The organism is Propionispora vibrioides (assembly GCF_900110485.1).
Classification (GTDB): Bacteria; Bacillota; Negativicutes; order Propionisporales; family Propionisporaceae; genus Propionispora; species Propionispora vibrioides.
In genome coordinates this window covers 1-57,671 of the sequence record NZ_FODY01000002.1, presented here as the reverse complement: position 1 = coordinate 57,671, position 57,671 = coordinate 1, and the positions used below count along the sequence as shown (strand labels likewise).

The window sequence follows — 57,671 nt, the reverse complement described above, 5'->3', positions numbered from 1 at the left end:
TCCGGGAGCAGTTGTTATTACTTTGTCCTTTTTGGTCTATATTCTCTTTAAGAGTGTGGCTGGCAAGACGTTTATTGAAGTAATTTACCAGATTCTGCAAACACCGCTGCAAGGGTTAACCGGTTCGTTGTTTGGGGCGATTGTCATACCGTTTTTTATTTCTTTCTTCTGGTGGTTTGGCATTCATGGACCGGCAGTGGTTATGAATGGGGTTATGTCACCTATCGTGCTGGCCAATTCACTGGCCAATCAGGATATCGTCAATGCCGGCGGCAAGCTGATTGCCGGACAAAATGCTCACATTGTAACGCAGCAGTTTGTCGACCAGTTCATTACTTTTGGCGGTTCCGGTATGACGCTGGGATTGGTCTTGGCTATGATTTTTCTGGCGAAGTCGAAACAAATGAAACAGTTGGGAAAACTGTCCATTATTCCGGGGATTTTTAATATAAATGAACCGGTGATTTTCGGTTTCCCCATTGTATTCAATCCGTTGATGCTGATACCATTCATTCTGGTGCCCACGTTGTCCGGAATTATTACCTACTTTGCCATTGCTTCGGGTTTTATCGCGCCCTTTACTGCAGTACAGGTTCCCTGGACTACACCGCCGATCATTTCGGGCTTTATTATTGGCGGCTGGCAGGCCGCGCTGCTGCAGGCCCTGCTGATTTGTATGGCAGCCGTTGTTTATCTGCCGTTTTTAAAGGTGCAGGACAAGCAGCACGTACAGGAAGAGCAGCAGGAAGAACAGGCAACAAAAGCCGGGGCGGGAATTAGTTTATAAAGCAACAGGCTTTGGTAAACGTACGGATCAGTCACGGCAGGGACTTACTAATTTTCACAAGGAGGAAAAAGCCTTAGCGAGGTTCCCGGTCCGTGTCATGATAAGGGCAAAACAGGCCGGAGGCTGAATTTCCTGAGAAAACACAGGAAACTCAGGAAAAGGACTTAGGCGGTTGGACCCTAAAAAATAGCAATTTAAGGGGAGAGAGAACATGAAGAGAAAAACACTGGCAATTTTGTCACTGATTGTGGCAATGGGATTTGGTGAGACGGTTTGGGCCGCACCGGCTAATCCCTTTGATGATGTACCGAAAACCCATTGGTCCTACGCGGCGGTGGAAAAACTGGTACATGACGGGGTAGTAGCCGGCTATGATGACAATACCTTTAAAGGAGACCGGCCCTTAAGCCGTTATGAAATGGCTGTTATTGTAGGCAAAGCTATTTCAAAGTCGGAGAAAGCTGACACTGAGAACAAAGCGTTGATTGCCAAGCTGTCTCAGGAATATTACCGTGAGCTGGATAATATGGGAGTTCAACTGGCGGAGGTAAAAGAAAAAGTCGATAAGGTTACCCTCAACGGGTTTATGCGGGCCAAATATGACAGTGATACGGTGGGCGGAAAAACAAGCCCCGTCAATGGAAATGGCAATAAACATTTCTACATGGACTTTGAGGGAACTATGAAAGCCAATGAAAACTGGGATGTCCACTTCCAGAGTGAAACAAATGAAACGTACAGCACCAACCGCTCCTGGGGGGAAAATGACGGAACTTTCCAGCGGATCTGGGCTACCGGATCGGTCGGAGCGGTGGACGTAACCTTCGGTAAAAAGTGGTGGGGTTATGGCTCCAATGTAGCCTGGGGACACTCCGGCAGCGGTATCCAGTTTGATTATGCCGCACCGCAGTACAAAGTCAGCGTATTTAACTTTAAACCCACCCAGCTTGACGGCGACGGCAACGCTATTAATCTGACCAATGCCAGCAACACTTCGCTGTATGGTATGAATATAAACGCCGATTTGTCCAAAGTAGTCAATGCCAATTTGCTGGTTGGCGGCAATAAAGCAACCGGCGACGGCACAAAAAGTGATGGCTCGCTCAACCCGGATACGGGAATTACCCACTGGGGCGAAGTAGATCTGAGCGCCAAGCTGCTGAAGAATGTAAAGGTAACCGGTACTTATGCCCGGACCAACGCGGATGATTACAATTCCAGCCAGGAGTTCCGGCTGGATTACAAGGGCATGGACCTTAAACAGCCCGGCTCATTCGATGTATATCTCCGGTTGTTAAAATTCCAGAAATTTGGCGACCCCTCGCATGATGATGAATGGAGTTCTTTGCCGTCGGACATGAAAGGCTGGGTACTTGGGGTTGACTATGCGCTTGGAAAGGACATCCAATGGGCAACCCTTTACGGTAACCAGAAGCTAAATATTTCCGGCACAGATTCAAAACTGGCCAAAGACAGCACCAGAAAATTAATCCGTACGCAAGTTGACATCCATTTCTAGTTATCAACTTATCCATGAAATATTCGCAGCTCCCGTGTATTCGCAGTACACGGGAGCTTCTTTCATCTATAGCAAAGAACCCTCTTTTCATGTAGTCATGCAGAGGGGTCATATGTTGGTTCTATAATACAATACTATTATCTGATTATAGCACGGGAAACAGTCAAACGTACAGAAAAACGACCGCTTACAAACTAAATAGAGGAAGCGGGGAGTTGGCAGCTTCCCCTTAATCAAACAGCGGCTGCTTATCCGGGTTGGCCAGAAACTGAAACAGCGTCTTAATTTGTGCTTCCGTGTTGCGGTCAACCGACAGCTCCGGCAATTGATCGGGTGGGAAGAAGTTGACATCACTCGTTTCCATGCCTGGTGTCAGCTCGCCGCCAAGAACCTCGCACAGGATAAACAGTTTGTAGATATAATGGATATCCGGTGGATGGGCGTGGCGCTTTTTATCAAAGACAGCCAGCAGTTTTACCGCTCCGACTTGCAGTCCCGATTCCTCCCGGACTTCCTTGACCACTACTTCGCTGGGGCTTAGGCCGACATCGGCCCAGCCGCCCGGCAGCGACCAGCGGCCGTCAATTGTTTCGCGGACCATTAGTACCCGGCCGTCCTTAAAAATGACGCCGCGAACATCGACCTTCGGCGTGGCATAGCCTTTTTCATTAACAAATATGTCCTGTATTTGGCTAACCGGCTTTGCCGTTAAGTCGGCCAGCATTTTCTCACTTATTTCCTTTAGTTCCTGAAAACGTTCCAGATCATATTTATTTTCCGAATAGGTCAGCCCGTTCTGGGCAATCGATTGCAAACGCTGTATGTAAGAATGCCAATGCTCCATAGATGCTAGTCTCCTTTGCTAAATAGCACGATATATATAAATGCCGGAGGTGAACAACGCACCGACATGTCTTTATTGTACCAAAAAATTCCGGATTCCGTCCATAAAAAAGCAGCTATTGCCTTAGACAATAACTGCTTTTTTATACTAAAATCGCCGGGAGGTTATTCACCGGGGCTGATTGCACCGACCGGGCAGACGGAAGCGCAGGAACCGCAGTCAATACAGTTCTCGTCGATTGTGTATTGGGCATCTCCTTCGGAAATGGCGCCAACCGGGCAGACGGAAGCACAAGCTCCACATTTAATACATTCGCTGTTGATAGAAAACATGGTATCACCTCCTTTGGCAGATTCTTGTATTTCATTTATTATAAGAAAAGAGACAGACCAAGGCTGTGATGTAAATCACACCAGCCGGTCCAGGCTGCCGGTCCGGTTTTACCGGAAAAAGGTAACCGTCATAAGTATATAGTTCGAAATCTTTTATTAAAATCCTTTTTTTCGTATGTTTGCCTGGGAAAATGATTGCTGTATGACCGGCAGCCCGGGCAGTTGTGCCGAAAGACAAGCGCAGTAAATAAGCGGTAAGGCCGCCGCCGGCACCTCTATATTCTTAACGGTACCAACTGAATACATGCATGTAATGAATACGGTTTTTTAGAAACAAAAATAAGAAGCACTATGACTTGGCGCCAGTGCTTCTTATTAGCCATACGGCAGTTATTTAGTAGCGGTAGGGGATAAAAGGCCCCGCTTAGTCATTTCCTGTTCCGTACTGGTTAACCGGATGCAGAGAATGAGCAGTTCCATGGCCTGCTTTAATTCTGGCAAAGGGGGCAGGGTGGGGGCCAGACGGATGTTCTTATCCTCTGGGTCCCGGCCATAGGGATAAGTTGAACCGGCGGCTGTCAGTACGACCCCGGCTTCTGCCGCTTTGGCCACTACCTTTTTGGCGCAGCCGGGCAAGGTATTCAGACTGATGAAGTAGCCGCCGACCGGCCGGCTCCAACTGGCCAACCCGGAATCTTTCAGTGTTCCGTCAAGCAGCGACAGCACAGCGTCAAATTTAGGTTTGATGATGGCAGCATGTTTGCGCATTTGCATTTCAATGCCTACCCGATTCTTAAAAAAGCGAATATGCCGCAGTTGATTTAGTTTGTCGGGTCCGATGGTTTGCTGCAGCATCTGTTTTTTCAGCCAGGTAATATTAGTCTTGCTGGCGCCTACCATGGCAATACCGGCGCCGGGAAAGCTAACCTTGGAAGTGGAACTGAACATAAAGGCACGGTCCGGATGGCCGGCCTGCTTACAGGCGGTGAGCAAATTTAATAAACGATCCGGCGTTTCCGTCAGATGATGAACGGTGTAGGCGTTATCCCAAAGAATGCAGAAATCCGGAGCTTTGGTCGGCATAGCCGCCAGACGGTTTACAACCGTGTCGGAATAGGTAATGCCGGTTGGATTGCTGTACTTGGGCACACACCAAATCCCCTTAATAGCGGCGTCTTGCGCCACCAGCTCTTCTACCTGATCCATATCCGGACCCTCCGGTGTGTACCGGACAGGTATCATCTCAATCCCCAGATATTCACAAATGCCGAAATGACGGTCATAACCGGGACTGGGACAGAGAAACTTTACCACAGGAAGTGCTTTCCAGGGCTCTGGGCTGCTGGGAACACCGTGCAGCAAGGCACGGACGATCAAATCATGCATGAGTGCCAGGCTGGAGTTGCCATGGACAATAATTTCATCTGTGCCTACCTCTAAGATTTGGGCACATAATTCTTTTGCTTCCGGGATACCGTCGACACCACCGTAGTTGCGGCAGTCAACGCCATCGGCCGATCTATAGTCGGTCCGGTCAAGGCAATCCAGCAGCCCCAGCGACAGGTCGAGCTGTTCGCTGCAGGGTTTGCCACGGGACATGTCCAGTTTAAGTTTTTTCGCTTTAAATTCATCATATTGGCGGGACAATGCGGCATACTGCTGCTGCAGGCCTGAATCAGCCATTGTTTCCAATTCAGTCATTTTACATCGCGCTCCTTTTTATTCTTCTTCATTATACGCGACTAACTTAAACTCAGGCAACAGGTACGGTTAAAAAAACTCATGTATCTTGTATTCTGCACACAAAGGAGACATTATGTAAAATCATCAGCTGTGGTTGAGCTTTTTTTCTGATCGGCCAGCAGAAGGATGCTGCACACAATCAGTAAACCTCCCAGCCACTGCTGGTAAGTCATTGCTTCGCCCCAAAATAACACGGCCAGCAGCAGCGCGGTGAGGGGAAGCAGCCCGGAAAGTGCCGCGGTGGTATAAGCGTCACAGTACTTTACTCCCTCATAGAAGCAGACAAAGGACAAAGCGGTTATAACCAGCCCATACCAGAGCAAGGCGCCCCATTCCTGCCAGCCGATGGACCATAGAGCTTCAAGCGATTTTTCCCATAACGCCGGGATTAGGCAGAGCATGCCGGCGGCAACGGCGACCAGCATAGTTTGAATGAGCGGCTGGATTGGCAATTTGGCTGATTCATCTTTTCTTCTTTGTTTGCGGGAAATGACGTTAAAAACCGATTCGCAGGCGGCTGCCCCCAGCACGAACAGATTACCGGTCGTGTGCTGCCAGACCAGGGCTGCATTTGTCAGGTGATTGTTCTGCAATAAAATAATTCCGGTTACTGTACAAAGAATGCCCAGCGCCGTTTTGGCCGATAGTGGCTCGCGGAGAAAAAACCAGGCCAGCAATGCGGTGATGGCCGGTGCGGCCCCGGTCAGGATTCCCGCTTCTGCCGTGCTGGTCAAAGGAAGACCGGTAAGTAAAAGGATGCGAAACAAAAAGATGCCAAACAGGGCCTGACAGAACAAGGCTGCCCAGTCTGGTTTCTGCAGCCGGCGGATTGTGTGGAGGGTTTTAGCTGCGAAAAAAGGAAATAAACAAAGCAGCATAAGGCCTAGACCGGTTATTGTTATGGCGAAGCTGTCCAATGCCCCGGTAAGACTGCGGCCGGTGACAACCGAAGTGCCGGCCAGGGAAAAAGCCAGCATTAGATAGATATGTCCTTTATGGAGTTTCATTGGCATTCCTCACTTTTTATTAAATCATTGTTAGCAGGGAAATAATTTTTGTTATGTTATAATGATAATAAAATAACGGCAGTGGGGTAAGAGCCAGTTGACGGGCAAAGTGAAAGAGCCAGTTGGTGAGGAATTATATGTGGAAAATACAGTGGCAGGATAAAAAAGAATTGAGTTTGGCGCGGCAGATATTTCTTTCCCTGCGGGAACGTATCCTGGCAGGCCAATTGGCGGCAGGTGAAAGGATGCCTTCGACGCGGGAACTGGCCGGCAGCTTGGGTGTTTCGCGCAATACTGTCTGTGAGGCCTATGATATGCTGTTGGCTGAGGGCTTTACCGTCAGCCGTCAAGGAGCCCCGACCCGGATTGCCCGGGATGTTTGCCTGGACTACAAACCGGACGGTGTGGCAACTGCGCCGGTAAAGCCGGAAGCCGGCACTCCGGTGTGGGACTTTGCAACAGGGCGGCCGGATATAACTTTGTTTCCCTGGAAGCTCTGGAACAAAATGCTGGGAGAAGCCGCCGGCCAGTTGCCGCCCGGACAATGGGGGTATACCAGTCCGCAGGGATATGAGCTGCTGTGTGGGGAAATTGCCTGCTGGCTGTTGCGCAGCAGAGGGATGCTGGTAAAACCGGCCGATATTTTTATTACGGCCGGTGCGACGCAGGCTTTTTATCTGCTGGTTGGCTTGCTGCATAAGACTGGGGCACCTTTCGTGCTGGAGAATCCATCCCATCCGGCTATGTATACGGTTATTACCGATCGGGGGTATCCGGTCCAATGGCTGGAGGTGGATGAGCAGGGGGCAATTGTCGAGACACTGACGGAAAGCGCTGTTTCGGCCGTATATGTAACGCCGTCGCATCAGTTTCCTTTGGGCGGTATTTTACCGGCCGGCCGCCGTGCCGCCCTGATTCGACTGGCCCGGGATAATGATTTTTATATTATTGAAGATGATTATGACGGAGAATTTCGTTATGCCGGTCCGGCAATCAGTCCGCTATATTCTCTGGATGCTTCCCACGTGATTTATGTCGGGACTTTCAGCAAAACACTGTTTCCGGCATTAAGACTGGGGTTTGTCATACTGCCAAAACCATTACAGGAAAAATGGCGGCACTATCGAAAATATATGGATGTGCAAAACCCTGTGCTGGAGCAGGCCGCCCTGACGGCATTCCTTCGCACCAGGGCCATGGATAAGCATATCCGCCGGATGCGGCGAAGCTATGGGGAAAAGCGAAGCTGTTTTTTGCAGGCTGTTCAAGAACATTTCGCAGATTCGGTCTGTCCCTGGGGTGATGCGTCAGGATTGCATGTGGCGCTTCAGTTTCCGGGAGCGGAGTTCGGTGAGCGTTTTGTGGAGGAAAGTCGTGCTGCCGGACTGGGTATCCGGCCGGTGAACCGGCTGTATCCTTCGCTGCACGAACAGCACCGGGACAAGCTGCTTCTGGGGTACGGCCATTTGAATGCCGGGCAAATTCAGGAGGGCATGAGCGCTTTGCGCCGATTAATGGAAAGAGGAGACTATGGTTATGTCACAAGAGGAAGCTAATTCACAAGGAAACAGAAGAACTGTTCCTGAGAACTTGAATAGAGTACGGTTGGATGAGGCGCGACAGCTTCTGCGGACTTATTATGGATATACCGATTTCCGGCCGGGGCAGGCGGAGATTATCGGCAGTCTGCTGCAACGGCAGGATACGGTGGCCATTATGCCGACCGGGGCTGGCAAATCCCTTTGTTTTCAAATTCCAGCCTTGCTGTTGCCGGGAATTACCCTGGTCATATCGCCGTTAATTTCATTAATGAAGGATCAGGTGGACACGCTCTCATCGCTCGGTATTCCCGCTGCCTTTATCAATAGCTCGTTAACGGCTGCCGAGGTGGAAGCAAGAGTAGCGGCGGCACAAGTTGGTAAATACAAGCTGTTATACGTCGCGCCGGAACGATTGGAATCCGATTTATTTCAACAGGCGGTTCAGCGGCTGGATGTTTCACTGGTGGCCGTTGACGAGGCTCATTGCGTTTCCCAGTGGGGGCATGATTTTCGACCAAGCTATCGCTTTATCCCCACCTTCATTACCCAATTGAAGAAACGGCCAGCCATCGGCGCTTTTACGGCGACCGCCACCGATCAGGTGCGGCAGGATATTATTGGACTGATGAGGCTTATTGGGCCCAAATTGTATTTTAACGGTTTTGACCGCCCCAATTTATCTTTTTCAGTGCTCAGGGGTGAGAATAAGCAAAACTTTATTTTGAAGTATTTGGCCAACAATGAAGGTCGGTCGGGAATTATTTATGCGGCGACCCGTAATGAAGTGGACAACCTATATGAACTGCTTACTGCCCAAGGCTATCAGGCCGGCCGGTATCATGCCGGTTTGACGGATGAGGAGCGGAAGCAGAGTCAGGAACGGTTTATCCGTGACGATATTCGTATTATGGTGGCAACCAATGCCTTTGGTATGGGCATCGACAAACCGGATGTACGCTATGTTATTCATTTTAATATGCCAAAGAATATGGAGTCCTACTATCAGGAGGCCGGCCGGGCCGGCCGGGATGGCGAGCCGGCCGAGTGTTTGCTGCTTTTCGGCCCTCAAGACCCGTTGCTGCAAAAATTCCTCATTGATCAGTCGGTCGCAGAGGAAGAGCGAAAGAGCAGTGAGTTTGGCAAACTGCAGGCCATGGTTGATTATTGCCACACACCTGCCTGTTTGCGCAGTTATATTCTGTCATACTTCGGCGATACCGCCGCGCAGCTGGAATGCGGTAACTGCGGCAATTGCAACAATGATGAAGAATTAACCAATATCACGGTCGAAGCGCAGAAAATATTTTCCTGCGTCCTGCGGGTCAAGGAACGGTACGGCATTGCTTTTATCGCCGATGTACTGAAGGGTGCGAAAAATCAAAAGGTATTACAGCAAAACTGTCATACCCTTTCAGTGTATGGTATTATGAAGGATCGTTCGCTGCAGAGTATTAAGGATTTGATTAATCGCCTGGTCGCCACCGAATATCTGGCCTTGACCGAGAGCCAGTACCCGGTGGTGCGCATGACCGGCAAAGGGCTGGCGGTGCTGCAGAAGAAGGAAGAGGTCTGGCAGAAGGTACCACGGCAGCGCCGGCGTCAGGAAACGGACAACTCCCTGTTTGCTCTGTTGCGCAAGCTGCGTAAGGACATTGCCGACCGGGCTCAGGTTCCACCCTATGTTATTTTCGCCGATACTACTTTAAGAGAAATGAGTGAAACCTATCCCCTGGATGCCGCGGCGCTGCGGGCAGTTAAGGGAGTGGGCGAGACAAAGCTGGCGCGGTATGGCGAGGAGTTTCTGCAGGTCATCCGGGAATACGTCGCCGAGCATCGGCCGGTCGTGCCTCTGGCTGTACCTGTTGCCGCCGATGCGGATGAGGAACAGGATAAAGACCAAGATAAGGATAAGACGAACGAGGAACGTCCCAGCCATGAAGTGACGCTGCAGTTGTATCAGGAAGGGTTTGCGCCAGCAGATATTGCCCGGCAGCGTGACCTGAAGCTTATCACCGTTCAGGAGCATCTGTTCCGCTGCAGTCAGGAAGGTCATGTACTGGATTGGTCGCGGCTGATACCCCGGGAGCAGGAAGCCTTGATTTTGGAAAAAATCGAGGAATTGGGGGCGGGAAAGCTAAAACCGTTGAAAGAAGCCCTGCCGGAGAATATTGAATACGGGACCATCAAGGCGGTAATCTATAAATATAAACAGGCGTAATGTAAGACGCCCCCAGACTGTTGCTATTCAACAGCCTGGGGGCGTTCGTTACAGCTTACCGGCTAGGTTTCTACGAGGACTTTGTAGTTTTGGCTCAACCGGAAATATGCGGCAGACAGGTTAATATTCCAGCATTGCTTGCGTTTCCAGCCAGGTACGGACGCAGGCGATTACTTTTTTGGCGGCAGGCGATATGGAGGTAAGCGAGGGTGCGGCAATGCCGATGGTACGAAAATGAGGTTTTTCCAGTTCCAGCGTATGCAGGCCGTCGGCCAGGCGGAACAGTACCATTTCCGGCAATATGCTGATACCCAGGCCGCTTTGCACCATGGCAATAATCGTTCGGTCTTCGGCTACCTCAAATTTGACTTTAGGAACAATTTTGTTTTTTTGCAGCAGCCGCCGGACATCATCGTCTTTGCCCCAGGCCGGCATAATAAACGGTTCGTTTTTTATTTCGGCAAAGGTAATGAAGGGTTTTTCGCCCAGCGGGTGACCGAGCGGGAGAATGCAGAGCATTCTGTCACGGTTCAACGGCATGATCTCGAAGGCCTTGGAGGAAGGTGCGGAAATAAAGCCAAAATCCACCGAGCCATTGGCAATCCAGCGATCAATATCGTCGTAATCGCCTTCCAGCAGTTTTAATTCGATAGAAGGATGCTGACGTTGAAATTCCTGCAGGATGGGGGGGAGCCATTGAGTGGAAACACTGGCGAATGATCCAATCCGCACCGTGCCGGTTTCCAGGCCGTTAATTGCGGCTACTTCCTGTTTCAGCCGTTCATTCGCCTGCAAAATATCCCGGACATACCGCAGCAGCAGCTCGCCGTTGCTGGTTAGCCGGATACCCGCCCGATCCCGGATAAGCAGCAAAAAACCAAACTCCGCTTCCAGGCTGGCGATGGCGTGGCTGACGCCGGACTGGGTCAGATTGAGCGCTTCCGCTGTTTTGGTAAGACTGCCAAGCTCTACTGTGTTCAGGAACACTTGGTATTTGGTAATCGACATAACGGTCACCTCATTATTTTTTTTCATTTATCATATTATAAAGATTCTCTTTTCTAATGATAAGTATATACGTATACTAGGAAATAGGCAATCTTTGCTAGCTAAGTAACCACTGATTAATTCACGCTGCACGTCCTGACGGATCTTTTTCCGCTTGGCTGCGTCAGCAAAACCTTGCCATAGGGGCCGCTATTCCTGCGGTTTTACTTCTTTGCCAGACGAAAAAATCTCTCACCAGGCCGACAGGTTCATTTAATCAGTGGTTACCTAAAAAAGAATGTGGGGAAAGTCGATATGACTGCACAGCGAAAAGCGGATCTGTTATTGGTGCTGGTAACTCTATGTTGGGGATCATCCTATTTGTTTATGAAGCTGGGATTAGCTTCTTTACAGGAATTTAATCTGATCGGGCTGCGTTTTGGCATCGCTTTCGTGGTGGCGGCGGTAATCTTTAACCGCCGGCTGCGCAATCTGGACCGTAAAGTTCTTAAGGCCTCGCTATTTTTGGGGTCGTTGTTGTTTGCCTGTTTTGTGGCAATTGTATTTGGCGTAAAACATACAACTACCGCTAATGCCGGGTTTTTAATCAGCCTATCAGTTATTTTCGTACCGGTTTTTTCGGCGGTCCTGTTGAAAAAAGCGCCGCAGCGCAAGGTGTGGTTCGGAGCGCTGGCGGCGTTAAGCGGCATCGGTCTGCTTACGCTGCAGAGCCGGTTGAGCGTCAATGCCGGTGACGGCTGGTGTATTGCCGGCGCGGCCTTGTATGGGGCTTATATTATTGTGACAGGCATATTGACTCACAAGGTGGATTCGATTACGCTGGGCGTATTGCAACTTGGCGTTGCCGGTGGCTGGGGATTTGCCGTATCGGCTTTGACCGAGACACCCAAGCTGCCGGCAACACCGGAAAACTGGCTGTTTGTGCTTGGACTGAGTCTGTTATGCAGCGCTTTTGGCTTTATTGGTCAGACGGCGGCCCAACGGTATACTACGGCGGCTCATACGGGACTGATTTTTTCGCTGGAGCCGATTTTTGCCGCTCTCTTTGCCTTTCTGTTTACCGGTGAGACATTGACGCTGCAGGGCTACCTTGGTGCCACCGTGGTTCTGGCTGGCGTGATAAGCGTGGAACTGGACAGCAGCATGCTCAAAAATCTACTGTCGACCTCCCTGTGTGTTGCAAGAAAATATTGACCGGTTAGCCTGTTATAAATAAAAAATGCGTTGCTTCACCGTAGTTTGCGAAGCAACGCATTTTTATTTAACAGGACAACTGGGATAGGGATAATCCGAGTTGGGCTTTTACGGTTAAAGGCTGGTAGTTAGCAAATCAACCGCCGTCATGGCCATGGCCTTAGCGCCTACCAGCAGGCGTTCCTGCGCGTAGGGAGAGCCTGCTGCCAGGGCAAATTCCGGAGTATGGGCGGTTAATGGGCTGCCGATGGCAATATCGGGATGAATGGTGGGCACGGCGTGGCTGACATTGCCTACATCGGTGGAGCCATCGGCATCCTGTGACTTAAGCCGCGTGACTGTTTCACCGAGCAGCATCATGTTGTTCTGGTATAGCTGAAGTAGTTTGGGATGATTGAGCAGTTCTTTAAACAGCGGTTCATAGTGACAGGTTTCTACTGCCGTACCGGTTGCCAGGGCAACTCCTTGGGCAAGGCGCTGTACGGCTGGCAGGATAGTGGTTTCCAGATAGTGCGAAGATAAGGCGCGAATGGTAAATTTGGCTTCCGCTTCAGCCGGTACGATATTGGGAGCGATACCGCCTTTGGTAATCATGCCGGCGATGATGTTCTCCTGGGTAAAGGTATGCCGGAGCTGCTGCAAGCCCTGATAAAACATGACCAGCGCATCGAGAGCATTACTGCCTTTATCGGTCTTGCTGGCTACGTGGGCCGACCGGCCGCGGAAGGTCACTTGCAGTGGGTGAGAGGCATAGGAAGTGCCGCCCAGGTTGTTGGCATCTCCCGGATGAACAATCAGTGCGGCGGTCAGTTCGTCAAAAACACCGTCATTTGCCATACTGACTTTGGCACCGCTGGTTTCTTCGGCCGGGCAGCCGATTAAATAGGAAACGGCCTGGTTACCGGCTACTTCGGCAAAAGCCGCCGCCGCGCCCCAACTCATGGCGGCGATTAAATTGTGACCACAGGCATGCCCCAAACCCGGCAGGGCGTCATACTCGGCTAAGAAGGCTATTTTAGGGCCGGAATGTCCTTTTTTGGCGATGAAAGCCGTCTCATAGCCGCTAATTTTTTGTTGAACGGTAAAGTTTCTCTGCCGGGCAGCCTCCATCAGGCGTTGGGCTGCCTGATGCTCCTGGCCGCCAAGTTCCGGGTTCTGATGGAGAAAGAGGCTGATGGCCTCCAATTCCGGCCGCAGGGCGTCAATGATAGCAATAATCTGTCTTTTTTTTGCGTGTGTATCCATTGGACACCTCCGTTTCAGGGTTCTGAGGAAAGTCCTAAGGAACCGCCGATTTAGTGAGCCTGTCGTTCTGGTAAGCGATTTTTCGTTTGGCAAGGAAACAAAACCGCAGGAATAGTTCCGCTCTGGCAAGGTTCTGCTGATGCAGCCAGGCGGAAAAAGATCGGTCAGGCCGCACAGTGTAAATTAATTGGCGGTTCTTTAATTTATCGTTGCTGTCTCGGTAACAGTAAAGCTGTTTGCGGCAGAGTCCAGCTCTGCCGCAATACCGAAAGGCAGCGTTGCTTTTTCGCTGGTATGGCCGAAGTAGAAGCGGGACAGTACCGGAACCGGCAGTTGTCCCAGCCGTTCTTGTAGTACCTCTTCGGTCGTAAAGCCGGGAGTATCGTCGGCGTCATCGCAGCCGGCGCACATGTCGAACACAATGCCTGCTGCCGCTTGCAGCTTGCCGGCCAGCAAGAGCTGGGTCAGCATCCGGTCAAGCCGGTAGGGAGCTTCGCCCACCTCTTCCAGGCAAAGAATTTTGCCGGCTGTATCCAGTTCATAAGGGGTTCCCAGGGTGGAAACGATCAGGCTTAGGTTGCCTCCGGCCAGTATTCCCCGCGCTTTTCCCGCCGCAAGCCAGGAGGGGGGAGCGGTGCAGGCCGGATTTGAAAGCTGTCCGAGCGGTTGGTCATTCATAACGGCCCGGCTGAAACCGTTCCAGGTATAGTCGGGCATCTCATGGCCCATATCGGAGGCGACCATGGGACCGTGAAAGGTAACCAGCCCGCTGCGCTGGCCGATGGCGGTATGCAAAGCCGTTATATCGCTGTAGCCGACAAAAACCTTGGGATGGGTTCGAATTAGTTCATAGTCGAGCAAGTCTAAGAGGCGCATGGTGCCGTAGCCGCCTCGCAGGCAGAGTATGCCGTCGATGTTGGGATCAGCAAACATGGCATGAATATCAGCGGCGCGCTCTCTGTCCGGACCGGATAAGAAGCCTGCCTTCTGGTCACAGGAACGACCCACCTGCGGGGAAAAACCTTTTGCGCGCAGCAATTCAAGGCCTGCCGCAGCCACCTGGGCATCGCCGGGGCTGGCCGGAGCGATGATACCAAGGGTGGCGCCGGGACGGAGACGCCGGGGTTTTATGCGAGAACTGACTTGCATACGTCGCTCACCTCGTTATGGCTGATTTAAAGAAGATACTGATCAAAGCAACAGGCTCCGGAAGTTATTTTTCAATATAAGCCGTTTTAAAGTCCGCCGGACCAAGGATGGACCAGAAATAACCCTTTACATACGGTTTAGCCACATAGGGTTGTGTCGTATAGTAGATGGGCATGATTACGGCATCGGCAAACAGCAGCTGTTCGGCATCGTGCAAGGCCTTCATCCGGACGGATTGGTCATTGGTTGACTGTGCCTGTTCAACGAGCCGGTTGTAGGCCGGATTGTGGTATTTGGCGTCATTACCGGAATCTCTGAACACATCAATAAACGTCATGGGGTCGGCATAATCGCCTACCCAGGAAGCGCGGGCAACCTGGAACTGACCCTGTGTCCGCGACTCCAGGAATACTTTGGACTCCTGGTTGGTCAGGCTTACCTCAACGCCTAAATTCTGTTTCCACATTTCCTGGATGGCTTCGGCAACGGCTTTATGGAGTTCGCTGGTATTATATAATATGGTAATCGGCGGCAGCCCCTTCCCGTCAGGATAACCGGCTTCGGCCAGCAGTTTTTTTGCCTGGTCGATATTTTCCGTCACATAGTTGCCGCCTTCCTCGCGGAAGTCCTTCCCGGTGGCTGGATTGATCAATCCCGGTGCTACCCAGGCATAGGCCGGTCTTTTACCGCCTTTGATGACGTTCGTGACCAAGGCTTCCCGGTTGATGGCCAGGGAAAAGGCCTGCCGGACCTTGGGGTTATCGAAGGGTGGTTGCTTGGTATTAAATACATAGTAATAATCACCAAGATAGGGCGAGATGCTAAGTAAGCCTTCCTGCTTCAGCCGGTCATGCTCGCTGACCGGCGGTTCAACCATCATATCGACCTGGTTGTTTTCGACCATGGACAGACGGGTTGCCTGGGAATCGCTGATAGGCCATTCCATTTTAGCCAGCTTGACGCTGGCGGCATCCCAGTAAGCATCGTTCTTGGCAAAATCAATTTGACCGTTATGTACCCAGTTGGTTATTTTGAACGGACCGTTGCCAATCAGGGTGGCCACATCGGTGGCCCAGGAATCGGGCTGAGCGGTTACCGTTTCTTCATGAACCGGATAGAAGGCATGAAAGGCTACCAAGCTGAGAAAATAAGCAGTCGGTTTTTCCAGGGTAACTTCCAATGTATGGGCATCAACCGCTTTAACGCCCAGTTGGTCGGCAGACGCCTGTTTTCCATTATATGCCTCAGCCTGTTTGATGGGGAACAGCATATAAGCATTTTCCGAAGCAAAGTCAGGATTTAGTACCCGCTTCCAGGCAAAGACAAAGTTCTGGGCAGTGACCGGATCACCGTTTGACCATTTGGCATTGGTACGTAAATGAAATACATAGGTCAGGCCGTCGGCCGACACATCCCAGCTTTCGGCTACTCCTGGCACTGGCTGGTCCTTGGCGTCCAGACGGGTAAGGCCCTCAAAAATCTGGAGTTCGGCCAGTGATTCGGGAATGGCCGTCGACTTGCCGGGGTCCAGAGTGGCCGGCTCGGCTTCCAGCGCGTAGCGGAGCACCTGTTCGTTACTGGTAGTTTTGCCGCAGCCTGTGCTTAAGGACGTCAACAAGATGGCCGCCAGCAAAAAGGTAAGTAGTTTTCTTAAAGACATGACAGTTCCTCCTCTGTTTCATATAACAATTGTTAGCAATTAGCCCTGGCGGAAGGTGTATGGCTGTACTCAAAAATCGCCCGGCCAATTTGCGCCACCAATTGCAGGCCCTGATAATTAACCGGTAAGTCGGCAGTCATCACACTGATGAGATAAGGACCGCCGGCGGAAAACAAAATGCCGGCGTCGTGCTCTACGCCGTCCAGCGTTCCTGTCTTGTGGGCGATGGCAATATCTTCGGGAAGATAAAAGGGGAGCTTATCGCGAATTTGCTGTCGTTTCAGGATATTCAGCATCAGTTCGCCGTATTCCGGCGGCAGCGTCGTCTGCTGATACATGATTTCCAGCAGTTTGGCTATATCGGCGACAGAGGTGTGGTTTTCCTGCCCGGCCCGGGCGGCGGTAAAATCCATCATCCGGCGGCGCAAGACGGTATTGGTAAGACCGAGTTGTTCAGCCGTGCTATTGACAGCAGCCAGACCAATCCGATTTAGCAGCAGATTGGTGGCCGTGTTATCGCTGATGACAATCATCAGCGTGACTAGCTCCTGGACTGTCAGGGCAATGCCTGGACGCAGCTCCTGCAAGATGCCGGCACCGCCTACCCGGACGGCTTCCGTTACCTCCAGGAGCTCCTCCAGGGCGAGCCGGCCCTGGGAAGCTTGGCGCATCACTTCATACATAATCGGCAGCTTGATCATGCTGGCAGCAGGGAATACCTGATCCGGGTTTAACGCGAATTGACGGCCGCTGGGAAGGTGCCGGATCAGCAGGGCCTGCTGGCAGGGACAGGTGGTTAGTATTTGTTGAATGGTTTGCTCTAATTGTTTCATCTATTGATCTCCTTTGATATATAAGTTGAATTAAGAATGGTTAGTTCAGCTTATATAGATGACAGGCGGCAAAGTGGCCTGCAGTCAGCTCAGTGAAAACCGGTTCCTGTTGACTGCATATCGGCATGGCCTGCCGGCAGCGGGTGTGAAACCGGCAGCCTGGCGGTGGATTGACCGGACTGGGAATTTCGCCGGACAGCCGAAGCCGCTGCCCGGCTGTTGAGGAAGCCAGCGTGGGTATGGCTGATAACAAGGCTTGGGTATAGGGGTGCTGGGGTCGCTTGTACAGCTCGCTGCTGGGCGCCAGTTCAACCAGCTTGCCCAGATACATGACGGCTACCCGCTTGCTCATATGCTTGACCATAGCCAGATCGTGGGCAATAAAGAGATAAGTGAGACCCAGGTCGGCTTGCAGCCTCTCCAATAAGTTGACGATTTGCGCCTGGATGGAAACATCCAGGGCCGAGATGGGTTCGTCACATACGATAAAGCTGGGATTGACCGCCAACGCACGGGCAATTCCGACCCGTTGACGCTGGCCACCGCTGAACTCGTGGGGATACCGGTTCCGGTAGCCGGCCGCCAGGCCAACCAGGGACAACAGCTCATCAATTCGTTCGGATCGTGCTTTCCCGGCAGCCAAATCATGGATGTCCAACGGTTCACCAATGATATCGCCAATAGTCATCCGCGGATTGAGCGAAGCATAGGGGTCCTGAAAAACCATCTGCATGTCGCGGCGCAGCTCTTTTTCTGAAGTATAGGCCGCGATATCCCTGCCTTTAAACAGGACTTGACCTGCCGTTGGACGGTATAGCTGAAGCAGTGTCCGTCCGGCCGTCGATTTACCGCAGCCGCTTTCTCCAACCAACCCGAGGGTTTCACCCTTAGGCAGGGTAAAACTTATATCGTCCACTGCTTTGACGTAAGCGGCTGGTCGTCCCAGCCAATCTCTCTGGGCAGTGAAGTATTTCTTTAGATGCTTTACTTCCAGTAGTATTTCCTGTTCCTGCATAAGTTCAATCACTCCCTGTCCGGTTTGGGTGCAGCGGGATGCTGCAGCCAGCAAGCGAGGCTGTGTTTCGCATGAAGCTTTATGGTTTCCGGATAGTCTTCAGTGCAGATTTGCATGGCCTGGGGACAGCGGGGGTGGAAAGGACAGCCGGTCGGCGGCTGTAACAGATTGGGCGGCTGCCCGTCGATGATGGCCAGCGGCATTTTCTCATCGCTGTCCAGGCGGGGAACCGCCGCTAACAGCCCTTTGGTATAAGGATGTTGCGGGTTGGCGAACAGATCGGCCGTAGCTGCCGATTCAACGATTTTTCCGGCATACATAACATGGACCTGGCTGCATAGTTCAGCCACTGCGCCAAGGTCATGGGAAATAAAGAGAATCGCTGTGTTGAATTTGACTTGCAGCTCTTTGAGCAAATCCAGTATTTGGGCCTGTAAGGTCACATCCAGGGCTGTTGTCGGTTCGTCAGCCAGGAGCAAGCGGGGGTTGCAGGCGAGCGCCATCGCGATCATAGCCCGCTGCCGCATGCCGCCGCTAAACTGGTGGGGATAGTTCCTGCTTCGTTCCTGCGCCGCAGGAATACCCACCAGTTCCAAGAGTTCAACAACTCGTTCAGCAGCTTGCCGTTTGCTCAGCTTTTGATGCAGTTCCAGAGCTTCGGCAATTTGTCTTCCCACCGTGAGTACCGGATTCAGGGAGGTCATGGGGTCCTGAAAAATCATGCTGATTGTATTACCGCGAATTTTTTCCAAGGCTGTTTCCGGTAATTGCAGCAAATCGGTGCCGGCAAAATCGATCTTGCCGGAGGCATAGCGTCCGGGCGGCCTGGTAATTAACTGCATGATGGCATGGGCCGTAACACTTTTGCCGCAGCCTGATTCGCCGACCAGGCCGACGGCCTCGCCCGGTAGCATGGTAAAGGAAATGCCGCGGACGGCCTGAACTTGCCCGGCATAAGTATCAAAAGCTACAGCCAAATTGTCAATAGTAAGCAGTGGTTGCATAAGAAGTCCTCCTTAGGGGCTGTTTTCAAACTAACGGAATGAGCCATGGCGAGTGATTTTTGCGACAGACAAGGCATACCCTAAAGGGCACGCGGAATTTTACAGGATAGTGATCCCTATTTCAAAAAAATTTAACGAAGTATGGCACAAAAAGCGCCGTCAGGGAACGTTTCGGATAGTTTGAAAACATTCCCTATCGCCTTACGCGGGGATCAAGAGCATCCCGCAGGCCATCGCCGAGAAAATTAAAGGCCAGCATGGTTAGGCAAATGGCCAGGGAAGGGAAAAGAAGCTGGAACGGGTAGGAACGCAGGCTGGTAACCCCATCGGAAGCCAACACGCCCCAGCTTGCCAGCGGGGCAGCTACGCCAAGCCCGATGAAGCTTAAAAAAGCCTCTGTGAAGATAGCCTCCGGTATGGTCAGCGTCATGGTGATAACGATGGGCCCCAGGCTGTTGGGCAGCAGGTGGCGCAGCAAAATGCGCCAGTGGTTGGCGCCCAGCGAGCGGGCCGCCAATACGTAATCCTGCTCTTTTAGCTGCAGAATCTGCCCCCGGACAATACGGGCCATATTCAGCCAGTAGGCAATGCCGAGCGCAATGAAAATATTGGTCAGCCCCGGCTTTAAGATGACCATCAGCAAAATAACATACAATAAGACTGGAATCCCGTACAGCACGTCGACAATGTGCATCATGATCCGGTCGATGCGTCCGCCGAAAAAGCCGGCAATGCCGCCGTATAAAACCCCCAGGGTCAGATTGATTAAGCTGGCGACAAAACCGATGGCCAGAGAAATGCGGGCGCCATAGAGTACCCGGATAAACAGGTCGCGGCCCAGACTGTCGGTGCCGAACCAATGGGCGGCGCTGGGCGGCTGATTGACCGCCTGGAGGTTCTGGTCGGAATAGCTGAGACTGGAAAAGCAAGGACCCAGGACGGCCAGCAGCAGTATGACGATGATGCCATATAGTCCGGCCATAGCCAGCTTGTTTTCTTTCAATCGATGCCAGGCAGTCTGCTCAGGCACCGGCAGGAGCAGGGCCGGCTGCCGGTCACGGGCTAACGGTTTAAACAAGTCACTGCTCATTGGCATGGCTATTCCTCTCCTTTCGTAGTCAACTGTATCCGCGGATTTAAGAGCGGATAGATGAGATCGACCAGCAGGTTGAACAGGATAACCAGGGCGCTGTAAAATACGGTGATGCCCAGAATGACGGTGTAATCCCTGTTGTAAATGCTGGTGACAAAATGCCGCCCCAGGCCGGGAATAGCAAAGATATTTTCAATAACGAAGCTACCTGTGATAATGGAGGCGGCCATCGGTCCCAGATAAGTTACCACCGGAATCAAGGCGTTTTTCAACGCATGACGGAATAAGATGGCTGTTTGGGATAATCCTTTGGCTTTCGCTGTCTTAATATAGTCCTGGGCCAGTACTTCCAGCAGGCTCGACCGGGTGAGGCGGGCAATGAAGGCTGCCGGTTGGCTGGCCAGTGCCAAAGCCGGCAAAATCATATGGGCCGGTCCGTTCCAGAGTGCTGCCGGCAGCCATTGCAGCTTAATGGCAAACAGGTAAATCAACAGGGTGGCAAAGACGAACCCGGGAACAGATACGCCCAGCGTCGCCAGCAACATGGTCAGGTAGTCCTGCCAACTATTTTGGCGTAACGCGGCCACGGCACCGGCCGGAATGCCGAAGAGAACGGCCAAAACAATGCTAAGACTGCCCAGTTGCAGGGAGATCGGAAAGCTTTCCTGGATGATGGCATTGACCGTACGTCCTTCGTATTTAAATGAAGGGCCTAAATCAAACGAGGCTAAATGGACGACGTAATCCCGGTATTGCTGCCATAAGGGGTCGTTGAGACGATACCGCTCTTCAATATTTTTTTTCACCGTTGGCGAGAGGTTTTTTTCGCCGGTAAAAGGGCCGCCGGGGATGGCGTGCATTAAAAGAAAGGTAATGGTGACAATGGCCAGCAGGACTACCAGGGAACTGAGTAGACGATGTAGAATGTAACGCAGCAAAAACAAGTCACTCCTTTTTCTAAAACGAAAGAGGTATACTCGCTGTATACCTCTTTCGTCCAACGGTATCGGATCTGTTGCCATATATGCTTTCAATAAAAGCCGCCGGGTATGCGTCCGGCAGGCAGCAGAAAAAAGCGGTATTTATAAGAATAAAAGGTTATTCGTTGAAAAAAGAACAAAGTCCTGCTCCTTGGGTGGAATAATGGGCATATCTCGCAGAATCTTCGGCCTGAAAGAGTGTTTACGTATCCACGTATTCTTCACAATAGGGTGTCTAGGGCGTGGCTTCAAACTATCCGAAATGCTCCTTGACGGCGCTTTTTGTGCCATACTTCGTTAAATTTTTTTGAAATAGGGGCCGCTATCCTGCAAAATTCCGCGTGCCCTTTAGGGTATGCCTTGTCTGTCGCAAAAATCACTCGCCATGGACCATTCCGTTAGTTTGAAGATACGCTCTAGGAAGCATTGCTTTCATGAACCTGCCGGTGCCGGCAGGGTGAGCGGATTTTTTGCATGGCAGGGAAGTAAAGCCGCAGGAATACTTGGGCTATTCTGCTGACCCAGTCTGACGGAAAAAGCTGTCACGATGACAGTGTACGTAAATTCGTGGTTCTCAAGTGAAATATTGTGCAATATTTGTTGTTGGCGGGCCGTAGCAAAAAGGGAATTTTCCGTAGGGGATAGAAAAGGGAGAAAGGCAATATGCAGTTATTCTTATTATCTTTCCCGAAAGGACTTTGTAATGAATTATATATTATTAACGGCTATCAGTTCGGCGGCCGGAACATTTTCTTTAAGTTTGGTATATGTATATCTGTATGTTTTATATAGAGAAAGACATATCGGACTGTGGGCGTTATCCTGGATTATTTTTTTGCTCCGGAATATTCTGTTTGATTTTGGTGTGCTGCAGTGGAAGCACTCGCTGTGGGAATTTAACTTGTACCAATTGTTGTTTAACGCCAGCGGTATTGTATTTGTCTGGGGAATTTACCTGTTTAACAACAGGAAAATTCATAAGGGCTGGCTATATGGGGTGGTTTTAGCTGTTGTGATTACGGCTTTGCTGGGGTTGCTGCCTGTACCGCCGTTATATAAGCTTTTGCCTACCGCCTGGTATGGCGGCGTGGTGCTGTTGTGGATCGGCATATTCTTTTTGTTCCATATGGAAGGCTCCGGCATTGGACAACAGGTTACCGGCTATGCGTTTTTCCTCTGGGGTGCACTTACCCTGATCTTCCCCTTATTTCCGGGATGGATGATCTGGATAGTGCCGTTGGCGGGGTTGCTTCGCGTCACTATTGCCGCCGGTACGATTATTGTGTATTTTGAAAAGACCAGGCAGGACTTGATTAATAAAGAATTGCCCTATCGGCTGTTCGCGGAAAATGCCGCCGATATTATTTACCGGTTTAAGGTAAGCTCGGTTCCTGCTTTTGAATATATCAGTCCCGCCGCTTTGACGGTTACAGGCTATGCTGTAGAGGAGTTTTACCGGGACGGCAGTTTGTTCAGAACCTTGCTGCATCCGTTTGAACTGCCGCGACAGCAGGAGGACACTGGGCCGCGAATTTTTTCCATACAGCGTAAAGATGGGGTTGCTATCTGGGCCGAGCAGACAGCCACATATATTCGCGATGGTGAGGGAAAGATTACGGCGGTGGAAGGGATTGTCCGTGATATTACGTCACGCAGGAATCTGGAGAATATCGCCGAGCGGGCGGATAAAATGAATGTGGTTGGACAGATGGCCGTTAGTGTAGCCCATGAAATTCGCAATCCTCTGACCACCGTCCGGGGCTATTTGCAGTTTATTGCCTACAAAAAAGGCGATAAGGCGCTGGAAAGCTGTTACGAAATTTTAATTGAAGAACTGGACAGAGCCAATGATATTATCAGCGAGTACTTGCTATTGGCGAAGGAAAAACGGGCTAAGCTGCAGTATTGTTCATTGAATAAAGTCATTCATGCTATTTACCCGCTGCTGGAAACGCTGGCTACCGCTGATAAAGCGGCCATCCGTCTCCAATTGGCGCCAGTTCCCGATGTATTGCTTGATGAGAACGAAATCAGACAATTGTTGCTTAATCTGGTCCGTAACGCTATTGAGGCCATGGCGCACAAGGGAGGCCTGGTGCAAATCCGTACTTATAAGGAAGCGGAACAGGTGGTTTTGGCAATCAGCGACAATGGTCCGGGTATACCGGCTCATTTGGTGGAACAACTGGGAACGCCGTTTCTGACCACCAAGGACACGGGAACAGGCTTGGGGTTATCCATTTGCTATCGTATTGTGCACAGACACGGGGCTGTGATGAAGGTGAAAACAGACCCGGCAGGAACCGAATTCTTAATATATTTTAAATTGCCCGTTTAAAAAACAAACCGGCTTGAAGGTATCTAAACAGATGCTTCAAGCCGGTTTATTTTTTTCTCTTTTTCCGTTTGCCGGCTGTGAGGCTTTCTCAGGCACTTGCCTGGAGAAGGAAGGTGGGACGATGAAGCCGTGAAGGCTTTTGCAGTCTGTCAGCCAGCATAATAAGGAAAGGGGAAATGTAGTGTGGAAAAGGGTTGTCAAATTTTCAGCGAGCCTCAGGCAATGCAGCAAGGGCAAGTGCAAATCGGCGTTGCCCGGACGGAGGAAGAAAAAAGTGATATTTATCGTTTCCGCTATCGCATTTATGTGGAGGAAATGGATAAGCTGCCCGCGATACAAGGCGGGGATGCCCTGCTGTATGATGAACTGGATGAATGGGGACTGCTCCTGTATGCCCGGGCCGGCCATGAGATTGTCGGTACTATGCGGGTCAATATCGGCACCAGAGAACAGTTTTCACCAAGCTGGCAAACCATGTTATCATTGGAAAGATTCCAACGGTTTTACGGTAAGGAAAAAAAGCCGCTTTTTTCCTATAGTTCAAAATTTATGATTGCTCCGCGTTACCGGAATTCGGCAATTTCCTATTTGCTGCCGTCCCGCGGTTATGAACTGGAATGCAGTCAGGGAGTCGAGTTCAGTTTTGGCTTATGCAATTTGTATTTGCTGCGCCTGTATGAGCAATTTGGCTTTCAGCGTTTTGGCGGGCATATTGAGGATGCTGAGTTCGGTCTGTTGTCGCCGTTCGTACTGTTGGTCAATGACATAGCCCATCTGAAGGCTGTTCGGTCGCCTTATTACCGGCTGGCGCGCAAACGGACCGCCGATACCGGCAGTAAGGATTGGTTTTATCGAGAATTTACGGAAAATTCAGATATAATTAACAGCCAATTAATTACGGACGAAGGGTTGTGGGAATACCTGACGGGCCGCCTGGAAGATCGCCCGGAACAGATAATGACTCTGCTGCGGGGACTGTCGGCCAGGGAAGGGCAAAAACTGGTCGGCGCCTGCGGTGTGGTGGTGCGTTGTCCGGCCGGGGAAACTATCGTACGGCAGGGCAGTAGCAGTTATGATGTCAATGTGGTGCTTGCCGGTCAGGTACAGGCCCGGGATGGCTCCGTTGTTTACCCCGGTGAATCTTTCGGCACGAACGGACTGTTGGTCCATCCGCGGCAGGGAAGAGAAATCACCGCTAAAACCGATGCCGAAATATTAGTCCTATCCAGTTTGTCCTTTGCTAAATTTGCTCATAACGATCCGGCGACGGCACACCGGGTTATTATCAATTTGAGTCAAGACAGTTAGGTTACTTAGAAATAACAAATGACCAGGAGCTATGGTTCCTGGTCATTTGTTATTTGCAGCGGTTCGGGGTGGTGGTTTCTAAGCAAAGCATGAGGCCAGTCGATGATATTGTTTAAAAGATTAATTATGGTGGGGTCAAATAATTTTCGCTTGCCCTCCAGCAGTTTGAATAATGCCTCCTGAGGACTACAACCGCCAATGATCAGGTGGTCGTACTGATCAGCGATGGCAATAATTTTGGCAAACTCAATAATTTGATCCCTTTTCAAGCCCAAGGGGAAGCCCTTTCCATCATAACGTTCATGATGCTGTAAGCAGGTCAACGCCACAACCATGGGAATATGTGCATTGTTGCGCATTTTAATGAACCCGTTCAGCGGGTGTTGACGGTCATCTTCCTTCAATACTCCTCCCATGCCGCAATCATGCATAATACCGGCCATGGCGAGATATTCAAGATTAAGCATGTCGTAGCGACAAATCATTCCCATATAAAGGGCAATGATCGTTACCCGCAGACTATGATTATATAATTTTTCATCTTGTGCATCCTGATCCAGAAACTGTTGTACGTAAGGCTTTTCCAATACCGCGTAAATGATAGACTCAAAGGTTTCGGCGCTTGATTGTAGTCTCAGCATGTTTTGCTGGCGGATACCGTTAGTCAGGCGTTGAATGGTTAGCAGCGTTTGCTGCACAGGAAACTCAGGTCGTGGAAGAGGTGGCGGAGCAGGCGGCTCTTCGGCTTGAATTTCTACCTTTTGGATGTTAAAACGCTTAAGCCTGTTGATGCAGGATTGCGTCAATGTAACGCCGGCGCCGACCAGAATTACTCCCCGTACATCACAAATGGTTTGACTGCAAATCATGCCAGCTTCTAATTTATCAATATCAATTGCTTCCATGATATTATACCCCTATCTTTAATTCAGACTGAATGGAGTTGATCACAGAAAGAATCATTTCATGTTTCAATGGTTTGGTTAGTACGGCAAAGGCGCCGGCAGTCATGCACTCCTTATAGACGGCCGGTTGGCTGCCTAAAGCGCTTATTATGACAAGGACTGCTTTATTGTCTATTTCGGATATAATTTTTAGTAAGGCAATCCCGTCAGGCGGCGGCATAACGATACCTGTGAAAATGATGTCCGGTTGAAACGAACGGTGCTTTTCCAGGGCCTCGATGCCGTTGGCTGCTTCCGCATATTCACTCGAAAGACGGGGCTCGATCATTTTTTTTAGGGAGTCGCGAAACAATCTGGAATCGTCTACAATCAATATCCGCGGCATACTATTACCCCCTGTACAAAACATAAGTAGCGTACTAAACCAGAATATTAAAAGGTTTATTCGTGATTCCAGGGACTTTTTCCTACAGTGGAGGTGCCTTCTTAAGAAAATTCTCTAGGGTGAAATTAAATAATTTGGTGAAAGCCTTTCTTTAATTACCAATCTATGTCCAAACCGACAGGGCAGTGGTCGCTGCCCATGACTTCCGGATAGATGGTGGCTTCTTTAACCGCTTGCTTGAGCTTGCCGGAAACAAGAAAGTAATCAATGCGCCATCCGATATTGCGGGCTCGGGCATTCATCATATAGGACCACCAGGTGTAGGCATCCTGCTTGTCCGGATATAGATGGCGGAAGGAGTCGATAAAGCCAGCTTCAAGCAAAAGCGTCATTTTGGCCCGCTCCTCATCGGTAAAACCGGCGTTTTTCCGGTTGGCTTTCGGATTTTTTATATCAATTTCCTTGTGAGCCACATTCATGTCGCCGCAGACAATCACCGGCTTGCTGCTGTCAAGTCGCATGAGATAGGCTTGGAAATCCTCTTCCCATTTCATCCGGTAGTCGAGTCTGGCTAAACCGCGTTGTGAGTTGGGCGTATATACGTTTACCAGATAGAACCTGTCAAATTCCAGGGTAAGTACCCGGCCTTCCTGGTCATGTTCTTCTATCTGTATGCCACGGGTACAGGCCAGCGGTGCAAGGCGCGTGAACACGGCTGTGCCGGAGTAACCTTTCTTTATTGCGCTGTTCCAGTACTGCTCATAGCCGGAAAGCTGCAAATCGATCTGTTCCGGCTGCAGTTTTGACTCTTGAATGCAGAAAATATCCGCGTCGGCAGTATTGAAAAAATCCATAAATCCTTTGGTCAGGCAAGCTCTTAGTCCATTTACGTTCCATGATAATAACTTCATAATTTTACCTCAATCAAAGATTTTGTGTTATTATAACAAACAAAATAAGGGTTGCCAAGTAAGAAAATGTTGCATTTTTCTTAAATTTGGCGTTTAATAAAGATATAAATGATAATAATTATCGTTTATATAAAATAACTTTTAATTGGGCATATAGATAAGTGCTGTATGGCAAATAGTACATATACATAAATGGAGAGAGGATGTGCTACTATGGAATATCGTATTGAAAAGGACTCAATGGGGGAGATCAAAGTACCGGCGGATAAGCTGTGGGGAGCGCAGACGCAGCGCAGCTTTGAGAATTTTCAAATCGGTACGGAAAAAATACCGGGAGAACTGGTGACGGTATTTGGCGTGCTTAAAAAGGCGGCAGCTTTAGTCAATCAGGAACTGGGGCTGTTGGATGATGTCCGGGCCGATGCCATTATCCGGGCTTGCGACGATCTGTTGGCGGATAAGCTGGCGGGAAATTTTCCATTGGCCGTGTGGCAGACCGGCAGCGGCACACAGTTTAATATGAATATTAATGAAGTATTGGCTCACCGGGCCGAACAAATTCTGGCGGAAGCGGGGGCCAACGTAAAGGTCCATCCCAACGACCACGTCAATCGTTCGCAAAGTTCCAACGATATTTTCCCCACAGCGCTCCATGTGGCAGGGCTTACCCTGGTCCGCAAGCAATTGTTGCCGGCACTGGACGGACTGATCGGGACGCTGGCGGCTAAAGCGGCGGAATTCAAGGATGTCGTTAAGATCGGCCGGACCCACTTGATGGATGCCACACCGTTAACCTTAGGCCAGGAAATCAGTGGCTGGGTGGGGATGCTGGAGCGGAATAAAATTATGCTGACCACGGGACTTGATTTTTTACGCAATCTGGCGATGGGCGGCACGGCGGTGGGAACCGGGATCAATACTCACCCCGACTTTGCCGTTAAGGTAGCGGCTGCGATTAGCCGGCTTACCGGCGAGAAGTTTCAGACTTCGCCAAATAAGTTTCATGCCCTTACCAGCAAGGACGAGATGACGGTGGTGCACGGCATGTTGAAAGCACTGGCGGCGGATCTGATGAAAATTGCCAACGATGTACGCTGGCTGGCCAGCGGTCCGCGCTGCGGGATCGGGGAAATTACTATTCCGGAAAACGAGCCGGGCAGCTCCATTATGCCATCCAAGGTAAACCCGACCCAGGCAGAAGCGCTGACCATGATTGTAACGCAGGTTTTTGGCAATGATACGACCGTTGCTTTTGCCGCGAGCCAGGGTAATTTTCAACTGAACGTATTTATGCCTGTTATTGCCTATAATTTTATTCAAACCGTGCGCCTGTTAAGCGACGGAATGAATTCCTTCAACCGTAACTGCGCGGTGGGGATAGAACCGAACCGGAATAAGATCGCTCAGAATCTGCAGCAGTCGCTTATTTTGATTACCGGGCTGGTGCCTTTGATCGGCTATGACAAAGCGGCGGAAATTGCCAAGAAAGCAGCCCACGAGGGGATTACACTAAAGGCGGCGGCTTTGGCTACCGGCTATGTGAACGAGGCTGACTATGATTATCATATGGACCCGACCCGTCTGATTCAATCGAACAAATAAATCCAATGGATAACAAAGAGACCAAGGCCATTTTCGGCCTTGGTCTCTTTGTTATCTAATTTTAATTAACTAACTCCTGGGTTTCCTCCAGATAGCGGGCAAAGGTATAGAGTACGTCGGAAAGACGGTTGATATATTTCACAAGAACCGGATTGATCGGTTCCGTTTCATCCAGCGTCATCATCACCCGTTCCGCCCGCCGGCATACGGTGCGAGCCACATGCAGGATGCCAGAAGCCTGGCTGCTGCCTGGAACAATGAATTTTGGTGCCGGGTCCATTTTTTTTACATATTCGTCAATCCAGGCTTCAAACCGTTGAATTTCCGTATCACTTAAGTGGGAGGCGTAGGTTTTACCCTGGGGATCAGCCAGCTCGGAAGCCACGGCAAACAGTTCCTTTTGGATGATATGGAGCCTTGTCACAATTTCCTGTTCGGGCACAAAATGTTTGCCAAAACCAAGCAAGGAGTTTAATTCATCGATGGTTCCGTAACTTTCTACCCGGATGCTGTTTTTACGTATCCGGGTGCCGTCCAGCAAGCTGGTGGTGCCTTTATCGCCTGTGCGAGTGTAAATCATAGCTATCCCTCCTTAGGGTATGTCGATACTCTAAGCATAGCATAATTTTGTCGGTGACAACAGTGGCAAGCAGTTTTTGTATGGTGGGAAAAAAGCGTTATTAAAGAGTAAAGACGGCGCGCAGCGTTAGCAGCCGTTCGCTGGAATCCGGCTGGTAATAACCGTCGACGGTGGCGGAAGCTTTGTATTTTTGGTATTCATAGGTCAGACTGATTTTTTTGTCTTTACCGGCTGTACCTATCTCGGCAAAATAGCCTAGTGTTTTTCGGGGAGTAAAAGTGGTATCGATAAAATCAACTTCGTTGCTGATATGTAAGGGAGCTTTTACCCCGGCAACCCAATAAAGCGGCCCGTGTTCCTGACGGATTCCGGCTTTGCCGTAGAGGGATTTCCAGCTTTCCGTATAGCCATAGTAGCCGGGGCTGGAGTCGATGCTTCTGGACCACTGTTTCCAGCCAAGACCGGCAAAGGGGGCCGGTTTACCGGGTGAAACGGTTTGTTCCCAGCGCCTTTCGAGACTGAACCCGTGGTAATGATCGGCACTGGACCCGTTGGTTTCATAATGGGTTGGGGAGCCGCCAAACACTTCCAGAGCTGTGGTATTCAGTACCTGTCGGCCGCCTGAATGGAAAGCTGTACCAAGGGTGAACAGCTGACCTGTTTCGTGCATGAGTTCGGCACCGGTAGAGTCTGTTTCCTGCCATCGGAAAGTTTGAAAACCACCATATATTTCGGACTGGGCGGCAGCGGCGGGAGCGGTAGCCAGGGTCAGTGCAGCCAAGGTAAAAGAAGCCGTGAGCAGAGTCGCATAAAGCATGAAAAAATCCCCTTTATAGTAAGTATTGCCCTGTTCTTATTATAAATTATGTTAACTTAAAGGGGCAAACTCCATTTATTGGAAGATTGTTAGAATTAAGTATAAAATTTTGTCTTTGTCCCTTCTATATAGACATAAAATCAAATTGTTTTTTTTTTACTTCCATGGTACCATTAGAAACGGAGACTTTTGCCAACGGAGGTTTCTGTTAATGAGAGTAGAGAAATGAGGGTGAAAGTAGATTTATGTTAAGAGAAAAGTTCTCATCCGGCTTGGCCGTCTTTTTTGCGACCTTGGGCTCAGCCGTGGGGTTAGGGAATATATGGAAATTCCCTTACCTGATTGGCCAGTTTGGTGGCGGGGCATTTTTACTTGTTTATTTGCTGTGTATTGTGTTTGTCGGGTTGCCGATTATGCTGGGTGAATTTTATATCGGACGAAAGATGCGGCGTAATGCGGTGGGCGCCATTGCCGCCCTGGCGCCTAATACCGCTTGGAAGCATATCGGGACGATGGGCGTGGGCGCTTCCTACTTTATTATGTTTTTTTACAGTTGCGTGGCCGGCTGGGTATATTTCTATTTATTCAAAGCCCTGTGCGGCGATTTTTCGGCAATTACCATGGAAAGTGCCAAAGCGCAGTTTGGCGCAACTATTGTCAATCCGGTTACGCCGGTCATCTGGCAGGGAGTTGTACTGGCCGTTGTGGCGACTATCCTGGCTATGGGGGTAAGCAAGGGGATTGAACGGATTACCAAGACTTTGATGCCGCTATTATTTATATTGGTTATATTGTGCGACATACGGGCACTGACGTTGCCGGGCGCTTTTGAAGGGGTTCATTTCCTGTTTGATGTTGATTTTAGTAAACTTTCGGCTGTCGCTATTTTGACGGCCATGGGTTTGGCCTTTTTCAAACTGTCCTTAGGTATGGGGACGATGATTACCTACGGCAGCTATTTTACCAATGATAACAATCTGTTTGCCACCAGCCTGAAAGTAGCTTTGTCCGATACCTTGATATCGATTTTGGCCGGGCTGGCCGTCTTTCCTACGGTATTTTCCTTTGGTCTGGAGCCGGGAGCCGGTCCGGGGCTGCTGTTTATGACCATTCCTCTGGTATTTTCACAAATGCCGTTTGGTGGGATTTTATTGATCGCCTTTTTCTTCTTGGCGGCCATCGCCGCTACTACGGCGATGCTGTCGCTTGTGGAAGTACCCATCGCCTATATGGCGGAGGAAAGGGGAGTTTCCCGGCCGAAGGCAGCTCTGTTTAATGCCGTTTTGATTTTTGCTATCGGCGTGCTGGCTACCTGGTCGGTGGACAAGGATAGTCTCTTGGGGTATATGACCTTCATGGGGCGCGGTTTCTTTGACTGGTTTGACTATTTGTCCTCCAATGTCATGCTGCCCTTAGGCGGCCTCTTAATCGCCCTGTTTATCGGCTACCGGGTGGACCGGGCCGATGTGGAGCGGGAATTATCCAATGGCGGAAGCCTGGCGGTAAGCGGTCTGTTGTCCTTTTACTTTTTTGCCGTTCGCTATGTGACCCCGGCCTTGCTGATTATTATCTTTTTAAATTCAGTGGGTATAATAAAACTATAATTGTAGCAAAGTAACAGAATCACAAAGGCAGTTGCAGTTGTGATTCTGTTTTTGTTAATATGATTATAAACTGATATAAATATAATTTTGTCGTGTATAATGTATATTGGGGAAGCGAGGTAATGCTATGGAATGGAAAATTGGCCAAATCTATCACGGATTTCGCCTCCAGGAAGAACAAACGGTGGCGGATATTCAATCGGATGCCAAATTGTTTTGTCATGAAAAGAGTGGGGCCCGGCTGTTGGTATTGGCAAACGGGGATGATAATAAAGTTTTTTCAGCAACCTTTAGAACTCCGCCGGCTGACAGTACAGGAGTGGCCCATATCATTGAGCATTCAGTGTTATGCGGTTCGCGAAAATTTCCTTTGAAGGAGCCCTTTGTTGAGTTGGTGAAAGGTTCGTTAAACACTTTTTTGAATGCCATGACTTTTCCCGATAAAACCATGTATCCGGTAGCCAGCCGGAATGATAAGGACTTCCGCAATTTGATGGATGTCTATCTGGACGCTGTATTTTATCCCGATATTTATCAATGCCCGGAAACGCTGATGCAAGAGGGCTGGCATTATGAACTGGAAAGCAAAGACAGTGAGCTCATTTACAAAGGTGTTGTCTATAATGAAATGAAGGGTGTTTTTTCTTCGCCTGATGCCGTACTGGAGCATAAGGTGATGACGACGTTGTTCCCGGATACCACTTATGGTCTTGAATCGGGCGGTGATCCGGAGTTTATCCCTGAGCTTACTCAGGAGCAGTTTTTAAATTTTCACCGGCAATACTATCATCCGTCCAATTCGTATCTCTTTTTGTATGGCGATATGGATATTCTGGAGCAGCTCCGGTTTATGGATGAGGAATATTTAAGCCATTTTGACAAAATTGAAGTCGATTCGGACATTGCGGCACAGCCCGCTTTTGGCCGGCGGATTGAGCAGGACTATGATTATCCGGTGGGACCCAGCGAGAGCACGCAGGATAAAACTTTTTTCAGTCTGAATTTTGTTATTGGCGATGCACAGGAGCCCGAGCTGGTTCTGGCTTTTGATTTGCTGAATTATCTGCTGCTAGAAACACCGGCGGCTCCCCTGAAGCAGGCTCTGCTGGAAGCCGGTGTCGGCAGTGACGTATCAGGCAGCTTCGACCGGGGGCTGCTGCAACCGACCTGGGGTATTGTCATCAGCGGAACAAATGAGGACCAGAAGGAGCTGTTTGTCAGGACGGTTGAGACGGAACTGCGGCGACTGGTGGCTGAAGGCATTGACAAAAAACTTATCGAAGCGGCGATTAATATCTTTGAGTTTACTTACCGGGAAGCCAATTTTGGCAGTCGTCCCAAAGGGCTTATTTACAATATCAAATGCCTGGAAAGCTGGCTGTATGACCAAAGCCCGCTGGTTTATCTGGAATATACCAACCCATTGGCAAAGATCAAAGCGGCACTAACCACTGGCTATTTCGAGAATCTGATTGATACGTATCTGCTGCAGAATAAGCATCAGGCGCTGGTTGTTCTGAAACCCAGACAAGGGCTGGCGGCGGAAAAAGACCAGGCCGTCCGTGAACATTTGGCCGCCTATAAGGCTTCTCTGTCGGAAGCGGAGCTTGACCGGCTGATTCAGCAGACAGCCCGGTTGAAAGAGTTGCAGCAGGCGCCCGATTCGCCGGAGGACTTGGCTAGCATTCCGCTTTTGGCCATTGACGATATTGAGAAGAAGGTGGAAGAACTACCGGTAGCGGAACGAACGGAAAATGGTGTGACTGTTCTGTTCCACCCTTTGGCGACAAACGGGATTATCTATGTCAATTTATATTTCGACTTGACGGCTGTCCCGCAAAGCCATCTGCCGTATGTCTATTTGCTGACCGAGGTTTTGGGGAAAATGGACACCGAAAAATACGGTTACAGCGAACTGTCCAATGAGATAAACCTCTGGACCGGCGGTTTTGCCTACCGTACAGCAGCCTATGGGGAAAACATGGAGGCCGATAAATTCTCGCCTAAACTGATGGTGAAGAGCAAAGCCCTGCAGGAAAAGCTGCCACAAATGATGGATTTGTTTCACCAGATTATCGGCAAAAGCGTATTTTCCGATAGGAAGCGTCTGCAGGAGGTTGTCCGGGAAAGCAAAGCTAAATGGGACAACAATGTGTTCCGCCGTGGGCAGGAGATTGTTGCCGCCCGGGTGCTTTCCTATGTTTCGCCCGGCGCTCACTACAATGAAGCCGGACTCTTGAGTTTCTATGAGTTTATCACCGAACTGGATACCAATTTTGCGGCCAAAGCGGCTGAAATTGTGGCCGGTCTGGAATTTGTAGCGGCGCAAATATATAACAAAAACAACCTGTTGGTCGGCGTGACGGCTACCGAGGAGCAGTACGCGGCTTTCCAACCGGTGTTTAAGGATTTTTGTGGCCAATTGTCGACGGCGGCGCTGCCAACTCAGCCATATCAGGCTGCTTTGGAAAAACGGAACGAGGGAATTATGACGGCCGGTAAGGTTCAATATGTGGCCAAGGGCGCCAATTTCCGCCGCCTGGGCTATTCCTACCAGGGAAGCTATAAGGTTTTGGAGACTATTTTGCGCTATGACTATCTGTGGACTAAGGTAAGGGTCCAGGGTGGCGCCTATGGCGGTTTTGCCACACTGGAACGGAACGGCAATCTGGTGTTTGGCTCCTATCGAGACCCCAATCTGAAAGAAACGCTGGCAGTCTATGATGAGACGGCCGACTATCTTAACGGGTTTGCCGTAGACGATCGGGAAATGACTAAATATATTATCGGCACCATCAGCCGGCTGGATACTCCCCTGACTGTGTCCCAAAAGGGGGAACAAGCCGATCTGCTGTATATTCGAAAGGTCAGCCAGTCCGACCGCCAGCAGGAGCGGGATGAAATTTTAGGCACCCGGCAGCAGGATATCCGCCAATTAGCCGGAATGATCGAAGCGGCCATGGCAGAAAACTACCTTTGTGTGCTGGGCGGCGAAGAGAAGATAAAAGCCAACGAGGCTATTTTCAACCGGACCTTGCAGGTGCGTCCGTAGGTGGTATAAAGAGTAAAGCCGGGAAAACGAACAACGTTTTCCCGGCTTCTTCTTTGTCCTAAATTTATTTCAGATCACTTTTCTGCCATTGGGTGTGGAAAGTTCCCGGACGGTCAAGCCGTTCATAGGTATGGGCGCCGAAATAATCCCGCTGGGCCTGGAGCAGGTTGGCCGGCAGTACAGCCTGGCGGTAACTGTCGTAATAGTCCAGCGAGGCACTGATCGCCGGCACGGGAATGCCCAGCTCTTTGCAGGTAGTTGCGACCAGCCGCCAGTTTTTCTGCAGGCGGCTCAGTTCATCCCGGAAATAGGGAGCAACCAGCAGGTTGGCAAGCTCCGGATTATCGGTAAAGGCTTCTTTGATGCGGTCAAGGAACTGGGCCCGGATAATGCAGCCGCCTCGCCACAGCAGGGCGATGTCACCGCTATTCAACTGCCAGCCGTAAGTTTCACCGGCAGCTTTTAACAGGGCAAAACCCTGGGCGTAGGAGCAGATTTTTGAGGCATACAGCGTATCATGTATGGCGTCGATCAACGCCTGCTTGTCGCCCTGATAGGGTTCTTCCGGACCTGCCAGCAGAGGTGCGGCGGCAACCCGCTCCTCCTTGTAGGCCGACATGCAGCGGGCAAAAACGGCTTCCGTGATGGTCGGCACCGGCACACCCAGATCCAGGGCACTTTGCGAAGTCCACTTGCCGGTCCCTTTTTGACCGGCCTTGTCTTGGATGATTTCAACCAGCGGTTTGCCAGTGCTTTCGTCCTGCTGGAGAAAAATATCGCCGGTGATTTCGATCAGATAGGAGTTAAGGACTCCCTGGTTCCAGCGGGCGAATACCTCATGCAGTTCAAAGGCGGACAGATGAAGCGCCTTTTTTAAGATGTAGTAGGCTTCGCTGATGAGCTGCATGTCGCCATATTCAATGCCGTTATGGACCATTTTTACATAATGACCGGCGCCATCGGGACCTACATAGGCGCAACAGGGACCATCGGCCACCTGGGCGGCGATGCGGGTGTAAATTGGCGCAATAGCTTCGTAGGCGGACCGTTCACCGCCCGGCATCAGGCTGGGACCGTGGAGAGCTCCTTCCTCGCCGCCCGATACGCCCATACCGATAAAGTGGATGCCCCGGTCGGCCAGCTGCCGGCTGCGGCGCTGCGTATCGGTGAAAAAGGAGTTGCCGCCGTCGATTACGATGTCACCGGGCGCCAGATGGGGCAGCAATTCATTGAGTATGGCATCCACCGGCTGACCGGCTTTGACCATGAGCATGATTTTGCGCGGTTTGGCCAGCAGCTCGACGAATTCTTCGATCGAACGGGCTCCGGCCAGTGCCGTTACTGGAGGCAGACTGGCGATAAACTCTTCTGTCTTGCTGAATGTCCGGTTGTAGACGGCTACGGAGAATCCTTTTTCCAGCATGTTTAATACCAGGTTCTGCCCCATAACTGCCAGGCCGATCAGACCGATTTGATAGGTTTTTGGCATAAGCATGTCCTCCTCGGTTATATCAAGTTTAATTGCCAGTTGCGGGTGATAGATGGCCGGCAGCCATCTTGTCGAGAAACCAGGTTATTTGGCCTTGCACAGGCTGCACTTGCTGTACGGGTAAGGCGGCCTGGTTATTTTTCTTATCAAGCACTGCTTCGATGACCGGTGCTTTGTCCTGGCCTGTAACGAGAAACAAAATGGCGGCGGACCGGTTGATGACCGGAAAGGTAAGCGTGATTCTGTCCGGTCCCGTTCCCTGCGGCCGGCAGGGACAAACCCAGCGATTGGTTTCAGCCAGGGCAGCCGTGCCGGGAAAGAGCGAAGCGGTGTGGCCGTCCGCTCCCAGGCCAAGCAGCATAAGATCAAACCGTGGCCCAGCACCAAAGAAGGTGCGAAGCGTGGTCTCATAGAGACTTGCCGACTCGCCGGCGGAAGCGGCGAAGGGAATGGGAAAGAGATTGGCTGGCGGAATAGGCACATGATCGAGCAGGGCTTCATGGGTCATTTTCTGATTGCTGAGCGGGTCGGTGGGCGCCACATAACGCTCATCACCCCAAAAGAGAAATACTTTCTCCCAGGCGATTTGGTCGCGCCAGGGCTGTTTGGCCAGCTCTTCATACAATCGCCGCGGCGTAGAGCCGCCGGATAAGGCAGCGCAGAAAGAGCCTTTGCTTTGCATAGCGGCGGCCGCTGCTTCAGCGAACAGGCCGGCGGCGGCGACCGCTACACTTGTTGGGTCGTCAAAAATCCGAATCAAGCAGCATCATCCTCTCTTTAGTTCGGCGCAGACCGGCGGCAGCCAGGTCCGGCGATCCTGGGCAATCAGGTGCTCAGCCTCCGGCGGGCCCCATTGACCGGGCTGGTAGTTGGGAAAATTCAATTCCTGGTTAGAACGCCAGACTTCCAGAATAGGGTCAAGTACCCGCCAGGCTGCTTCCACCTGATCGGCCCGCATAAACAGGCCGGGATCATCCCGCAGAATATCAACCAGCAAGGTTTCGTAGGCATCGGGTGAAGGCGTTTTAAACACATCGTGATAGCAGTACTGCATATCGACCTGTTTTAACTTCATGCCCAGTCCCGGTTCTTTAGCCAGTGTCCGGAGTACAATGCCCTCATTGGGTTCTATTTGGATGACCAGCCGGTTCGGCTGGAACAATTGAGTGTTAAGATGGGAGAAGGGATGGTGCGGCACCGGTCTAAACTGCAGTGAAATTTCCGAGACGCGGGCCGGCATCCGTTTGCCTGTCCGTAGATAAAAGGGGACTCCCTGCCAGCGCCAGTTATCGATGAACAGCTTTAATGCAGCGAAGGTTTCCGTATTGGACGAAGCGCGGACACCTGTTTCCGCCCGGTAGGAGGGGACCGACTCGCCTTCCACCAGTCCACCGCCATACTGACCCCGCACGGCAAAGCGGGGTACTTCCTCCCGGGAAATCAGACGGATAGCGTGCATCACGTCGACCTTCTTGTTGCGAATTTCATCGGCGTCAAAGGAGGTTGGCGGCTCCATCGCCATAAAGCATAAAAGCTGCAACAGGTGATTTTGCATCATGTCCCTGAGAGCCCCGGCCGATTCATAATAACCGCCGCGGCGGCCGATACCGATCTGCTCTGCCACGGTGATTTGGATATGGTCAATAAAGTTGCGGTTCCAGATCGGCTCCCAAACCGCGTTGCCAAACCGGAAGGCCAGGATGTTTTGTACCGTTTCTTTTCCCAGATAGTGGTCAATACGATAAATCTGATGTTCTCTAAAGACCTGAGTCAGCTCTTGATTCAGTTTCTGGGCGGATTTTAAATCATGGCCGAAGGGTTTTTCGATGACGATACGGTAACGGGAATCCCCGCGCAGCAGGTCAAAGTTGCCTAACTGGCTGATAATTTCCGGGAATAAATTAGGTGGTGTGGCCAGATAAAAGATCAGATTAGGTGGCGTGCTCCAGCTAGTCTCGTCAAGCTCCAGCAATTTTTGATACAGGGAGGGATCGTTGTATTCGGCCTGCAGGTAATGCACATTGCCGGCAAAGGCAGACCACTCTTTTTCTTTAGGGGTGCCGCGGCGGGAAAACTTTTCGACGCCCGAACGCAGGTGGGTTCGGAACTCATCGTCGTTGAAGGGGGTGCGGGATACGCCCACGATAGAATACTGAGCGGGCAGGTAATCGTCTAAAAACAAATTGTAAAGTGCCGGTACCACTTTACGGGCGGTAAGATCGCCAGAGGCCCCGAAGATGACAATCACGGCGGGGTCCGGTTTTATTCCATAGGTCATTATACTCAACTCCTTTGCCTCATAGATTCCCGGCCAATGTTGCCTGTCGGGAAGATAAAACAGGTGGGATAACACAGCAAATATTTTCCTTTGATGAAAATATCGTAACATGAAAGCTGGCAAAATACAATTTTCCTTCCCTATATTTTATAGTTTGGCTGGTGTTTTATTCCCTGTCATCGGGCGTTGCTGTCAGGATTTTAACTGGAAGGCTATGCCAGAGACTAAGGCGTAGTGTATAATAAATTGTGGGAATATTAAAAATTATTGCAGGGCGGGGTGCTGGCGGTGGAGCGGCTCCATAGCTTTATCAGCGGCAAGAGTATCCGGTTCAAATTGCTGCTCTATTTTATGACTTTGATTTTACTGCCAATCATTACACTGGGTGTTCTTGGCAATTTTTTATACAGCCGGTCGATCGAAGAGCAGACCAATGTCCAAACCGAGCAGATGATCGGGCAGGTAACACGTAACGTGGAATTTTATATTCACGATATGGAAAATATCATCCATTATTTGTCCCAAGAACCGAAGGTGAAACAGTTTTTGCTGAGTAAGCCAAGCGGGGATAATGTTGCCCTGGAACTGGCCGTCAGCCGGGTGATTGAAACATTTACCGGCGTTCATCCCGAAATTGCGGGAATTTTGATTGTCAATGAACAGGATGCCTATATCAGCAATGAAATGTACCGCATTGCCCGCGATCCGCTGACTGAAGAGATCTGGTACAAGCGGGCGGCTGCTTCGCCGCGTACGATTGAGCTATTCAGCAAGCCGATTGGCCGGAATATTACGACAACGCTGAACTACAGTGCCGATGATGTGGTATCTATCGCCAAGGCTGTCTTGGACCCGGCCACCGGTAAATGCCTGGGAGTTATTCTGATTGATATGAAGCTGTCTATCCTTAAGCAGGTCATTGAAGCCGTCACACTGGGAAAGAACGGTTTCCTTTATATCATGGACGCTAACGGCGGCATCGTATACGCGCCGGTAAATCCTATCGTTTACCGGGTCAAGCCCGACTGGCTAATCAATCCGGCAGGTAGCATCGTAAAATCCATCCGGGACAGTGAATATCAAATTATGTATAAGGATTCGGAATATACCAAATGGCGGACGGTGGGCGTGTTTTCCCTGAATGAGACGCTGCAGGAGGTCACCGATATCCGGTATTATTCCCTGCTGATTGCCGGAATCACGCTCATTTTTGCTGTCATTACGGCACTTTTCTTTACGTCGTCTATCGTAAAACCGCTTGGCAAACTGCGCAGTCTGATGAAAAGCGCCGAGGAAGGCGACCTAAGTGTGCGGTTTAACAGTAAGTACAATGATGAAATCGGTCAATTGGGCAGAAGCTTTAATAATATGATCAGTGAGATCAGTAATTTGATTGACATGGTCTATGTGGAGCAAAAGCGTAAGCGGGAAGCCGAGCTGAAAACGCTGCAGGCGCAAATTAAACCACACTTTTTATATAATACGCTGGATACAATTCAGTGGATGGCCCAGGGGCATAATGCCCAGGATATTGTCAGCATTGTCGGCGCCTTGGCTAATTTGTTCCGTATCGGTCTCAGCAAAGGAAAGGAAATGATTCCGGTACAGGAAGAGCTGGAACATATCAGGAGTTATTTGATTATCCAAAAGGCCCGTTATGAAGACAAACTGGAGTATGAGCTCGTGTACGACGAAGCCGTTTTGCAGCATAAGGTGCTGAAGCTGATTTTGCAACCCCTGGTGGAAAACGCCATCTATCACGGTATCAATTCCCGCCGGGGCGGCGGCCTGATTAGGCTGGAGGCCCAAATAGCCAACGGCCGGCTCTTGTTTACTATTGCCGATAACGGAATGGGACTTTCCCCGGCAAAGATGCAGGAAATCAATGAACTATTGTCCGGGGGAGAGCGGGAGTCCAGCGGGCTGGGTTTTGGCATTTACAATGTAAACGAACGCATCCGCCTGTCATTCGGACCGGAGTACGGACTGCGTTATTACAGCGTGTACGGCGAGGGAACGCAAGTGGAAGTATGGCATCCGCTGTTAGATGAGGTGAGTGTATGTGGAAAGTCTTAATCGCCGATGATGAGCCTAAAATTCGCCGAGGGCTTAGAAACCTGGTAGACTGGCCGGGAATGGGGATGGAGGTGGCTGGTGAGGCCGAGGACGGCGAAATGGCCCTGGAGCAGGCCCGGCTCCTTCGGCCGGATATCGTTCTGGTCGATATCTGCATGCCTTTTGTGAACGGTCTGCAATTTATCGAACAGTTGAAAGCCGTGGCGGTCGATTGTGTAGTGATTGTCATTACCGGCCATGATGAATTTTCTTACGCTCAGCAGGCCTTGAAGCTTCGGGTATTCGACTATTTGCTGAAACCCGTTGCCAAGGACCAGCTGATCGCTGTTTTGGAGCAGGCCGGGCAGGAAGCCAGCCGGTCAAGGTCGCAGCATAAGTATCTGAATTGGGCCAGCCGGGAAACCCAGAAGAACCTGCCATTGCTCCGGGAACGGTTTTATAATGACTGGGTGCAAGGTAAACTGCCGTCCGGTCAATTGGCCGAGCAACTGGATTTTCTGGAAATCGTGCTGCCGGAGCAGGCGGGCATGTTGCTGCTGAAGGTGGTGGGAGCCTGCCAGCGAGAAGCATTGCCGCGCGCCTGGGATAAGGAGATGCTGCTGTTTGCCGTTCAGAATGTCTTAATGGATTTGTGGCCGGCTGACAGGGACAAAATGATTTTCCGCGATGGCCGCGATGCGATAGTGGCGATCTGTCCGCTGACGGGACTGGCCGAGTGGTATCAGTGGAGTGAACAGGTGCAGCAAACGCTGGAAAGGAGTTTAAATCAACTGGTCGTTGTTTGTCAGCAACCGCTGACCGATTGGGGGGAAAGCGTTGCTGCCGTATACCAACGCCTTACGGCCGAACTGAACAAACGGCTCAATTGCACGCCGGTGGTGCTGATTTCTCAAAAGTTTATCGACACCTATTATTATAAAGAAGATTTGTCGCTTCAGGATGTGGCCAAAGCCGTCCAGATCAGTCCGGCCTATTTAAGCCGGTTGCTAAAGCAGGAGACCGGCATATCCTTTATTGATTATCTGACCGGTGTAAGGGTGCAAAAGGCCATTCAACTGATGAACGATCCGGCGGTCAAGCTGTATGAAGTAGCAGAACTGGTGGGATATTCCAATCAGCATTATTTTAGCACGGCCTTTAAAAAGGTGCTGGGGGTGTCACCGGCGGAATACCGGAAAAGAGGGATTCATGCGTGAACAGGCATGGGAAAAATAACAGGATAACAGCGATTGCTGTGCTTATGATTCTGCTGCTTTCCTTATTGCCGGCCGGCTGCCGGGATGGGGCGGACCAGGTGGCGGGCGGGGATAAAGTAAAATATTTGATTGGCGTGTCGCAGGCAAACCTGATTGAGCCCTGGCGGATTCTGATGAATGAGGAAATCAAGGACGAAGCTGTAAACCATAAAGATTTGCGCCTGATCTTTACCGATGCTGTGCAGAGCAGCAACAAACAAATTAAGGATGTGGAGGAGCTGTTAGCCCAGGGGATCGACTTATTGATCATATCGCCCAATGATTCGGCGGCGCTGACACCGATTGTAGCCGAAGCCTATAAAAAAATCCCGGTTATTGTATTGGACCGGGCGGTGGAGGGATATGACTATACCCTGTACATTGGGCCCGATAATGTTCTGATCGGACGGGATGCAGGCAAGTTGGTCGCTGAGTTGCTGCAAAAGCAAGGCGGCAACGTCATTGAGATTCAGGGACTGTCCGGTTCACCGCCGGTACGGGACCGGAGTGAGGGCTTCCGGGAAGTGGTTGGCAGTACAGGACACATCAATATTCTGGACACCATTATTGCCGACTGGCAGCGAGATAAGGCCGAAGATAAGCTGGCCGAGTTGATTCCCCGTTATCCCCGGATTGACGTGATTTTCGCTCAAAACGACTATATGGCGTTAGGGGCCTACCGGGCAACCCGGAAGCTGGGACGAAAGGATGTCAAGGTGGTTGGCATTGACGGATTTGCCGGACCGACCGGTGGGTTGAAGCTGGTGGAGGAGGGGATTTTGGAAGGAACGTTTACCTGTCCTACCGGTGGCCGGGAAGCCGTGCAATACGCCATTGCTATTTTAAATCATGAACGGGGCATTCCCAAGAAGATTATTCTGCGCAGCAACAAGATGACCCGGGAGACGATACCGGAATATCTGCAGGCCAGGGAAGGCCGGCAAGGAAATGTAAGCCGGACTGGCGGCAGGATTGTGGTCGGATTTTCCCAGGTAGGCGCCGAGAGCGGCTGGCGTATTGCCAATTCGGAATCGATAAAGCAGGCGGCCAAGGATGAAGGGATTGAACTGCTGTTTGTCGAGGCTGATCAGCGTCAGGAAAAACAAATAGAAACCATCCGTTCGTTCATTGAACAGAAAGTGGACGTGATTGCCTTTGCTCCGGTGGTTGCCACCGGTTGGGAGGGCATCTTAAAAGAGGCTAAGGCAGCTGGCATTCCTGTCATCTTATCGGACCGGGCGGTGGAAGGGGTGGACCCTTCGCTATACACCACGTTTATCGGTGGTGATTTTGTGGAAGAGGGCAGGCGGGCGGCCCGTTGGCTGGCGGCAAAGACTAAGGGCTGGCCGACGGTAAATATTGTGGAGTTGGAGGGCACGATCGGGTCGGCACCGGCCATTGACCGGAAGAAAGGCTTTGACGAGATTAGTAAAGATCATCCGGCCTTTAAGGTGCTTTATTCGGCAAGCGGTGATTTTACCGAGGTGCAGGGAAAAGAGGCTATGCAGGCGGCTTTGGCAATCTATGGCGGTGATATCCAGGTGGTCTATGCTCATAATGACGATATGGCTTTAGGCGCTATTCAAGCGATTGAAGAATTTGGTTTAAAGCCGGGCCGGGATATTCTGGTTGTGTCGATCGACGCTACCAGAGCCGCCTTTAAGGCCATGCTGGAGGGAAAACTGAACTGTGCGGTTGAATGTACGCCGCTGTTAGGGCCGCAGCTTATGCAGGCGGTAAAATGGCATATGGCCGGGCGGCAACTGCCCATCCGGATTATTACTTCCGAAGAAGTATTCCCGTCTGAACTGGCTGCCCAGGAATACAGCAGCCGCCGTTACTAGGATGAAGGCATTGGCAGCCTTACGTTGATTCGTTCTATAGTTGGCTGGTCTTCTGTTTATGGCAAAGGGGCTGTTGCACTAAAAGTGTAATAGCCTTGTTTAGTTCCCTGTTTGGCCTTTTCCGGAAAACTACGTTCCGCAGGATGAAAAATTGCCGGCTTACGTTAAGAAATCCGCGCTGTGCCCTTTGGGTATTTGTTTGAGCGAAGCGAGTTTACGGATTTTAGTAAGCCGGCAATTTTTCACATGATCAGAATAGATTTTCTGATCATAAGTAAGAACGACTAAGGCTTGTGTCTTCTCTTTAGGGACTCGACACAAGCCAAGTCTTTTCTTAAGTTTTTTGGAGGACAGGCCTAGACTTTTGGGTCCCTTTGTGGCAATGACAAAGGGACGACAAGCTATTTCTCCATACATACGGGCTGTTTAAATAAGCAAAATCATTTTGCAACAGCTTCTTTTTCTTTTTATCAAGTAAACCGCTGCCGCTCAGCAGGAGTTTTTTATTGAGACAGTTAGTTTGTGCAAAAAAACATACAAAATGACTGATTATTCTAAATACAGCAACCCATCTCTTTTCTATAATAAAAGCAAGACAAGTCACAAGGGAGGGGTTATATCGTATGTTTACCTGGAAAAAAGGAGTGGCGCTGGTCAGCATGGTGCTGCTGGGGCTAAGTCTGGCCGCCTGTGGTTCACAACCGAGTGCGACCAATCAGCCGGCTAAGGACAAAAAACTGGTGGTCGGCTTTGCCCAAATCGGGGCGGAAAGCGAATGGCGGACGGCAGAAACCAATTCGATCAAAGAAACGGCTGAAAAGCTGGGGGTCGATCTGAAGTTTTCCGATGCACAGCAAAAGCAGGAAAATCAGATAAAGGCGATCCGTTCGTTTATTGCTCAGAAGGTTGATGTCATCGCCCTGGCGCCGGTAGTAGAGTCAGGCTGGGAAACAGTGTTCAAGGAAGCAAAGGATGCTAAAATTCCAATTATTTTAGTGGACCGCGGCGCCAAAGTAGATGAATCTCTCTATACAACCTTTATTGGTTCCGACTTTATTCAGGAAGGTAAAAATGCTGCAGCGGAAATGGCCAAACTTCTGAATAATAAGGGTAATATTGTGGAACTGCAGGGAACGGTCGGCGCTTCGGCTGCCAACGACCGGAAAAAAGGCTTTGAAGAAGGACTGCAAGCCTTCCCGGACATGAAGATTATTAAATCCCAGTCCGGTGATTTTACCCGGGCTAAAGGCAAAGAAGTTATGGAAGCTTTCCTCAAATCTGACGGCAAGAACATTCAGGCCGTATATGCCCATAATGACGACATGGCCATTGGCGCTATTCAGGCTATTGAAGAATATGGCCTGAAACCGGGCGTGGACATTAAAGTGGTATCGATCGACGGCGTCAAAGGCATCTTTGAAGCTATGGCGGCAGGCAAAGCCAATGTAACGGTGGAATGCAACCCGCTGCTGGGACCGCAACTGTTTGACGCAGCGAAAAAACTGGCTGCCGGCGAAAAAGTAGAACGCTGGATAAAAACCGAAGAGGGTATCTTCCGGGCTGATACGGCAAAAGAAGTATTGCCGACCCGCAAATATTAATAGGTAAAGATCACTCCGGTTCCGCGCATACGGAAATATCGGGAGACTGCCGGACCGGCAGTTTCCCGGAGGAGTGATTTTTTATTAAGGAGACATTATGTATGCATGAGGCAAAGCCCTTATTAACCATGCGTGGCATAGGCAAGACCTTCCCCGGCGTAAAAGCGCTGGCCGGCGTTGACTTTACGCTGAATGCCGGTGAAATACATGCGCTGATGGGGGAAAACGGTGCCGGCAAATCAACCCTGATTAAAGTGCTGACCGGTGTGGAAAGTCTGGATGCCGGCGAGATCATGCTTGGCGGTTCCCGCATACTGGCCCGCAATCCGCTGCATGCCCAGCAATTGGGCATCAGTACGGTCTATCAGGAGGTCAATCTCTGCCCCAACCTATCGGTGGCAGAAAACATATTTATCGGCCGGGAACCGATGAAATTCGGTCGGATTGACTGGGATACAGTCAGGGAACGGGCGGAATTACTGCTGGCAAAGCTGAACCTTTCCATTGATGTCATCCAGACGCTTGACCGCTATTCGGTGGCTATTCAGCAGATGGTTGCCATTGCCCGGGCGCTTGACATTTCGGCGCAGGTTCTGATTCTGGATGAACCTACCTCGAGTCTGGACGCTCAGGAGGTTGCAAAGCTGTTTGAAGTGATGCGCAATTTAAAAAAGACTGGTATGGGCATTATTTTTGTTACTCATTTTTTAGATCAGGTATATGAAATTACCGACCGGATCACTGTACTGCGCAATGGTCAACTGGTGGGGGAATTTGAAACGGAAGCGTTGCCACGGGTGCAGTTGGTAGCCAAGATGATTGGCAAAGAATTTGATACCCTGGGGCAGGTAGCGCCGAAAGCGGCAAACGAGGCGAGGCAGGACGCTTTTGTCAAAGTCCGGCAACGGGGTTGTAAAGGGAAAATTCATCCCTTCGATCTGGATGTCCACAGCGGTGAAGTATTGGGGCTGGCCGGATTGTTGGGGTCCGGCCGCACGGAGACTGCCCGGGTGCTGTTTGGCATTGACCGGGCGGACAGTGGTGAATTATACATTGATAACATTCCTGTCACGCTGGCATCGTCAAGGGATGCCGTACAGTACGGGTTTGGTTTTTGCCCGGAAGACCGCAAGCAGGAGGGTATCATTGATGCCTTGACAGTGAGAGAAAATATGATTCTTGCCCTGCAGGCCAAACGGGGCTGGCACCGATATCTTACCCGCCAGCAGCAGGAGCAGATAGTCGATAAATATATAAAATTGCTAAATATCAGCACACCGGGCAGTCAGCAATTGATCAAAAACTTAAGCGGTGGCAATCAGCAGAAAGTACTGCTGGCTCGCTGGCTGTTGACCGAACCGCGGCTGTTAATTTTGGATGAGCCTACCCGTGGTATCGATGTCGGTACCAAGACGGAAATTCAAAAGCTGATTGTCAAGCTGGCCGGTGAGGGAATGGCGGTCTTGTTTATTTCTTCCGAGTTGGATGAAATGCTGCGCTGCTGCCATCGTATGGCGGTCTTTCGGGACCGGTTGAAAATTGCGGAACTGGCCGGCGATGAACTGACGGAAAGCATGGTTATGCAGACCATAGCAGGGGTGCAATCATATGGATAAAATAAACACATTGTATGGGAAGGTCTCAAAATCTCAGCTTTTTTGGCCGCTGGTTGCCCTGGGGTTTGTGCTCCTTTTTAACTTTTTCTTCACACCCGGTTTTCTAAGGCTGGAAATCAAGGATGGCCATTTATTTGGCAGCTTGATCGATATTCTTAACCGGGCGGCGCCACTCATGCTGTTAGCTATTGGGATGACGCTGGTCATTGCCACCAAGGGTATTGATATATCGGTTGGATCGGTGATTGCCATCGCCGGGGCGGTTGCTGCCACCTTAATTGGCGGGAAACTGGTGTTTGTCGACGGTGTACAGCAATATGTGACCTTGGTGCCCTTTCCGCTGGCTATCGGTCTCACCCTGCTGACGGCATTGCTGCTGGGGGCCTGGAACGGTCTGATGGTGGCCAGACTTGGCATCCAGCCCATTGTGGCAACCTTGATTTTGCTGGTGGCCGGCCGGGGGATGGCGCAGCTGTTAACCGAAGGACAAATTATTACCATTTATTATAAACCATTTCACTATATCGGCGGCGGTTACTTGCTGGGGTTACCCTTTTCGATTTGGATTGTGGCCGCCGTACTGGGGTTAGCTATGTATGCGGTGCGCAAAACTGCCCTGGGTCTGTTTATTGCCGCTGTGGGGATTAATCCAACTGCCAGCCGATTTTCCGGGCTGCAGGTAAAAAATATCATTTTCGCCGTGTACGTGTTCTGCGGCTTATGTGCCGGCATCGCCGGTATGATAATCAGTTCCAACGTGAAGTGCGCCGACAGTAATAATGCCGGATTATTTATTGAAATGGATGCGATTTTGGCCGTAGCCTTAGGGGGTAATTCACTAAATGGCGGCCGGTTTTCGATTTGGGGCAGTGTAATTGGCGCCCTGGTTATTCAAAGTATTACCACAACTATTTACGCGATCGGTGTTCCGCCGGAGGTTACACTGGTGGTGAAATCCTTGGTTGTTATTATCATCTGCCTCATACAATCGGAAGCGTTTCAAACCATCGTGTTTGGAAAATTGAATAAAACAGGAGGGGTTGTGCATGAAAAAGCTGCACTTAAACAATAAATACATAACTCCCCTGATCACAACGTTGCTGTTTATTTTATTGTTTACGGCCGGTTCGGTGACCTATCGGGGCTTTTTCTCGCTGCAGGTATTTCTTAACTTATTCATCGATAATTCTTTTCTGATTATCACCGCTATCGGTATGACCTTCGTACTGATCAGTGGCGGCATTGACATTTCGGTGGGCGCCGTCATTGCCTTGGTCTGCATGCTGTCGGCCTATCTGGTGGAAATCAGGCAGGTTAGTCCGTGGCTCGTCATTCCGCTGATGCTGGCCATGGGAGCGCTGTTCGGTGTTACAATGGGCAGCATCATCCACTTCTTTCGCATCCAGCCGTTTATTGTAACGCTGGCCGGTATGTTTTTTGCGCGCGGCCTGTGTTATATCATCAGCACCGAAACAATTACGATTAGCGATCCCTTTTATCAGCTGATGTCCCAGTACCGCATTCCGCTGCCATTTGATACCTTCATTTCGTTAAGTGTGGTCATCGCTTTGGTCACCTTGCTGGCTGCTTTATATCTGGCGAATTTCACTAAGTTCGGCCGGACGGTGTATGCTATCGGCGGTGGTGAACATTCCGCCCTGCTGATGGGCTTGCCGGTAGCAAAAACCAAAATTCTGGTCTATACGCTGAATGGTTTTTGCTCGGCTCTGGCCGGTGTGGTATTCAGCTTCTATATGCTGAGCGGTTATGGCCTGCATTGTGTGGGTCTGGAAATGGATGCTATTGCCTCGGCGGTCATTGGCGGCACACCGCTTACCGGTGGTGTGGGTTTTTTGAGCGGGACCTTATTTGGGGTATTAATTCAGGGAATCATCCAGACATTGATTATGTTTGAGGGGACGCTCAGTTCATGGTGGACTAAGATCGCGGTTGCTTGTCTGTTGTTTGTTTTTATCGTATTGCAACGGATTGTCATTATTCGTAAGGAAGCAAAAAAGAATCTTGTAAGCAATGAATAATTGGCGGGAGGAATTGTGATGGGAAAGCAGCCGGTTTCCATAAAAGAAATAGAGTATGGTCAGGTTGGCCGATGCCTTCAGGTGGATAATGGGACCGTTGATTTTGTCGCTACGCTGGATTGCGGGCCGCGGATTATCCGGTTTGGCTTTAGCGGGCAGCATAACGAATTTTGCGAGCAGGATGGCGCGGTAAGGACCTACGACGGGCAGTATTGGCAGCCAAGAGGCGGGCATCGGTTATGGCACAGTCCGGAACATATGCCACGGACGTATATAGCCGATAACAGCCCACTGACCTACTGTGTGCTGGAAGACGGTGTGATTTTGACCCAGCCCGTGGAGCCTTGGGTGCAAATACAAAAAGAAATGGAAATAAAGCTGACAGGAGCGAAGCAGGTTACAGTCATTAACCGGCTGACCAATAAAAATGCTTGGCCGGTAAAATTGGCGGTGTGGGGATTAACGGTGATGGCTCCCGGCGGATTGGAAATCGTTCCTCAGCCGGACCGGGATACAGGTTTGCTGGGCAATCGGCTGATCGCTCTGTGGCCGTATACCAAAATGACAGATCCCCGGGTACACTGGGGTGACCGTTACATTACCGTACAACAGGACGCGGCGGCTACGGTACCGTTTAAATTCGGTATTGATAATCAAGCCGGCTGGGCCGCCTATATCAACAAGGGGCATGTGTTTATCAAGCGCTATGCTCATCAACTGGGTGCGGAGTATCCTGACTTTGGCGTTTCCTACGAAACCTATACCAATGAACTCATGCTGGAAATGGAGACGCTGTCGCCGCTGACCCTGCTTAATCCAGATGAAATAATAGAACACCGGGAGGTTTGGGAACTGTTTGTCACGGATGAGGTACCTGAGGATGAAGCAGGTATCTGTGAACTTATCAAAGCTATCTCCTCCTATCCATAGATTCTCCTATACGGAAAGTCAGCCCGGCTATGTGCTGGGCTGATTTTCCGTATAGGAGACAAAAAAAGGGATAAATGGCTTACAAGATCTAATGGATTGACAAAGTATGGAAACTAAATGTAATATGTAAATATGTTATGAGAAATAGTGTCGGATAGTCGGATAATTCAAGCTATCTGCCGCTCGAATAGCAGACGAGGAGGGGTATTATGTCAATAAAAACGAAAACGGTGATTTTGCTGGTAATTTCGCTTGTCCTGGTTGGCGTTATCATAGCCGGTTCGGGCATGTATGTTTTGTATCGCCAGATGATGGGCAGTACGGAGCTTACGATGCACAACCAGTCGGTGCAACTGGCGGGACAGGTTTCCGATTTGTTTACTTCGTTTGAGGAAAGCGGCAAAAAATACAGTGAAGACAATGATTTGCGGTCAGGAGACGCAGCACGTATTCAGACTAAATTGGTGGCGTTGCAGAATGCTTCCTGGGGAATAGACCGGTTAAATTATCTTGACGCGGCAGGCAATCGGCTGGCCATAGCTCCTTATGATGCCAAGGTCGTTGGTGACAGTCTGGCTGACCGCCAATTTTTTAAAGATACAATAGCTGACCAAAAAGCACATATCAGTGATATTATTACCAACCGGGTAAATGGAGCGTCGTCCATTATTATAACGCAGCCGGTAAAAAGTGCTGCCGGTCAGTTGCAGGGGATGATTTTACAGGCTCTTGATCTGGAGACGCTGCAGCATTTTCTGTCGGTGGTTAAGGTGGGAGAAAGTGGTGTGGTGGCTGTTGTGGCACAGGATGGCACTATTATTGCCCATAGCAATAAAGACAGGGTAAAGCAGCAGATTGCCGCCGAGCTGTTGGAGCGGTTAAAGGCTAATACAGGAAAATTAATTAACTATAAGGATTTAGCCGGGCGAGATTCGATGGCCATATTTACTCCTATTGAGAAAACGCCATGGTTTATCATTACCACGTTGCCGGTAGGTGAAATCAACAATGGTTTTTATACCAGCCTGCAATGGATGCTGGCCGGACTGCTGGTGGGCATTCTGCTGGTTAGCGCCGTTGGCTGGCGTTATTTGCTGGTAACTCTGCGGCCGCTGGGGGCCTTGGTTACTCAGGCCGCACGGATTGCCGACGGGGATTTGACTGTGGCACCCCTGCAAATTTCATCAAGCGATGAAGTGGGGCAATTGGCCCAAAGCTTTGCCGATATGACGCAAAAGCTGCGAACGATTATGCGCCATGTGGCCGATACTACAGTACAGGTTGCTTCTTCCGCCGAACAGCTGACGGCCAGTGCCGATCAGTCGGCGCAGGCAGCCAATCAGGTGGCGGCATCGGTTACCTCGACCAGCGAGGGGATTGAGCGCCAGACGACAGGACTATCGCAGGTGGTGGGGTTAATCGAAAATATTGCCGCCGGTTCGCAGCAAGGGGAGCAGGCTACCCGGGAAGCGGCGCAGGCAGCCGGAGAAGCCGTGGCGGCTACGGTGGCGGGCAGTAAGGCTGTGGAAAACGCTTCTAGCCAGATGGATCATATTCAGCAAACGGTGGAGGATTCGGCCAGGGTGGTTGCCGAGTTGGGGACAAGTTCCCAGGAGATTGGGATGATTGTGGAAACGATAGCAGGTATTGCGGGCCAGACTAATTTGCTGGCTTTAAATGCCGCGATTGAAGCGGCGCGGGCTGGTGAGCAGGGACGGGGTTTCGCCGTTGTGGCCGAGGAAGTGCGTAAGCTTGCTGAACAGTCACAGGAAGCGGCTAAACAAATTTCCGGATTGATTGGCGATATTCAGGTAAAAACCGGGCAGGCGGTGGCTGCTATGGCCAGCGGTACAGAGGAGGCCAAGAAAGGGACAGAAGTGGTGCAGACTGCGGGAGATGCTTTTAATGCGATTGAGGGCCATGTAAAGGCGGTAGCCGGGATCATCAATCAGGTGGCCGATGGCCTGATCACTGCGGCCCAGGATGGGGAGCAGGCTGCCAGTGCCGCCCGTGAGGTGGACCAGGTCGGTAAGGAGCTTACCGATCAGGCGCAGAATATATCGGCGGCAACGGAAGAGCAATCGGCATCGGTGGAGGAAATCGCCTCTTCCAGTCAGGAATTGGCCAGATTAGCTGATGAATTGCGAAAGGCGGTCAGCCAGTTTAAAATTTAAAAGCTGCTCTTGCAGCATGTAGTGATGACACACTCTATTGTGCGGCTTTGTTCTGTGCAGTAGAGTGTGCTTTTGTTCGAAAAATTGGCTGGCAGTAAAATCTTATAATTGGTGCTTTAAAAGGAGGTTTGAACTGTTACAATGGTAATTGGAGGGTACCAATCCAGTTATATAAAGGGTGATAAGATGTGTATCCAGCTCAACCGTCAGGCCGAGACGCCGATTTATTTACAAATTAAGAATCAAATACGGGATATGATTGTTGCCGAAGTGCTGCCGGAGGACTTTCTATTGCCGCCGGAGCGAAGTCTGGCGCGGACTTTGGGTGTGAATCGCAGTACGGTGATGAAAGCATATCAGGAGCTTAAGGCCGATGGTTTAATTGTATCGCATGTCGGCCAAGGAACGGTTGTTGTCCCACAGGTATTTAAGCCGTCAATGCCAAGGGAGAGGCAGGTAAGGGAGCTTCCCTGGTATCAATTTTTTAATGAAAATATTACGACCAATAGTGAACACCTCATCAGTGATATTATGTCGTTAACTAATTGTGATAAGGTGATTTCCTTTGCCGGCGGGTTTCCCGACCCGACTTTATTCCCTATGGAGCAGTTGGAGGCATTGCAGGGAGAGCTTTTTAAAACCGCCCAATGCATGTTGTATTCTCATAGTCCGGTAGAGGGGAATCCGGCGCTGCGGGAAAGCATTTGTCAATTGCTGGCCAGGCGCCAGATGACGGTTCCCTCAAGAGAAATCGGTATTCTTTCCGGTTCTCAGCAAGGCCTTGATTTTGTTGCAAGGATATTTATCAATCCAGGGGATACAGTAGTCGTTGAAGAACCCAGCTTTTTTGGGGCGATTCAGATCTTTCGCTCCGCCGGGGCCAGGGTGATCGGGGTGCCGATTGACAAAGAAGGGATTCGTACCGACATGCTGGAAGCCTTGCTGATTCGCCATAAACCCAAGTTTATCTACACGCTGCCGACCTTCCAGAATCCTTCCGGCGTTACGATGACTATGGCCCGGCGCAGTCAAGTATTAACCTTGGCCTATCAATATCAGGTGCCTGTGGTAGAAGACGACCCTTATGGAGAGTTACCTTTTGAGGGAGTCTCGCTGCCACCCTTAAAAGCATTGGACCGGCATGGTTATGTTATCTATCTGAGTACTTTTTCAAAAGTGTTATTTTTGGGTTTGCGGGTTGGCTGGGTGGTTGCTGCGCCGGCCATTATTAGCAAGTTTGCCCATCTAAAACAATTAACCGACCTTCATGTAAATACTCCCAGCCAATTGTTATTGGATCAGTATATCCGTAGCGGTCTTTATGAGAAGCACCTGCTATTGCTGCGGCAAGAATATGCCGCCAAGCGGGATTGTATGCTGGCGGCACTGGAAAAATACCGGGTCCCCGGTGTCAGTTGGGAAAAGCCGGCTGGTGGCTACTATATTTGGTGCCGCCTTCCCAAACAGATAAGCCGCCATAAGCTGGTGGCTAACGCGGCCCGGCGGGGTGTTATTTTTCTGCCCGGCGAGGTCTGCTATCCTGACGGGACACAGGGGGAAAGCTTTGCCCGCCTTAACTATACTTTTGCTCAGCCGGAGGAAATACAAAAAGGAATTAATCAGCTCATGCAGGCGGTACAGGAAAGTATGCAGCTTGTGGAGGAACCGGAGTGGGATATGGGAAGTTACATAAGGCCTATTGTATAAGGGCAATCGCGAATTTTAGCCATATTAGAGAGGGGAAGCGACATGCATAATATATTAGCCCGGCGGGCGAGTCAGGTGAAAGCTTCGGAAATACGGGAAATTTTAAAGGTAACAGAAAACAGTGATATCATTTCCTTTGCCGGGGGATTGCCGGCGCCGGAACTGTTTCCGGTGGAAGAAATGAAGATCGTGTGCCAGGCTATTTTGGCTGAAGACGGCATGAAGGCTTTGCAGTACAGTACAACCGAAGGTTATAAGCCACTGCGGGAAATGATTGCCGGCAGGATGAGGGCTTTGGGCATTGCCGCGTAAAGCGAGGATATTTTGATAACGACCGGCTCACAGCAAGGCCTTGACCTCAGCGGTAAAGTCCTGCTTGATGAGGGGGATGGTGTTATTTGCGAAAGCCCTACGTATCTTGCGGCTATCAATGCCTTTAAGGTGTACTCGCCGAATTTTATTGAGATTGCCATGGATGAACAGGGAATGCGGATGGACGAATTGGAAACCGCCCTGGAACATAATCACCGGATAAAATGCATTTACACGATCCCGGATTTTCAAAATCCTACCGGCCGGACGATGAGTCTGGAGCGGCGGAAAAAGCTGATCGAGTTGGCCAACCGGTTTGAGGTTATGGTCATTGAGGACAATCCCTATGGGGAGCTTCGCTTTTCCGGTGACAGGCTGCCGCCGGTCAAGTCTCTTGATACCGAGGGGAGGGTAATTTACCAAAGTACGTTTTCCAAGGTTCTTGCGCCTGGCATCCGGGTGGGCTGGATCTGTGCAGCGCCGGAAATTATGCAAAAATATGTTGTGTTTAAGCAGGGAACGGACTTGCATACCAGTACATTTTCACAAATGCAGGTAAATAAGTTCGTCGAGTTATTCGATCTCGAGGAGCATGTCAGTAAGGTCAGACAGGTCTACCGGCGGCGCCGTGATTGCATGTTGACAGCGATCAGACGGGAGTTCCCGGACTATGTGACTTATACCGAGCCAGAAGGAGGCCTGTTTCTCTGGATTACGCTTCCGGCGGTGATCAATGCCAGGGATGTGTTGCTGTCTTGTTTGCAGCAAAAGGTGGCCTTTGTTCCGGGGGGCGCCTTTTTCCCCAATGGCGGCCATGAGAATACGCTGCGATTAAACTTTTCCAATATGACGGAAACGAGAATTGTTGAAGGAATCGGGCGAATGGCCGGGATATTAAAGGAATGTATGAATACGGTGGCCGAATCGTAGGTAACCACTGAGCAAATGAACCTGTCGGTCTGGCGCGAGATTTTTTCGCCTGGCAAGGAAGTAAAACCGCAGGAATAGCGGCTCACTAGGCTGTGCAGTGTGAATTAATCAGTGGTTACTCTTATCCTTTTGCCGGAAAGTAACGATATAACAGTAAAGCAATCAGAAAAACAAGGAGGTTTTTCTATGTCTATCAGTTCTGTTTCACCGGCAGCGCAGGCCGGCAGTACGACGACCCTGACTGCGAATGGTACGGCGGCAACCGGCGGAGCCGGTACCTCGGCCAGCAGTGCGGCAGCGGCCGGAGCCGCCGCGGTGTATGAAAAATCAACCGATCAGGAGACTTCCGGCAAAACCACTTATACGAGAGATACAGTTACGTTAAGCGAAATCAGCAAGCAGGTGGAGGCCAAACTGGCCACCTTGCGGGCAACGGTCGAAAAGCTGATCACCCGGCAGAGCATCAAAAGCGGGGCAGCAAGCGGTCTGAGTTATGACGATATTATGGAGAAGTATGACGGCAAGCTGAAGGAGTTTTATGACAATCTGGAAGTCGATGATGATACTCGCTTAAAAGCGCAAGAGGACATTTCGGAAGACGGTTTCTGGGGCGTGAAGCAGACGGCTGCCAGAGCGGTGGATTTTGCCAAGGCGTTGGCCGGCGGTGACCGCTCCAAGGTAGATGCGTTGAAACAGGCTATTGAAGAAGGTTATAAGGCGGCTGAAAAGGCCTGGGGCGGTGAACTGCCGGAAGTTTGTCAGAAAACCCAGGCGGCAACCTTGCAAGGGCTCGACGACTGGGCCGCTGAAGAAGCCTCATAAGAAAGCCGGTGCCACTGCCGGGCGGTTAGCTGGTGATTAGGGCAGGAAAGGCGAAGCAGCAATGTATTTTCCTGCTTCGCCTTTTGTGTTTTTATGCATTATAAAAAAAGGATTATTCAAGAATAGACCGAAGTAAAATAATAGGTTAATTTTGTTCCCTGCAGTTTGACAGGCTGGGTAGTGCGAATGCGCGACACCCACCTTTTCATGGGGCTAAATCATACTGGTATGATTTTAATCTGAATAAAGGCGGCTGTTTTTATGAGAAAACCATTATTTATCGGATCAGCAGTAGCTCTGGTTACTCCCTTTACCGACACCGGGGTGGATTATCAAGCGTTGGCGGAATTAATTGAGTTTCAAATTCAAGGCGGTTCCGACGCCATTGTCATATGTGGTACTACCGGCGAAGCCTCCACCATGCCGGACGAAGAACATATTGCTGTCATCAAATATGCTGTGGAGCGGGTGAATAAACGCATTCCGGTTATTGCCGGTACAGGCAGCAACGATACGCGCCATGCCATTGAACTTTCCAAGGAGGCCGAAGCAGTTGGCGCCGACGGTTTGCTTTCCGTAACTCCTTATTACAATAAGGCCACGCAAAAAGGACTTTATGAACACTTCAAAATCATTGCCAACCATGTTCAGGTTCCGGTTATTTTGTATAACGTGCCAAGCCGAACCAATCTCAATCTTAATCCCGATACGATTAAGGCGTTGTCAGAAGTTGAGAATATCATAGCCGTTAAGGAATGTAACCTGGCACAGGTCGGTGATGTGGTCAATTTATGCGGTGCGGATTTCTCCATATATTCCGGTGATGACAATACGGTATTGCCGCTATTATCATTGGGCGGTAAGGGCGTCATTTCCACCATGGCTAATATCATCCCGAAAGATACGCACAACATGGTTATGCGCTTTTTCCAGGGCGATATTACAGGCGCCATTACGCTGCAATTGCAGACCTTGAACCTGATCAAAGCATTGTTCAGCGAGGTAAATCCCATTCCAATTAAGGCGGCTGTTAATTTGCTTGGTTTCCAGGCCGGGCAATGCCGGATGCCGCTGACCGAGCTTAGCGAGTCTAATCTGGAACTGTTACGCCAGGAAATGAGAGCCTACGGCTTGATAAAATAATTCGGTTATAAGACAATAAAAATCAGCACTACACGACTGTGTAGTGCTGATTTTTATTGTCTTATTTGATTTTGTCGATACACAGGTTGACCCGGTAGTTGCCGAATTGCAAAATTTCATCCAGGAAATGATTCAGTTCTGTCTCCGAGCCGACGGACAGCTTGAGCCAATAACAGCCTTCCCCGCTGATCCGGCTTGCCTCCCGGACTGAGTCTTGATTTTTTATAAAAACATGAAAGTTCCGGTGGTTGGTGGTTTTCATAAAGACGGTGACATAGGCGGTTATGGTTTTCCCCAGCTGGGTTTCATCCAGCAGCACGGAGTAGCCCCGGATAATGCCCTCCTTTTCCAAACGGGCAATCCGGCTGGAGACAGCCTGGCCTGTTAAATGAACCAATTCGCCCATATCGCTGAACCGCATTTTACAATTGGTTTTTAATAAGCTGATAATGGCTAAGTCTGTATGATCAAGCATGTTTTTTATAAATCCTCGTATTATAAAGTAGTAGTGATTAGAGCCCCTCTCCAAGGGCTATGTGCTACAATGTTTAGGATGCTGTGGATTGGTTTATTTCTCCTACCACATGATGGTTGCAGAAAGGCTCCAACCACAGCCCTTTGCAGAATTGTTAATCAGTTAGATACCGCCTGACGGTTTATTTAGAACGAGGTTACAAGAGCAGAGGGAGCTGTGGGCCTAAACAGCGTCAAATCATCATACACCGGAGGTATCATTATGGTTTGCGTTGGAATTGATGTGGCGAAGGACAAGCACGACTGCTTTATCCTCCATTCAGAAGG

General features: G+C 50.3%; 46 protein-coding genes (1 of these 46 running past the window's edge). 24 read left to right on the top strand and 22 right to left on the bottom strand.

Annotated features, from left to right (window positions below):
• Together BMW43_RS02175 and BMW43_RS02170 are read left to right on the top strand one after the other, a co-directional pair.
• A protein-coding gene (locus BMW43_RS02175) for a PTS sugar transporter subunit IIC (RefSeq protein ID WP_091743767.1) crosses the window boundary here: on the top strand, positions 1-787 show its 3' portion. Its footprint begins 554 nt before the window's first position; 787 of the gene's 1,341 nt are visible here — the last part of the coding sequence; its start codon lies beyond the left edge, outside the window; it ends in the stop codon at positions 785-787.
• A gap of 211 nt (positions 788-998) precedes the next feature.
• The gene (locus BMW43_RS02170; RefSeq protein ID WP_091743766.1) at positions 999-2,306 is read left to right on the top strand and encodes an S-layer homology domain-containing protein; all 1,308 of its coding nucleotides are present in this window, start codon (positions 999-1,001) and stop codon (positions 2,304-2,306) included.
• 229 nt (positions 2,307-2,535) lie between these two features.
• On the opposite strand, the gene BMW43_RS02165 is transcribed toward BMW43_RS02170, so the two are convergent.
• The 4 genes from BMW43_RS02165 to BMW43_RS02145 all read right to left on the bottom strand — a co-directional run bounded on the left by BMW43_RS02165 (position 2,536) and on the right by BMW43_RS02145 (position 6,232).
• Positions 2,536-3,150, bottom strand: a complete 615-nt coding sequence (locus BMW43_RS02165; protein ID WP_091743765.1) for an NUDIX hydrolase — start codon at positions 3,148-3,150, stop codon at positions 2,536-2,538.
• A gap of 164 nt (positions 3,151-3,314) precedes the next feature.
• Positions 3,315-3,482, bottom strand: a complete 168-nt coding sequence (gene fdxA, locus BMW43_RS02160) for a 4Fe-4S ferredoxin (protein WP_091743764.1) — start codon at positions 3,480-3,482, stop codon at positions 3,315-3,317.
• Positions 3,483-3,872: 390 nt separating this feature from the next.
• A complete protein-coding gene (locus tag BMW43_RS02150) occupies positions 3,873-5,183 on the bottom strand; it encodes an aspartate aminotransferase type Ic (protein ID WP_091743762.1) in 1,311 nt (436 codons plus the stop codon).
• A gap of 113 nt (positions 5,184-5,296) precedes the next feature.
• Positions 5,297-6,232 (bottom strand): DMT family transporter, encoded by a 936-nt coding sequence (locus BMW43_RS02145; RefSeq protein WP_091743761.1) that lies wholly within the window; start codon positions 6,230-6,232, stop codon positions 5,297-5,299.
• Between the two features lie 137 nt (positions 6,233-6,369).
• Between BMW43_RS02145 and pdxR (BMW43_RS02140) the strand changes: the two genes are divergently transcribed.
• On the top strand, positions 6,370-7,788 hold the full coding sequence (pdxR, locus tag BMW43_RS02140) for a MocR-like pyridoxine biosynthesis transcription factor PdxR (RefSeq protein ID WP_091743760.1): 1,419 nt from the start codon (positions 6,370-6,372) through the stop codon (positions 7,786-7,788).
• Positions 7,769-9,991, top strand: a complete 2,223-nt coding sequence (recQ, locus tag BMW43_RS02135) for a DNA helicase RecQ (protein WP_091743759.1) — start codon at positions 7,769-7,771, stop codon at positions 9,989-9,991. The genes pdxR (BMW43_RS02140) and recQ overlap by 20 nt, the downstream gene beginning before the upstream one ends.
• Before the next feature lie 120 nt (positions 9,992-10,111).
• Here the strand turns inward: recQ and BMW43_RS02130 are convergent, their stop codons facing one another.
• Entirely contained in the window at positions 10,112-10,999 is an 888-nt protein-coding gene (locus BMW43_RS02130) for a LysR family transcriptional regulator (protein ID WP_091743758.1), read from the bottom strand.
• A 294-nt stretch (positions 11,000-11,293) separates the two neighbouring features.
• Between BMW43_RS02130 and BMW43_RS02125 the strand changes: the two genes are divergently transcribed.
• Positions 11,294-12,193 carry a DMT family transporter gene (locus BMW43_RS02125; protein WP_091743757.1) on the top strand — a complete coding sequence of 300 codons (900 nt, stop codon included), beginning with the start codon at positions 11,294-11,296 and terminating at the stop codon, positions 12,191-12,193.
• Positions 12,194-12,307: 114 nt separating this feature from the next.
• On the opposite strand, the gene BMW43_RS02120 is transcribed toward BMW43_RS02125, so the two are convergent.
• The 8 genes from BMW43_RS02120 to BMW43_RS02085 all read right to left on the bottom strand — a co-directional run bounded on the left by BMW43_RS02120 (position 12,308) and on the right by BMW43_RS02085 (position 21,130).
• Positions 12,308-13,438, bottom strand: coding sequence for an amidohydrolase (locus BMW43_RS02120; protein WP_091743756.1), 1,131 nt, complete (start codon positions 13,436-13,438; stop codon positions 12,308-12,310).
• A gap of 198 nt (positions 13,439-13,636) precedes the next feature.
• On the bottom strand, positions 13,637-14,587 hold the full coding sequence (locus BMW43_RS02115) for a S66 peptidase family protein (protein WP_091743755.1): 951 nt from the start codon (positions 14,585-14,587) through the stop codon (positions 13,637-13,639).
• Positions 14,588-14,651: 64 nt separating this feature from the next.
• Complete coding sequence (locus tag BMW43_RS02110) at positions 14,652-16,247, bottom strand: peptide ABC transporter substrate-binding protein (RefSeq protein WP_091743754.1); 1,596 nt, start codon at positions 16,245-16,247, stop codon at positions 14,652-14,654.
• A 32-nt stretch (positions 16,248-16,279) separates the two neighbouring features.
• Complete coding sequence (locus BMW43_RS02105; protein WP_091743753.1) at positions 16,280-17,080, bottom strand: serine hydrolase; 801 nt, start codon at positions 17,078-17,080, stop codon at positions 16,280-16,282.
• Between the two features lie 40 nt (positions 17,081-17,120).
• A complete protein-coding gene (locus BMW43_RS02100) occupies positions 17,121-18,095 on the bottom strand; it encodes an ABC transporter ATP-binding protein (RefSeq protein WP_091743752.1) in 975 nt (324 codons plus the stop codon).
• Between the two features lie 8 nt (positions 18,096-18,103).
• A complete protein-coding gene (locus tag BMW43_RS02095) occupies positions 18,104-19,099 on the bottom strand; it encodes an ABC transporter ATP-binding protein (protein ID WP_091743751.1) in 996 nt (331 codons plus the stop codon).
• 193 nt (positions 19,100-19,292) lie between these two features.
• Positions 19,293-20,195: an ABC transporter permease gene (locus BMW43_RS02090; protein ID WP_091743750.1), complete on the bottom strand. Its 903-nt coding sequence runs from the start codon at positions 20,193-20,195 to the stop codon at positions 19,293-19,295.
• A 2-nt stretch (positions 20,196-20,197) separates the two neighbouring features.
• Positions 20,198-21,130 (bottom strand): ABC transporter permease, encoded by a 933-nt coding sequence (locus BMW43_RS02085; RefSeq protein WP_091743749.1) that lies wholly within the window; start codon positions 21,128-21,130, stop codon positions 20,198-20,200.
• 745 nt (positions 21,131-21,875) lie between these two features.
• Here BMW43_RS02085 and BMW43_RS02080 point away from each other — a divergent pair.
• Positions 21,876-23,510 carry a two-component system sensor histidine kinase NtrB gene (locus BMW43_RS02080; RefSeq protein ID WP_177173433.1) on the top strand — a complete coding sequence of 545 codons (1,635 nt, stop codon included), beginning with the start codon at positions 21,876-21,878 and terminating at the stop codon, positions 23,508-23,510.
• A gap of 183 nt (positions 23,511-23,693) precedes the next feature.
• Complete coding sequence (locus BMW43_RS02075; protein WP_245732189.1) at positions 23,694-24,818, top strand: GNAT family N-acyltransferase; 1,125 nt, start codon at positions 23,694-23,696, stop codon at positions 24,816-24,818.
• 29 nt (positions 24,819-24,847) lie between these two features.
• Here BMW43_RS02075 and BMW43_RS02070 read toward each other — a convergent pair whose 3' ends face one another.
• The 3 genes from BMW43_RS02070 to BMW43_RS02060 all read right to left on the bottom strand — a co-directional run bounded on the left by BMW43_RS02070 (position 24,848) and on the right by BMW43_RS02060 (position 27,019).
• Positions 24,848-25,723 carry an HD-GYP domain-containing protein gene (locus tag BMW43_RS02070; protein WP_091743747.1) on the bottom strand — a complete coding sequence of 292 codons (876 nt, stop codon included), beginning with the start codon at positions 25,721-25,723 and terminating at the stop codon, positions 24,848-24,850.
• Between the two features lie 4 nt (positions 25,724-25,727).
• Entirely contained in the window at positions 25,728-26,108 is a 381-nt protein-coding gene (locus BMW43_RS02065; RefSeq protein WP_177173432.1) for a response regulator, read from the bottom strand.
• 155 nt (positions 26,109-26,263) lie between these two features.
• On the bottom strand, positions 26,264-27,019 hold the full coding sequence (locus BMW43_RS02060) for an exodeoxyribonuclease III (protein ID WP_091743745.1): 756 nt from the start codon (positions 27,017-27,019) through the stop codon (positions 26,264-26,266).
• 213 nt (positions 27,020-27,232) lie between these two features.
• Here BMW43_RS02060 and fumC point away from each other — a divergent pair, with 213 nt between their 5' ends.
• A complete protein-coding gene (gene fumC / locus BMW43_RS02055) occupies positions 27,233-28,621 on the top strand; it encodes a class II fumarate hydratase (RefSeq protein WP_091743744.1) in 1,389 nt (462 codons plus the stop codon).
• Between the two features lie 61 nt (positions 28,622-28,682).
• On the opposite strand, the gene BMW43_RS02050 is transcribed toward fumC, so the two are convergent.
• Positions 28,683-29,201 (bottom strand): cob(I)yrinic acid a,c-diamide adenosyltransferase, encoded by a 519-nt coding sequence (locus BMW43_RS02050; protein WP_091743743.1) that lies wholly within the window; start codon positions 29,199-29,201, stop codon positions 28,683-28,685.
• Between the two features lie 100 nt (positions 29,202-29,301).
• Positions 29,302-30,018, bottom strand: coding sequence for a hypothetical protein (locus tag BMW43_RS02045; protein ID WP_091743742.1), 717 nt, complete (start codon positions 30,016-30,018; stop codon positions 29,302-29,304).
• A 245-nt stretch (positions 30,019-30,263) separates the two neighbouring features.
• On the opposite strand from BMW43_RS02045, the gene BMW43_RS02040 reads away from it, so the two are divergent.
• Both BMW43_RS02040 and BMW43_RS02035 read left to right on the top strand, forming a co-directional pair.
• Positions 30,264-31,622 (top strand): sodium-dependent transporter, encoded by a 1,359-nt coding sequence (locus BMW43_RS02040; protein ID WP_091743741.1) that lies wholly within the window; start codon positions 30,264-30,266, stop codon positions 31,620-31,622.
• Positions 31,623-31,749: 127 nt separating this feature from the next.
• Positions 31,750-34,674 carry an insulinase family protein gene (locus BMW43_RS02035; protein ID WP_091743740.1) on the top strand — a complete coding sequence of 975 codons (2,925 nt, stop codon included), beginning with the start codon at positions 31,750-31,752 and terminating at the stop codon, positions 34,672-34,674.
• A 64-nt stretch (positions 34,675-34,738) separates the two neighbouring features.
• On the opposite strand, the gene gnd is transcribed toward BMW43_RS02035, so the two are convergent.
• Genes gnd through zwf form a run of 3 tightly spaced genes read right to left on the bottom strand, consistent with a single transcriptional unit; the run spans position 34,739 to position 38,441 of the window.
• Positions 34,739-36,163 (bottom strand): decarboxylating NADP(+)-dependent phosphogluconate dehydrogenase, encoded by a 1,425-nt coding sequence (gene gnd, locus BMW43_RS02030; RefSeq protein ID WP_091743739.1) that lies wholly within the window; start codon positions 36,161-36,163, stop codon positions 34,739-34,741.
• A 28-nt stretch (positions 36,164-36,191) separates the two neighbouring features.
• Positions 36,192-36,923, bottom strand: a complete 732-nt coding sequence (pgl, locus tag BMW43_RS02025) for a 6-phosphogluconolactonase (RefSeq protein WP_091743738.1) — start codon at positions 36,921-36,923, stop codon at positions 36,192-36,194.
• 6 nt (positions 36,924-36,929) lie between these two features.
• Positions 36,930-38,441: a glucose-6-phosphate dehydrogenase gene (gene zwf / locus BMW43_RS02020; protein ID WP_091743737.1), complete on the bottom strand. Its 1,512-nt coding sequence runs from the start codon at positions 38,439-38,441 to the stop codon at positions 36,930-36,932.
• A 288-nt stretch (positions 38,442-38,729) separates the two neighbouring features.
• On the opposite strand from zwf, the gene BMW43_RS02015 reads away from it, so the two are divergent.
• The 14 genes from BMW43_RS02015 to dapA all read left to right on the top strand — a co-directional run bounded on the left by BMW43_RS02015 (position 38,730) and on the right by dapA (position 56,870).
• Entirely contained in the window at positions 38,730-40,517 is a 1,788-nt protein-coding gene (locus tag BMW43_RS02015; RefSeq protein ID WP_439331441.1) for a cache domain-containing sensor histidine kinase, read from the top strand.
• Complete coding sequence (locus BMW43_RS02010) at positions 40,502-41,713, top strand: response regulator transcription factor (RefSeq protein ID WP_091743736.1); 1,212 nt, start codon at positions 40,502-40,504, stop codon at positions 41,711-41,713. The genes BMW43_RS02015 and BMW43_RS02010 overlap by 16 nt, the downstream gene beginning before the upstream one ends.
• Positions 41,710-43,596 (top strand): substrate-binding domain-containing protein, encoded by a 1,887-nt coding sequence (locus BMW43_RS02005; RefSeq protein ID WP_245732187.1) that lies wholly within the window; start codon positions 41,710-41,712, stop codon positions 43,594-43,596. The genes BMW43_RS02010 and BMW43_RS02005 overlap by 4 nt, the downstream gene beginning before the upstream one ends.
• 623 nt (positions 43,597-44,219) lie before the next feature.
• The gene (locus tag BMW43_RS02000) at positions 44,220-45,197 is read left to right on the top strand and encodes an ABC transporter substrate-binding protein (protein WP_091743735.1); all 978 of its coding nucleotides are present in this window, start codon (positions 44,220-44,222) and stop codon (positions 45,195-45,197) included.
• A gap of 101 nt (positions 45,198-45,298) precedes the next feature.
• Positions 45,299-46,813 carry a sugar ABC transporter ATP-binding protein gene (locus BMW43_RS01995; RefSeq protein WP_091743734.1) on the top strand — a complete coding sequence of 505 codons (1,515 nt, stop codon included), beginning with the start codon at positions 45,299-45,301 and terminating at the stop codon, positions 46,811-46,813.
• On the top strand, positions 46,806-47,885 hold the full coding sequence (locus BMW43_RS01990; RefSeq protein ID WP_091743733.1) for an ABC transporter permease: 1,080 nt from the start codon (positions 46,806-46,808) through the stop codon (positions 47,883-47,885). The genes BMW43_RS01995 and BMW43_RS01990 overlap by 8 nt, the downstream gene beginning before the upstream one ends.
• Complete coding sequence (gene yjfF / locus BMW43_RS01985; RefSeq protein WP_091743732.1) at positions 47,860-48,852, top strand: galactofuranose ABC transporter, permease protein YjfF; 993 nt, start codon at positions 47,860-47,862, stop codon at positions 48,850-48,852. Before BMW43_RS01990 ends, yjfF begins: the two co-directional genes overlap by 26 nt.
• Before the next feature lie 18 nt (positions 48,853-48,870).
• Complete coding sequence (locus tag BMW43_RS01980) at positions 48,871-49,782, top strand: hypothetical protein (RefSeq protein ID WP_091743731.1); 912 nt, start codon at positions 48,871-48,873, stop codon at positions 49,780-49,782.
• Positions 49,783-49,991: 209 nt separating this feature from the next.
• Entirely contained in the window at positions 49,992-51,956 is a 1,965-nt protein-coding gene (locus BMW43_RS01975; protein WP_091743730.1) for a methyl-accepting chemotaxis protein, read from the top strand.
• Between the two features lie 141 nt (positions 51,957-52,097).
• On the top strand, positions 52,098-53,663 hold the full coding sequence (pdxR, locus tag BMW43_RS01970; protein ID WP_091743729.1) for a MocR-like pyridoxine biosynthesis transcription factor PdxR: 1,566 nt from the start codon (positions 52,098-52,100) through the stop codon (positions 53,661-53,663).
• 42 nt (positions 53,664-53,705) lie between these two features.
• The gene (locus tag BMW43_RS21460; protein ID WP_245732186.1) at positions 53,706-53,975 is read left to right on the top strand and encodes a hypothetical protein; all 270 of its coding nucleotides are present in this window, start codon (positions 53,706-53,708) and stop codon (positions 53,973-53,975) included.
• Positions 53,976-53,987: 12 nt separating this feature from the next.
• A complete protein-coding gene (locus BMW43_RS01965) occupies positions 53,988-54,905 on the top strand; it encodes an aminotransferase-like domain-containing protein (protein WP_245732185.1) in 918 nt (305 codons plus the stop codon).
• Positions 54,906-55,091: 186 nt separating this feature from the next.
• A complete protein-coding gene (locus BMW43_RS01960; protein WP_091743728.1) occupies positions 55,092-55,727 on the top strand; it encodes a hypothetical protein in 636 nt (211 codons plus the stop codon).
• A gap of 261 nt (positions 55,728-55,988) precedes the next feature.
• Positions 55,989-56,870, top strand: a complete 882-nt coding sequence (gene dapA, locus BMW43_RS01955) for a 4-hydroxy-tetrahydrodipicolinate synthase (protein ID WP_091743727.1) — start codon at positions 55,989-55,991, stop codon at positions 56,868-56,870.
• Positions 56,871-56,931: 61 nt separating this feature from the next.
• Here dapA and BMW43_RS01950 read toward each other — a convergent pair whose 3' ends face one another.
• Positions 56,932-57,345, bottom strand: coding sequence for an Lrp/AsnC family transcriptional regulator (locus tag BMW43_RS01950; protein WP_091743726.1), 414 nt, complete (start codon positions 57,343-57,345; stop codon positions 56,932-56,934).
• Between the last annotated feature and the right edge of the window lie 326 nt (positions 57,346-57,671).

Excerpts from the sequence above, each read along its gene's own strand:
- BMW43_RS02170 (WP_091743766.1), top strand. The coding sequence starts at position 999 with ATGAAGAGAAAAACACTGGCAATTTTGTCACTGATTGTGGCAATGGGA.
- BMW43_RS02165 (WP_091743765.1), bottom strand. The coding sequence starts at position 3,150 with ATGGAGCATTGGCATTCTTACATACAGCGTTTGCAATCGATTGCCCAG.
- fdxA (WP_091743764.1), bottom strand. The coding sequence starts at position 3,482 with ATGTTTTCTATCAACAGCGAATGTATTAAATGTGGAGCTTGTGCTTCC.
- BMW43_RS02150 (WP_091743762.1), bottom strand. The coding sequence starts at position 5,183 with ATGACTGAATTGGAAACAATGGCTGATTCAGGCCTGCAGCAGCAGTAT.
- BMW43_RS02145 (WP_091743761.1), bottom strand. The coding sequence starts at position 6,232 with ATGAAACTCCATAAAGGACATATCTATCTAATGCTGGCTTTTTCCCTG.
- pdxR (WP_091743760.1), top strand. The coding sequence starts at position 6,370 with ATGTGGAAAATACAGTGGCAGGATAAAAAAGAATTGAGTTTGGCGCGG.
- recQ (WP_091743759.1), top strand. The coding sequence starts at position 7,769 with ATGTCACAAGAGGAAGCTAATTCACAAGGAAACAGAAGAACTGTTCCT.
- BMW43_RS02130 (WP_091743758.1), bottom strand. The coding sequence starts at position 10,999 with ATGTCGATTACCAAATACCAAGTGTTCCTGAACACAGTAGAGCTTGGC.
- BMW43_RS02125 (WP_091743757.1), top strand. The coding sequence starts at position 11,294 with ATGACTGCACAGCGAAAAGCGGATCTGTTATTGGTGCTGGTAACTCTA.
- BMW43_RS02120 (WP_091743756.1), bottom strand. The coding sequence starts at position 13,438 with ATGGATACACACGCAAAAAAAAGACAGATTATTGCTATCATTGACGCC.
- BMW43_RS02115 (WP_091743755.1), bottom strand. The coding sequence starts at position 14,587 with ATGCAAGTCAGTTCTCGCATAAAACCCCGGCGTCTCCGTCCCGGCGCC.
- BMW43_RS02110 (WP_091743754.1), bottom strand. The coding sequence starts at position 16,247 with ATGTCTTTAAGAAAACTACTTACCTTTTTGCTGGCGGCCATCTTGTTG.
- BMW43_RS02105 (WP_091743753.1), bottom strand. The coding sequence starts at position 17,080 with ATGAAACAATTAGAGCAAACCATTCAACAAATACTAACCACCTGTCCC.
- BMW43_RS02100 (WP_091743752.1), bottom strand. The coding sequence starts at position 18,095 with ATGCAGGAACAGGAAATACTACTGGAAGTAAAGCATCTAAAGAAATAC.
- BMW43_RS02095 (WP_091743751.1), bottom strand. The coding sequence starts at position 19,099 with ATGCAACCACTGCTTACTATTGACAATTTGGCTGTAGCTTTTGATACT.
- BMW43_RS02090 (WP_091743750.1), bottom strand. The coding sequence starts at position 20,195 with ATGCCAATGAGCAGTGACTTGTTTAAACCGTTAGCCCGTGACCGGCAG.
- BMW43_RS02080 (WP_177173433.1), top strand. The coding sequence starts at position 21,876 with ATGAATTATATATTATTAACGGCTATCAGTTCGGCGGCCGGAACATTT.
- BMW43_RS02070 (WP_091743747.1), bottom strand. The coding sequence starts at position 25,723 with ATGGAAGCAATTGATATTGATAAATTAGAAGCTGGCATGATTTGCAGT.
- BMW43_RS02065 (WP_177173432.1), bottom strand. The coding sequence starts at position 26,108 with ATGCCGCGGATATTGATTGTAGACGATTCCAGATTGTTTCGCGACTCC.
- BMW43_RS02060 (WP_091743745.1), bottom strand. The coding sequence starts at position 27,019 with ATGAAGTTATTATCATGGAACGTAAATGGACTAAGAGCTTGCCTGACC.
- fumC (WP_091743744.1), top strand. The coding sequence starts at position 27,233 with ATGGAATATCGTATTGAAAAGGACTCAATGGGGGAGATCAAAGTACCG.
- BMW43_RS02050 (WP_091743743.1), bottom strand. The coding sequence starts at position 29,201 with ATGATTTACACTCGCACAGGCGATAAAGGCACCACCAGCTTGCTGGAC.
- BMW43_RS02045 (WP_091743742.1), bottom strand. The coding sequence starts at position 30,018 with ATGCTTTATGCGACTCTGCTCACGGCTTCTTTTACCTTGGCTGCACTG.
- BMW43_RS02040 (WP_091743741.1), top strand. The coding sequence starts at position 30,264 with ATGTTAAGAGAAAAGTTCTCATCCGGCTTGGCCGTCTTTTTTGCGACC.
- BMW43_RS02035 (WP_091743740.1), top strand. The coding sequence starts at position 31,750 with ATGGAATGGAAAATTGGCCAAATCTATCACGGATTTCGCCTCCAGGAA.
- gnd (WP_091743739.1), bottom strand. The coding sequence starts at position 36,163 with ATGCCAAAAACCTATCAAATCGGTCTGATCGGCCTGGCAGTTATGGGG.
- zwf (WP_091743737.1), bottom strand. The coding sequence starts at position 38,441 with ATGACCTATGGAATAAAACCGGACCCCGCCGTGATTGTCATCTTCGGG.
- BMW43_RS02010 (WP_091743736.1), top strand. The coding sequence starts at position 40,502 with ATGTGGAAAGTCTTAATCGCCGATGATGAGCCTAAAATTCGCCGAGGG.
- BMW43_RS02000 (WP_091743735.1), top strand. The coding sequence starts at position 44,220 with ATGTTTACCTGGAAAAAAGGAGTGGCGCTGGTCAGCATGGTGCTGCTG.
- BMW43_RS01995 (WP_091743734.1), top strand. The coding sequence starts at position 45,299 with ATGCATGAGGCAAAGCCCTTATTAACCATGCGTGGCATAGGCAAGACC.
- BMW43_RS01990 (WP_091743733.1), top strand. The coding sequence starts at position 46,806 with ATGGATAAAATAAACACATTGTATGGGAAGGTCTCAAAATCTCAGCTT.
- yjfF (WP_091743732.1), top strand. The coding sequence starts at position 47,860 with ATGAAAAAGCTGCACTTAAACAATAAATACATAACTCCCCTGATCACA.
- BMW43_RS01980 (WP_091743731.1), top strand. The coding sequence starts at position 48,871 with ATGGGAAAGCAGCCGGTTTCCATAAAAGAAATAGAGTATGGTCAGGTT.
- BMW43_RS01975 (WP_091743730.1), top strand. The coding sequence starts at position 49,992 with ATGTCAATAAAAACGAAAACGGTGATTTTGCTGGTAATTTCGCTTGTC.
- pdxR (WP_091743729.1), top strand. The coding sequence starts at position 52,098 with ATGGTAATTGGAGGGTACCAATCCAGTTATATAAAGGGTGATAAGATG.
- BMW43_RS21460 (WP_245732186.1), top strand. The coding sequence starts at position 53,706 with ATGCATAATATATTAGCCCGGCGGGCGAGTCAGGTGAAAGCTTCGGAA.
- BMW43_RS01960 (WP_091743728.1), top strand. The coding sequence starts at position 55,092 with ATGTCTATCAGTTCTGTTTCACCGGCAGCGCAGGCCGGCAGTACGACG.
- dapA (WP_091743727.1), top strand. The coding sequence starts at position 55,989 with ATGAGAAAACCATTATTTATCGGATCAGCAGTAGCTCTGGTTACTCCC.
- BMW43_RS01950 (WP_091743726.1), bottom strand. The coding sequence starts at position 57,345 with ATGCTTGATCATACAGACTTAGCCATTATCAGCTTATTAAAAACCAAT.